We start from the raw sequence: 57,671 nt of genomic DNA on the forward strand, positions 1-57,671 counted from the left end.
GCAGAGGGCCAGCCCGAGCTGGCCACGGGCCGGTTCGTCCTGTTGCACGATCCCGCGGGTTCCTCGGTGTGGAAGGGCACCTTCCGGGTGGTGACCTACATCCGGGCCTCCCTGGAGTCCGATCTCGGCAACGACCCCATGGTCGGGGCCGTGGCCTGGACCTGGTTGGTGGAGGCCCTCGAGACGCACCAGGCCCGGTACGCGGAGGCCGGCGGTACCGCCACCCGGGTGCTGTCCGAGAGCTTCGGCGGCCTCGCCACGCGCCCGGACACCATCGACATCGAATTGCGGGCCTCCTGGACACCCGAGGGCCCGGACAGCACCGATCATCTGGAGGCCTGGGCGGATATGGTCTGTGCCTTCGCCGGGCTGCCGCCGGTCCCCGACGGTGTCACACCCTTGCCGCGCATCAGGAGGAATTGACATCACTGCGGACACCAGCGCCACCCCGGAAGAGGACCTGGCGGAGGCCACCGATCCCGAACCGCCCCGGCTCCTCACCGAACCGGCCGGCGGCATCCCCTTCGTCACGGACACCCGGCAGGAGCTGGAGCGGTGCGCGCGGCTCCTGAGGGCCGGCACCGGCCCCGTGGCCGTGGACGCCGAGCGGGCCTCCGGCTTCCGCTACGGCCAGCGGGCCTTCCTGGTCCAGCTCAAGCGCGAGGGCGCCGGGATCTGGCTCATCGACCCCGAGGCCTTCGAGGATCTGGAGATCATCCAGGAGTCCCTGAGCGGAGTCGAGTGGATCCTGCACGCGGCCAGCCAGGACCTGCCGTGCCTCTCCGAGCTGGGGATGTGGCCGGACCGGTTGTTCGACACCGAGCTGGCCGGGCGCCTGCTCGGACTCCCCCGCGTGGGGCTCGCCTCCGTCCTGGAACAGCTCCTCGGTGTCACCCTGGCCAAGGAACACTCCGCCGCTGACTGGTCCAAGCGGCCGCTGCCGGAGGACTGGATGCGCTATGCCGCCCTGGACGTGGAACTGCTGGTCGAGCTGCGGGCCGCGATGATCACGATGCTGACCGAGGCCGGCAAGCTGGACTGGGCGAACCAGGAGTTCGAGGCGATCCGCAAGGCTCCGCTGGCCGGCCCGCGCAAGGACCCCTGGCGCCGCACCTCGGGCATGCACCGGCTGCGCAAGCCGGAACAGCTCGCCGTGGTGCGGGAACTGTGGGAGACCCGGGAGGCACTGGCCCAGAACCGGGATGTGGCCCCTGGCCGCCTGATCCCGGACGCCGCGATCGTGGCCGCCGCCGCCAGCCAGCCGACCACCGTCCCCGCCCTGCTGAAGACCCAGGGTTTCCACGGCCGGGCCGCCGCCAAGGAGGGGCCCCGCTGGATCCGGGCCATTCAGGCCGGGCGGGCCGCCGCGCAGACCAAGGCCGGCCTGCCCCCGCTGCACCTGCCGAATGACGGCCCGCCCCCGCCGCGGGCCTGGCGGGACCGCAACCCGCTGGCTGACCGCCGGCTGAAGACGGCGAAGACCTGGGTCGGCAACCGTGCCGACGAGCTGAGCCTGCCCACGGAGAACCTGCTGACGCCGGATACCCTGCGCCGGTTGTGCTGGACTCCTCCGGAGACGATTGACCTGGACTCGGTCTCGGCCGCCCTGGCCGGGCTCGGCGCCCGCCCGTGGCAGGTCACGGCGGTGGCACCGATCGTGACGGTGGCGCTGCTGGATCCCGACCCAGCCTGAAACTCAGTCCCCTATTCGCTGGTCATGGGTTCCGATACGATGGCGTAGACGCCCGTCCCTCCCACCCAGGAGCAGCATGTCCGAGCCAGTCGTCCCGACGTCCACCACCGGCGCGAGAGGAGACCGGTTCGAGCCGTACCGCGGCCTCGCCGCGAGATTCCCGGACGAGGTCCTCACGCGGGCCACCGTGACGGACGTCGACCTCCCCGACGGCGCCGGGACCCTGGCGCTCCTGGTCCTGGACAATGACGCCGGCCCCCGGCGCCCCACGACCCTGGGCCCGAATTCCCTGATCGGGATCGGCCAGGTGCTCGAGGCCCAGGCCGAACGCGCACACCGTGGCGAGATCGCCGCCGTCGCCGTCACGGGCAAGCCCGGCTTCCTGGTCGCCGGTGCGGACCTCGGCGCCATCAACCGGCTCTCCGACCCGCAGGACGGGGCCCTGCTGGGCCGGCTCGGGCACGAGGTCTACAACGGCCTGTCCGACTTCCCGGTGCCCTCCTTCGCCTTCATCAACGGCGTGGCGCTCGGCGGCGGTCTGGAGATCGCCCTGGCGGCCAACTACCGGACCGTCTCCTCCGCCGCGAAGGGCCTGGGCCTGCCGGAGGCCTTCATCGGCCTGGTCCCCGGCTGGGGTGGCGTGTGGAAGACCCCGCGGCTCACCGGCCCGAAGGACGCCCTGACGGTGATGATCAAGAACCCGCTGGCGAACAACCGCAACATCGACGGCCGCACCGCCCACCGCATCGGCCTGGCGGACGCCATCTTCGATCCGGCCGCCGATCCTGCCGACACGGCCGTGTTCATCGAGGCCTCGACGGCCTGGGCGGCCCGGATCCTGACCGGGGATGCCGGCACCGTGGCCGCGTTGGAGCAGCAGCGGGACCGCGACCACTCCGACCGGGCCTGGGACGAGGCCATCACCGAGGGCCAGGCCATCGTGGCTGCCAAGACCGGCGGATACGTGCCGGCACCGGCGAAGGTCATGGAGCTCTTCGCCGCCGGCCGTCACTGGACCCGGGAGGAATCGGCCGCCGCGGAGGCCGCTGCCCTGGGTGAACTGATGCTGACCCCCGAGTTCGCCCACACCGTCTACGCCTTCCTGGACGTGGTCCAGAAGCGCTCCAAGAAGCCGGCTGGCGCCCCCTCCCCCGAACTGGCCCGCCCGGTCCGGAAGGTCGGGGTGGTGGGGGCCGGCCTCATGGCCGGCCAGCTGGCGCTGGTCTTCGCGCAGAGGCTGAAGGTCCCCGTGGTCATGACGGATGTGGACCAGGCCCGCGTGGACCGCGGTCTCGGACACGTGCACGGGCAAGTGGACACGCTGGTGGCCAAGGGCAAGCTGGATGCCGGCCAGGGTGAGGCGCTGAAGTCCCTGGTGACCGGCTCCGTCGCCAAGGACGTCTACGCCGATGCCGACCTGGTGATTGAGGCCGTCTTCGAGGAGATGGGCGTCAAGAAGGCGGTGCTGGCCGAGGTCGAGGCCGTCGTCACCCCCGAGTGCATCCTGGCCACCAACACCTCCTCCCTGTCCGTGACCGAGATGGCCTCCGGACTGGAGCATCCCGAGCGGCTGGTCGGCTTCCACTTCTTCAACCCCGTGGCCGTGATGCCGCTGGTGGAGATCGTGCGCGGGCCGGCCACCACGGACCCGGTGCTGGCCACCGCCTTCGCCACCGCCCGGGGTCTGGGCAAGACCGCCGTGCTGGTGCAGGACGCCGCGGCCTTCGTGGTGAACCGCATCCTGCTGCGGATGATGGGCGAGGTCCAGAACTCCTTCGACCAGGGCACGGATGCCGCCGTGGCGGATCACGCCCTGGATCCGATGGCCCTGCCGATGACGCCGTTCACCCTGCTGTCCATGGTGGGCGTCCCGGTGGCCCAGCATGTCACCGAGTCCCTCAACGCCGCCTTCGGGGACGAGCGGTTCCCGGTCTCGGCGAACCTGCAGTCACTCATCGACGCCGACATCCCGTCCCTGTGGGCGCAGAAGGGCGAAGACCAGGATCACGGCCGGGAGGTCATCCCCGCGGGGACCCGGGCGATCCTGGAGGTCGGCGACTCCCCCGAGACCGCGGAGGAGCTGCTGGTCCGGGTCCAGGACGCCCTGGCCCAAGAGATCGGCCTCATGTTGGACGAGGGCGTCGTGGCGGATGCCGAGGACATCGACCTCTGCATGATCCTGGGCGCCGGCTGGCCCATGCACCTGGGCGGCATCACCCCGTATCTCGACCACGTGGGGGCCTCCGAGCGGGTCAACGGCCGGCGGTTCCACGCCTGAGCTCCACCTGCCCCGGACAACGCAGACCCCGCCGAGCCCGCCCTCGCCGACCGCCGTCCTCCCTACGGTCGCGGACCGGCCCTTTCGATGTCCGGTTCGATGTAGATGGCTCGGGCCCAGGGCACGGTGTTCCGGATCCGGAGCTCGGCGTCGTTGATCCGGCTCACGAGGTCCTGGGCCTCCGTGCACCTGTCCACACCGATCTTCGCCGCCACGAGGATCTCCTCCGGGCCCAGGTGGACGGTCTTGAGATGGATGATGCGGTTCTGGCCGTCACCTTCCAGGGCGGCGCGGATGGCCGTGACGTTCTGTTGACTGGCCGATTCTCCCAGCAGCAGGGACTTCATCTCCACGGCCAGGACCGCGGCGACGATCACCAGCAGCACGCCGATGCAGGCGCTGCCGGCGGCATCCCACAGCCCGTTGCCGGTGACCAGGGTCAGGGACACGGCAGTCAACGCCAGCACCAGACCGATGAGGGCTGCGAAGTCCTCCAGCAGGATCACCGGCAGTTCCGGGGACTTGGCCGTTCGGATGAATCCGGTCCAGGACTGCCGTCCCTTGATCTTCTTGGTCTCTGTGGCGGCGACCAAGAACGACCGACCCTCCAGGGCGATGCCGCCGAGTAGCACGGCGATGGGCACCCACCACCAGAAGCCCTCGATGGGGTGGGGATCCTGCCATTTGTGGTAGGCCTCGTAGAGCGCGAAGAGCCCACCCACGCTGAACAGCACGATGGAGACGATGAACCCATAGATGTAACTGTTGCGTCCATAACCGAACGGATGCTCCGCGTCCGCCTGCTTCCTGGAGGCCTTCCGGCCCACCAGCAGCAACACCTGGTTGCCGGAGTCGGCGACCGAGTGGATCCCTTCGGCCAACATCGCGGAGGAGCGGGTCAGGAAATAGGCGACGAACTTCAACACCGCGATGCCCAGATTCGCCGTCAGCGCCGCGAAGACGGCCTTGTTTCCTCCACCAGCGGACATGAGACTCTCCTAGATCCGATGTTCACGGTCGGTGACCTCAGGTACCGGGGTCTTGGGCGCCATCGTAAGCGTGCTGCCCGATCGCAGCCACCCCGTCGCGCTTCGCGGCCTGGCCCTGAACAGCGGATAATGGAGGGATGAATTCCCCACACTGCGCCGCCCCCAGCTCCTCCGCGCCCCAGGATCCGCACGACGGCGGCACCTCCTGCCACGGTTGCGGCACCTCCCGCAGGTCCTTCCTGGAACGCGGCGCCCTGCTCGGCGCGGTGGGGGTGGTCGGCACCGTCGGGCTGACGGCGTGTACGGACGAGATCCGCGCCGAGGACAACGCCCCCTCGCACCACGTGGGCGGCTCCCCGACGCCGGCGGTCGATCTGGCAGACCTGCCCGTCGGCGGGATGACCAGCGTCATGGTCGAGGGCCGGACCCTGTTGATCAGCCGTCCGGCGGAGGACGAGGTGCATGCCTTCTCGGCCGTCTGCACGCACCAGGGCTGCACCGTGGCCCCCGCCACCGAGAACGGTGAGGAGGTCTTCGCCTGTCCGTGCCACGGTTCGCACTTCGACGTGGCCACCGGAGTCCCCTACGGCGGACCCGCCCAGAAGCCGCTGACCGAATACACCGCGGTCGTGGACGGTGACCGGGTCCTCGTGACCCTGTAGGCCGCGCTGGTGGAGGTGACGCTCGAGGGCTGGTCCCGGGCTAGTCCCGGGCGTTCGGGCGCCGCGGCGGATTGACGATGACCCGGTTGCTGTTGGGGTCCCAGGACGGCTGCTCGGCCTTGCGCCGCGGGTAGTAGTAAAACCGCCACCACAGCCAGACCGCCGGCCCCAACACGGGCAGCAGGAACATCACGAAAGCCCACGGGATCCGCCGTCCCGGGTCCAGGGGTGAGTGGGACAGGGAGACCAAGGACCACACCAGCATCGCCACCACGGCGATGACGACGATCCAGAGCAGGATCTCCACGGCGTTGACGCCGAACGTCACCCCGGCCGCGCCGGTGAGAACGGCTCCCAGGAGAGCGGCTCCCACTAGAACAGGGCAATCTTCGCGGCGGCCGGGAAGATCGCGTCCAGCTCGGCCCGCTCGTCGGCAGTCGGCACCCAGCGGACGGCCTCCGCGTTCTGGCGGACCTGCTCCGGCCGGGTGGCACCGGCGATCACGGAGGTGACCGGCTCCTGGGCGGCCAGCCAGGAGAAGGCCAGGTCCACCTCGGAGAGCCCCCGCTCCCGGGCGAAGTCACCGTACCGCGCGAGCTGGTCCAGGTCCGCGTCCGAGACCAGGTGCTGGCGGCTGTGCGTCAGCCTCGAGCCCTCGGGCGCCCGGCCGGAGGAGTACTTGCCCGTGAGCAGACCGTTGGCCAGCGGGAAGTACGGCAGCACCCCGAGCCCGAAGGCCCTCGCCGCGGGAAGGACCTCGAGCTCGGCGCGGCGGTCCAGTAGGTTGTAGTGGTTCTGGGCGGAGATGAACGTCTCGGTGCCGAGCTCGCGGGCCACGAACTCGGCCTCGGCGATCTGCCACCCGGCCCGGTTGGAATGGCCGATGTACCGCACCTTGCCCGCGCGCACGAGGTCGTCCAGGGCGGAGAGGGTCTCCTCGATCGGCGTCGCGTCGTCCGGGGTGTGGAACTGGTACAGATCGATCCAGTCCGTGCCGAGTCGCCGCAGCGAGGCCTCCACGGCCCTGACGATGTACCGGCGCGAGCCACGGGCCCCGAAGTCGTTTCCGTTGACGCCGCCCATGTCCATGCCGAACTTGGTGGCCAGGACGATCTCCTCACGCCGGGCGCCCAGGGCCCGGCCCAGTCGCTCCTCGCTCAGGCCGGGACTCGCCCCATAGGTGTCCGCCACGTCGAACAACGTCACCCCGGCGTCCAGGGCGGCGTGCACGACGACGTCCGTCCCCTCCTGGCCTTCGGTCACGGTGCCGGGGCGGCCGAGGTTGTTGCACCCCAGTCCGACGACGGAGACGGACAGGCCGGAGCGCCCGAGGCGGCGGTGTTCCATGGGATTCAATCCTTCGAGTGGTCGGGTCGGCGGGCGACGGCGAGAGGGCCGCAGCAGCTCCGATTCAACGGGAAATTCAGCGGGAGGTGGTGACGCGTGAGGGCTGGACGCCCGCGAACTTGGCGGCGGCCGGGATCTCGGCGGTCGCCTTGCGCAGGTGCGGCGTGGCCACATCGAACACGACGCGGCCCGACTCCACGCGCTCGTCCACGACCTCACCCAGACCGCGCCAGGCCAGCTGATTCGTGATCTCACCGCGCAGCTTGGCCACCAGGGCGGTCTCCACCGGCGTCGGCTCAGCGCCCTTCAGCCGGTAGGACACCTCGACGTGCTTGAGCTCCTCCGCCGGGAGGGCGGCGAAGCCGTCCTCCGCGCACTGGGCCGCGAACCCGGCGAGCAGCTGCTCGCCGGTGGCGTCGTCCGCGACCTGCTCGGCCGACGTCGTGCCCGTGCTGCCGATCCGGCCGTGGTGGACCACGACCTCCCCGCTGCCGGGCGCGAACCACGCCTCGCGGTAGTCCAGGCGCTGCTGGCCGTCCTGCTCGGACCGCCGGTAGGTACGCACAATGCTCAAGACTTGCCCTCCGTTGACGGGATCTGACCCGTGTTGTCATTCCTGCCGCCGTGGTCGCCGGCCGCCCGGACCTGGCTCATCTGGCCCGTCAGCGGCCGCGCGAACGGCACCTTCGTGCCGAGGACCTGGGCCACCGTGTCCTGGGCGATGCGCCGCGCCGTCAGGCCGGTGCGCTCGAGCACCTGGTCCCGGGAGGCGTGGGCCAGGAACTCCACCGGCAGGCCGACCTCGTTGAGCGCCGTGTCCACGCCGCGGGCGCGCATCTCCTGACGGATCCGCGAGCCGACGCCGCCGGCCTTCACCCCGTCCTCGATGCAGACGACGATCCGGTGGCGGGAGGCCATCTCGATCACGGATTCCTGCACCGGCAGCACCCACCGCGGGTCGATGACGGTGGCGGAGATCCCCTGGTCGGCCAGCCGAGCGGCCACGTCCAACCCGAGCTCGGCCATGGTCCCGACGGCGACGATCAACACATCACGCTCGGCGCCCGGCTCCTCGGAGGCGGCTCCGAGACGGACCAGCACGTCCACACCGCCTAAGAGCCGCTCCAGCGCGGCGATCTCCGGCCCCACGGACCCCTTCGAGAAGCGCACGACCGTGGGCGCATCCTCCACGGACACGGCCTCGCGCAGTTCCTCCCGGAGCCGCTGGGCATCCCGGGGTGCGGCGATGCGCAGGGTGGGGACGGACTGCAGCAGGGCCAGGTCCCACATGCCATGGTGGCTGGGCCCGTCCGGTCCGGTGACGCCGGCCCGGTCCAGGACGAACGTGACCCCGGCACGGTGCAGGCCGACGTCCATCAGGACCTGGTCGAAGGCGCGGTTGAGGAAGGTGGCGTACACGGCGACCACGGGATGCAGTCCACCGAAGGCCATGCCGGCGGCCGAGGTGACGGCATGCTGCTCGGCGATGCCGACGTCGTAGACGCGCTTCGGATGCCTCTCGGCCATGAGTCCCAGGCCGACGGGGATCTTCATGGCCGCGGTGATGGCCACGATGTCCTCGCGTTCGTCCGCGATCGCGCAGATCTCCTGACCGAACACGGACGTCCAGGAGGGGCCGGAGCTGGAGGCCACCGGCTCACCCGTCTCCGGGTCGATCTTGCCGATGGCATGGAACTGGTCGTCCTGGTGGGCCACCGCCGGGGCATAGCCGTGCCCCTTCTCGGTCATGGCGTGGACGATGACCGGGCCGGCGTAGTTCTTGGCGTCCGCCAGGGCCTCTTCGAGTTCTGCCTGGTCGTGTCCGTTGATGGGACCGATGTACTTCATCCCCAGGTCCTCGAACAGGCCCTGGGGGGCCCACCAGTCCTTGATGCCCTTCTTCGTGGCATGCAGTGACTTGTACACGAACCGCCCGGCCGTCCCAGAGGTCTGCAGCCGGGACTTCCAGAAGTCGAGGGTGTCCTCGTAGCTGCGGTGCGTGCGGAGCTTGTCCAGGAAGGCCCGGCGCAGCCCCGAGAGCTGGTTGGCGAGTCCGCCGACAGTGGGCGCGTAGGAGCGTCCGTTGTCATTGACCACGATCACCACGCGCCGGTCACGATCCGCGGCGATGTTGTTGATGGCCTCCCAGGCCATGCCGCCCGTCAGCGCGCCATCGCCGATCACGGCCACCACGGAGCGGTCCCCGTCCCCGCGCAGTGCCCAGGCGCGGGAGATCCCGTCCGCCCAGGACAGGGACGAGGAGGCGTGGGAGGACTCCACCACGTCATGCACGGACTCGCCGCGGTCCCCATAGCCGGAGAGCCCGCCCTCCTGGCGCAGCGTGGAGAAGTCCTGGCGACCGGTGACGAGCTTGTGCACGTAGGACTGGTGCCCGGTGTCGAAGATGACGGCGTCCCGGGGCGAGTCGAAGACCCTGTGGATCGCCAGGGTCAGCTCGACCACACCGAGGTTGGGGCCGAGGTGGCCACCGGTGCGGGAGACGTTGGCGATGAGGAAGCTGCGGATCTCCTCGGCCAACTGCCGCAACTGACCACCGGTGAGACGGGTGAGGTCCTGTGGGGTATGGATCGTTTCGAGAAGGCCCACGGGCAAGCGGTCCTTTCGTCCGGGGAGGGAATATCACAACAGCTCCCACCAGAATACCGCGCTGCGGGGACCACCAGAGGACGAAGGGCCGGACCCCCGTGTGGGGGTCCGGCCCTTCGGTCCGCTTTACCGCCGGCTCCCCGGTGCGGGGAGTCGGCTGGGGATCACTTGGTCGCGATCTGGCGCAGCACGTACTGCAGGATGCCACCGTTGCGGTAGTAGTCGGCCTCACCGGGGGTGTCGATGCGGACGACCGCGTCGAACTCGGTGACCTTGCCGTTCTCGTGGGTGGCGGTGACCTTGACCGTCTTCGGGGTGGTGCCCTCGTTCAGGGCGGTCACGCCGGAGATGGCAAAGGTCTCGGTGCCGTCCAGGCCGAGGGTGTCCGCGGACTCCCCCTCGGGGAACTGCAGCGGCAGCACGCCCATGCCGATCAGGTTCGAGCGGTGGATGCGCTCGAAGGACTGCGTGATGACGGCCTTGACGCCCAGCAGCGCGGTGCCCTTGGCGGCCCAGTCACGGGACGAGCCGGAACCGTACTCCTTGCCGGCCAGGACGACCAGCGGGGTGCCGGCGTCCTGGTAGTTCTGGGCGGCGTCGTAGACGTAGGCCTGCGGGGCGCCGTCCTGGGTGAAGTCGCGGGTGAAGCCACCCTCCACGCCGTCCAGGAGCTGGTTCTTGATGCGGATGTTCGCGAACGTGCCGCGGATCATCACCTCGTGGTTGCCACGGCGGGAGCCGTACGAGTTGAAGTCCTTGCGCTCCACGCCGTTCTCCAGCAGGTACTTCCCGGCCGGGGTATCCGACTTGAAGGAACCGGCCGGGGAAATGTGGTCGGTGGTCACGGAGTCGCCGAGCTTGAGCAGCACGCGGGCGCCCTCGATGTCCTGGACCGGCTCCGGCTGGGCCTGCATGCCCTCGAAGTACGGGGGCTTGCGGACGTACGTCGATTCGGCGTCCCAAGCGAAGGTGTCACCCTCAGGGGTCTCCAGCGCCTTCCAACGGTGGTCGCCATCGAAGATGGTGCCGTACTCCCGGGTGAACATCTCGGTGTCGATCGAGCGGTCGATGATCTGCTGGACCTCGGTCGGGTCCGGCCAGATGTCCTTCAGGAACACGTCCTGGCCTTCGGCATCCTGGCCCAGCGGATCGTTCTCGAAGTCGAAGTCCATGGTGCCGGCCAGGGCGTAGGCGACCACCAGCGGCGGGGAGGCCAGGTAGTTCATCTTGACGTCCGGGTTGATGCGGCCCTCGAAGTTACGGTTGCCCGAGAGCACCGAGGTCACGGACAGGTCGTTGTCCTGGATGGCCTGGGAGACCTCGGACTCCAACGGACCGGAGTTGCCGATGCAGGTGGTGCAGCCGTAGCCGACGATGTTGAAGCCCAGCGCGTTCAGCGAGGGGACCAAGCCCGACTTCTCGTAGTACTCGGTGACGACGCGGGAGCCGGGCGCCACGGAGGTCTTCACCCAGGGCTTCGAGGTGAGGCCCTTCTCCACGGCGTTGCGGGCCAGCACCGCGGCGGCCATCATCACCGAGGGGTTGGAAGTGTTGGTGCAGGAGGTGATGGAGGCGATCGAGACCGCACCGTGGTCCAGCTGGAACTGACGGCCGTCATCCATGGCCACGTCCACCGACTTGGACGGACGGCCGGAGCCGGCCTCGTCCTCCGTGGCGTAGTTGTGGATGTCCTTGCGGAACTGGTCCTTGGCGTCGGTCAGCTGGATACGGTCCTGCGGGCGCTTCGGGCCGGAGATCGAGGGCACCACGGTGCCCAGGTCCAGCTCGAGGTACTCGGAGTACTGCACTTCCTGGGAGGCGTCGTGCCAGAGGCCCTGTTCCTTGGTGTAGGCCTCCACGAGGGCGATGTTCTCCTCGGAGCGGCCGGTCAGGCGCAGGTAGTCCAGGGTGACCTGGTCGATGGGGAACATGGCCGCCGTGGAACCGAACTCCGGGGACATGTTGCCGATGGTCGCGCGGTTGGCCAGCGGCACGGAGCCGACGCCCTCACCGTAGAACTCGACGAACTTGCCGACCACGCCGTGCTGGCGCAGCATCTCGGTGATGGTCAGCACCACGTCGGTGGCCGTGGCACCGGCCGGGATGGATCCGGTCAGCTTGAAGCCGACGACGCGCGGGATGAGCATGGAGACCGGCTGGCCGAGCATCGCTGCCTCGGCCTCGATGCCGCCGACGCCCCAGCCCAGCACACCGAGGCCGTTGACCATGGTGGTGTGAGAGTCGGTGCCGACGCAGGAGTCCGGGTAGGCACGCAGGACGCCGTCGACCTCGCGGGTCATGACGGTGCGGGCGAGGTTCTCGATGTTGACCTGGTGGACGATGCCCATGCCCGGGGGGACGACCTTGAAGTCGTCGAAGGCGGTCTGGCCCCAGCGCAGGAACTGGTACCGCTCGCCGTTGCGCTGGTACTCGATATCCATGTTGCGCTCGATGGCCTGGTCGTTGCCGAACGAGTCGATCTGCACGGAGTGGTCGATCACGAGCTCGGCCGGAGCCAGTGGGTTCACGCGGTTGGCGTCGCCGCCGAGGTCCTTGATGGCCTCACGCATGGTGGCGAGGTCCACGACGCACGGCACGCCGGTGAAGTCCTGCATGAGGACGCGTGCGGGGGTGAACTGGATCTCGGTGTCCGGCTGCGCGTTGGGGTCCCAGGACCCCAGGGCCTTGATGGACTCGGCGGTCACGTTCGCGCCGTCCTCGGTCCGGAGCAGGTTCTCCAACAGGACCTTCAAGGAATAGGGGAGCTTCTGTGCACCCTCCACCTTGTTGAGCCGGAAAATCTCGTACTCGGCACCATTGACGTCCAGGACGCCCTTGGAGCCGAAGCTGTCAACAGTAGTCACGGAGGACTCCTCTTCCCGCCCTGGGTCAGGGCGATTGGCCGGTCTTGAGTGCCATTGCCGTTCCACCGGGCCTCCCGGCACCGCGTGCGGGCGGTCCCGGACCGATGGTGGCGGCCACATGCCGATCCTGGGCCGGAGTCTGACGACTCCGTCACAGGGGGCTCGGTCACCATCCTATCCCGAGGGATGGCCGGATCCCGCGCTTCACCCGCGCAGATGTCATGCGTGACGGGGAGATTTAGGACGTTCTTGACGGAGCAGCATGTTTTCTTGACTCCGGGACCACGGTCAGGACTTCGTGAGGAGGGCCACTGATTCCATGTGGTGGGTGTCCGGGTAGAGGTCGTAGACATCGACCTTCTCCGCGGTCCAGCCGGCTTGGGACAACAGCCCCAGGTCCCGGGCGAAGGACGCGGGATCGCAGGAGACGTAGACGATCCTCTCCGGGTCCAGTCGGTGCATCCGCTCCACCGCCGTCTTGCCGGCGCCCGCCCGTGGCGGATCGAGCACCACCGTGTCGACCGAGCGCCCGCCCAGTCCGCAGTCGGCGACCGGCTGGTCCGGCTTGGACAGCCAGCCTCCCAGCACCCGGTCCGTCATGCCGTTGAGCACGGCCGCCTGGGTGACCCCGTGCAGGTTGCGCCGGGCGTCCCGGCTGGCTCCCGGTGCGGCCTCCACGGACAGCACCAGCCCCTCGGCCCCGACCCGGTCCGCCAGGAACGCGGAGAACAGTCCGGCACCGGCGTACAGGTCGGCGATGACCTGCCCGGGCTGCGGGTCTGCCGCCTCGAGCACGGCGTCGACCAGCATGGAGGGAGCCGAACGGTGGACCTGCCAGAAGCCGTCCCCGGTGATCCGGAAGGCGTGTTCGGCCCCTCGGGCACCGGCCACGGTCTCCTGGGTCCAGGTCCGGCCGCGCAGGCGGTGTATCTCTGGCCGGTCGTTCGGGTTCTCACCCGGCACGATCAGTGCCACGGACGTGCCCTCCGGCAGCCGGCTGGTCTGCCGGTGCATCCGACCACCCAGCTGGGACAGGTCGGCACCGTCAGCGGGGGTGAGCAGCACCAGGGCGGGCTCGCCGGAGGCGGGCGTGGCCACGTCCACCCGGGAGAGGCCGGTGAAGTCCAGTTCCCAGAGCTTGAGGGCGTCCAGGCCCGGCACGCCGAGGGGCATGTTCCGGACCGGCACCAGCACGGTGGAGCGGTGCGCGTGCATGGCCAGCCGGCCGGTGGGTGTCACGGCGAAGGCGTTGCGGGTGCGCCAGTGCAGCCCGGAGGGATCGTCCCCTGGCGCCCCGGTGACGTGCACCTCGAGCTGCAGCCCGGCGATCCGGGCCACGGTGTCCCGGAACACTTGGGCCTTGAGGCGCCGCTGGTGCGGCAGCACGATGTGCCCGTACTCAGCACCGCCCACGGGCAGCCGGCCGGCCGCATGCGCGCGCAGGGAGTCGGCCAGCTTCCACTGGTGGGTCCGGCGGAACTCGGAGCCGTGGAGCACCTCGACGGCATCGGCACGCCAGAACCGGGCCCCCTCCCCCGCCTCGGTCACGACGGCGCGGACCACCTCGCCCGGGATGGCGTGGCGGACGAACACCACGCGCCCCTCGTGCCGGGCCACGCAGTGACCTCCGTGGGCCATCGGCCCGGCCTCCAGTTCGAGGATCTGGGGCATTTCCGGCAACCCGGCCGCCCCGGATGCACCGTGCACCGGTTGGCGGGCTACGTCAACATTGCTGGTGTCGCGGATGGTGGTCATCCTCGCCGTCCTCCTGAGCAGTCATGGGCGGTCGGCCTGATCGGCCGGGGATCCGTTGCCCTGTACCCCAGACTCTACTGGGCCGGTCCAGGGTCCGGTCGGCGGGGCGGGTGTGCCGGTCCGGGGCGACGTGCCCGCCCCACGCCGCGTCGTCGCCAACTGCCACGGGACCGAGGCGACCATGACGCCCGGCTCGTGGTGCAGGCGCGCCTTGATGCGTTTGGTGGTCCGATTGTGCAAGAGGGCCTGCCAGCCACCACCGACCACGTATTCGGGGATGTAGACGACCATCAGGTCCCGTGGTGAGGTGCGCCGCATGGCCCGCAGGTGGCGGATCAGGGGCTCGGACATCTCCCGGTAGGGCGAGGCCAGCACCGTGATCGGCACCGGGAGGCCGAGCCTGTCCCAGGCCGCCACCAGCTTGCCGGTGGACTGCTTGTCCAGATCCACCACGACGGCCTCCAGGCTGGAGGGCCGTGAGGCTCGGGCATAGGCCAGGGCCCGCAGTGTGGGCCGCTGGACGGACATCACCAGGATCACGGCATGGACGCGGGAGGGCAGCGCCCGGGCATCCTCGGTCGAGGTCAGGTCTAGCTCGGAGGCCACCGCCTCATAGTGCCCCCGGATCCGGGACATCACGAACACCATGGCGGCGATCGCCAGCAGGGCCACCCATGCCCCCTGGCCGAACCGCGTCACGAGGACCACCAGTGCCACCAGGGCGGTGACCACGAGCCCCACCAGGTTCACCAACCGCCGGGTCCGGACGGCCTGGCGGGCCCGGACTCCGGGCGTGTGCGCGAGGTGACGGCTCCAGTGCCGCACCATGCCCAGTTGACTGATGGTGAAGGACAGGAAGACGCCGATGACGTAGAGCTGGACGAGCAGTGCGGTCTGGGCCTGGAAGACGACCACGAGTGCCAGTGCAGCCAGGGCCAGCAGCACGACGCCGTTGGTGTACCCCAGGCGGTCGCCACGGGTGAGCAGCTGCCGCGGCAGGTAGCCGTCCGCCGCCAGCCGTGAGGCCAGCTCCGGGAAGGACTTGAACGCCGAGTGGCCGGCCAGCACCAACAGCACCGCGACCATCAGGATCAGGGCGCCGGCCAGGATCCCGCCGTGGCCCAGGATCGCGTTGGCCAGCTGGGCCAGCACGGGATTCTGCACATAGTCCTCGGACACCGGGCCGCCGCCGACGGCCTGCAGTCCGGACGGGTCCAGGACGAACACCACCCCGGTGCGGTCCGCCAGGTACATCACCCCGATCGTGGACGCGCCGGCCGTCAGGCCCATCGCCAGCATCACGGACCGGGCCAGGCGGACCCTCGGCTTGGCCATGGCGCCCACGTTCGAGGCCGGGACCTCCACGCCAGTGGCGAGCGCCGAGCCGGAGGAGAACGCCCGCAGCACCAGGACCGCCAGGGCCAGACCGCCCAGCCCCTCGGAGAAGGCGGGATCGGGCACGGGCTCGACCCCGGCCGACGTCGCCGGTCCGAGGGTTCCCGTCACGTCTTGGACGAGGCCGGCCACGATCATGCCGAACAGCAGGGCGAGGAAGACGTAGGCGAGCACGGCGGGGGTCACCCGTCCGCGTCCGGCACCGCGGATGCTCGCCATGGCCAGGAGCACGACGCCGGCCACGGCCACCGCCGTCTCCGCACCTCCCAGCGCGGGGACGGCCGCAACGAGGTAGTGCGCCATGGCAGCCATGGACACCGCCACCGTGAAGACGAAGTCGAGCATCATGGCGGCCCCCACCGTCAGGCCCGCCCACGGACCGAGGTTGGCCCGGGAGATCGCATAGTCCCCGCCCTCGGGGTAGGCCCGGATGGACACCCGGTAGGACACGACGATCAGCAGCATCACCGCCACCACGGCCACGCCGATCTCGGGGCCCAGGGCCAGTGCGGCGGTGCCGCCGAGCGCCAGGGTCAGCAGGATCTCGTCCGGGGCGTAGGCGATGGAGGACCAGGCGTTCGCCGAGAACACGGGCAGGGCGGTGAACCGGCCCAGGGGCCGGCGGTTCAACCGCTCCGTGTCGTAGGGCCGGCCCACGAGGAGACGGCGCATGCTGTCCAGGACCCTTGCCACGCGCACTACGGTACCGCGCCCACCGATCCGCTCCGTCCACGCGCCGTCCACGCGCCGTCCACGCCATCGTCACGGCCGAGGGGCGGGCCGGCACGGCATGCCGAGGTCCGGGGGTGGGCCGAGCGTGGCACACTGGACTCGCTGGCGGCGCCAGGCGTTCGGACGGCCGGACAGCCGAGTCCGTGCCGCTCTGTCCAGCCGCTCTATCAGGGCGAGAACTCAGGCCGGTGAAACAGGAGGGAATCCGATGGCCCACTTCGTGATCATGGGGTGCGGCCGCGTCGGTTCCTCCCTGGCCCTCACGTTGGAGCGGGGCGGCCACACGGTCGCCGTGGTGGACCAGGATGAGCGGGCCTTCCGGCGTCTGGGACGGCACTTCGGCGGACAGCGGGTCACCGGCGTCGGGTTCGACCGGGACGCCCTGACCAAGGCCCGGATCCACGATGCCTACGCCTTCGCCGCTGTCTCCTCGGGGGACAACTCGAATATCATCGCCGCCCGCGTGGCTCGCGAGACCTTCGGTGTGGAACACGTCGTCGCCCGGATCTACGACCCGGGCCGCGCAGAGGTCTACCAGCGGCTCGGCATCCCCACGGTGGCTGCCGTGCGCTGGTCCACGGACCAGGTCCTGCGCCGGATCCTGCCGGACGCAGACCTGGCCGGAGACTTCCGGGACGCCTCGGGGCGGATCATCATGACCGAGGTGCGGGTCTCCCCCGCCTGGATCGGACGCCCCCTGGCCGAGCTGGAGGCGGAGGCCGGCCTCCGAGTCGCCTTCGTCACGCGCATGGGCGAGGGCATCGTCCCCACCGGCGGCACCCTCTACCAACAGGGTGACATCGTGCACGCCGTGATGGCCGTGGCCGGTCAGTCCGAGGCCGAACGGGCGCTGGCGGCCGGGCCACAGACCGGTGCGGACCTGCTGGAGGACCGCCCGGAGGACAGCGGAAAGGTGGACCGAGCATGAAGGTCGTCATCGCCGGAGCCGGCGCCGTCGGTTCATCGATCGCCCGTGAACTGCTGGCCAACGGCCATGAGGTCCTGCTGGTGGACACCAAGCCTGAGGTTGTCGCCCGCTCCGGGCTGCGAGGCGTCAAGTGGCTCATGGGCGACGCCTGCGAGCTCACGGTCCTGCAGGAGGCCCACCTGGAGACGGCCGAGGTCCTGGTGGCCGCCACAGGCGATGACAAGGCCAACCTCGTGGTCTCTCTGCTCGCCAAATCCGAGTTCGGCGTGGGCCGGACCGTGGCCCGCGTGAACAACCCGAAGAATGACTGGCTCTTCGACGAGGCGTGGGGGGTGGACGTGGCCGTCTCCACGCCGCGCATCATGACCGCCTTGGTGGAGGAGGCCGTGGAGACCGGTGACCTCGTGCGGCTGCTGACGCTGAAGTCTGGACAGACCACTCTCGTGGAGTTCACGGTTCCCGCCGGACATTGGGCCGATGGTCGCCGGCTCGGCTCGGTGTCCTGGCCGGAGGACATCTCCGTGGTGTCCATCATCCGGGATACCCGGCCCATCACGCCCAGTGACGACGACGTCATGGAAGCAGGTGACGAACTGTTCTTCCTGGCCACCGAGGAGGCGGAGTCACGGTTGCGGGACGTCCTGGTGCCCGAGGACGAGCGGCAGGCCCGAGGTCAGCGCGAGTCGCTGTCCCAGCGCGAGACGCGCGGATAGAGGACAGAGAAGGGGCAGAGTGGGCAGAGAGGTTCAGGCGTCGGACTGGTCCGGACGGCCCTCGGACACCGATTCCGCGTCCTGGCGGGCGGAGACCAGCCAGCCGAACCACAGGGCCAGCGCATAGAGCGGCAGTCCCATCACGAGCCGTGCGGTGCCCAGAGCGGTCAGCAGGTCGGCGAAGTAGAGGGGAACCTGGACGGCCAGCCGCAGGGCGAGGGCGGCCACCAGGATCCAGGTGGCCAGGGCATAGCGCCGGCGCCGCTGCGGGTCCTGGCGCCAGGCGATCCCCTCGTTGCGGACCAGCCCGAAGACCAGCCCCAGCAATGGCCAACCCACGAGGACGGAGACGGCCATCGCGGCGATATAGGCCGCATTGGTGACGAATCCCCAGAGGTAGTAGTCCTTCGCCTCGCCCGTGTTCAGCGCCACCACCACACACAGCACGACGGCGGCCAGTCCCGCCAGGGCCTGGATCGGACTCTGACGCTGGAGGAGCCGGACCACGCTGAAGGCGGCGGCCACCACCACGGCGGCGATCCCAGCTCCCCACAGGTTTTGGGTGGTGATGAAGGCGACCAGGAAGACGGCGGAGGGCAGCACTGATTCCAGCAGGCCACGCCACCCGCCGACCGTCGCCAGGACATCGATCTCCCCGTTCTCTGTCACGGCGGTGCCGGACCCGACCTTGCGCAGGGCCGCGTCGAGCTGGCCGCGCGGATCGTCCCGCTCCGGCACGCCGTCGGCGGGGGGTGTGACGTTCGGAGAACCCTGCGGCGCGGGTGCGCCCGAGGTCTCAGGATCGTGGGTCATGCGGCGCTCCTGCCAGCAGTTCGTAACGGGGGTTGAAGACCGTCGGGAGATCATCGTGCTCCGAGAGGAATCCCTCGATCCGCAGCCAGCGCCCGGCCTCGATGCCCGGGATCCGGCGCTGCCCGATCCATACCAGCCGCAGCCGCTCGCCGCCGGTGGACACCCGGCCGGGACGGGGAGCCTCGGTCACCAGGTCCACGGCGAAACGCACCGGTCCGGCCGCCGCCGTCAACCGCACGGCTGCCACCAGGCCCACGCGCTGCACGAGAGCCCCATGGGCTCCTCGGCGTGCAGCACCCGCCGTCCCCGGCTGCGGGAGGGTCGGGGGTGCGGGCGCGGTGGCGGAGGACATGGACGGTGTCAGCGGACTTCCGTCACTTCCGGTCCGCGCTCCGGCGGCCGCTGGCGCGGGTCCACGATGGTCGGCGCCTCTGACCGGCCCGTCGGCTGCGGTGATCCCGCCGGTCCGGAAGACCCGGTCTCGGCCGACTCACCGGCCTGACCGGCCTGACCAGGCTGGCGCACCGGACGCATGTTCTCAGGTGGGGTGAGCGGCAACAGTTCCCGCGGCGGGTGGGGATCATCCCCGCGCCGGACCACGATGCGGGAGAACAACTCGTTGACGGGCCCCACGGCTTCGGCTTTGAAGGCCGCCTCGCCGCCGATCACGCCGCGGAGGAACCACCGGGGACCGTCCACGCCGACGAAGCGGGCCACCCGCCAGCCGGGCGATCCATCGGGCATCTTGGCGGGGATCCGAGCGACGACCTCGGTGCCGAACTGCCCCTCCTGCTCCCCCACCTGGGCGCCTTCGGTGACGGTGACGGACTCGAGGATCTCGGCGCGGATCTCGTCCCAGATGCCACCCGCGCGCGGGGCGGCGAAGGCCTGCACCTGGAGGGAGGACTGGCCCAGTTGCAGGGTCACGCCGATCAGGCGCTTGGTGGTGTCCTCGAGGTCGAGGCGCACCTTCATGTCCTTCACCACCGGGATGCGCAGGGATCCCAGGTCGAGGTAGCCGTCCGCATCGGGGCGGTCGGCGATGTCGAAGGGGCCGCTGGCCTCGGCTTCGGGCTCGGTCGCCAGCTGGTCCCGGGGATCCTGGAGCTCCTCTGGAAGGACGACCGTCTCGGTCTTGACGTTCCGGTTACGGCCGAAGATCATCTGCCTGCCTGCCAATCCGTGTCACGTGTAGAAGATGCTGGTTCATGCCTGACCAGTGCCGCCGTCCGACCGACCGGGCTGGACCGGGCCGGCCATCCGTGCTGGCAAGGCCAGTCCAGCTTAGGTCAGTGCGGCGGTGCCGCAGAACTGTCACGCCCCGTGTACCGGGGCCTCCGCACCGAATCCGCCGGTGGAGCCGAATCCCGCGGCGCCGCGGTCCGAGGGCGGCAGTTCGTCCACGAGCACGAACTGTGCCTGGGCCACCCTCTGGATGAGCAATTGGGCGATCCGGTCTCCCCGCCGGAGCCGGATCGCCTCGGTCCGGTCCGTGTTCAGCAGGGGCACCTTGATCTCTCCCCGGTACCCGGCGTCGATGGTCCCCGGGGCGTTGACGAGGCTGAGCCCCTGGCGCACGGCCAGTCCGGACCGCGGGTGCACGAGGCCCACGAAACCGACGGGCAGCGCCAGGGCGACGCCGGTCGGCACCAGGGCGCGTGCGCCCGGTTCCAGCACCACATCCTCGGTGGTCCGCAGGTCCGCACCGGCGTCCCCCGGGAGGGCGTACGCCGGGGGCTCGATGCCGTCGTCGAGCATGGTCAGGGCGATCGTGGGGCGCTCCACGGCACCGTCAACGGAAGGCGTGTCAAGGGACTCTGCTGGCTGATTCACGCGGCCACTGTACCGGAGAACCCGGGCCCGCCCCGGCTGCGGATCAACGGCCCCGATTCACCCCTGCCACGCGAAACGTGGGATTCTAGAAGACATGCACGAATCCTCCTCGGTCCCTGCGGAACAGCCCGGTCATCCACCTACGCCGGAGGCGCCCGATCGGGTCCTCTACGAAGAGAAACTGCGTCCGTCCCTGTGGATCTGGTTGATGGCCCTGATGATCTCCGGCCTGTCCATCCTGGTCTTCGTGCCGATCGGACTGGAGATCGGCCTGGGAGCCGCTGTGGTGGTCTTCGCGATCATCGCGATCCTGCTGACGCTCTCCACGCCCAGGATCCAGGTCACCGAACGGTCCCTGCAGGTCGGCCGGGCCGGGATCGAGCGCAGGCACGTCGGCGCTGTGACCGGGTACCGCGGAGACGATGCGACCCACCAGCGCGGCCCGGCCCTGCACGGTTTGGCCTTCATGTGCATCCGCGGCTGGATCGACCCGGTGGTCCGCATCCAGATCGAGGACCAGCGGGACCGGACGCCGTACTGGCTGACCAGCACGCGGAACCCGGAGCAGCTCGTCGAGGTCCTGGGCGGCACCATGGCCCGCGACGTAGAGTCCGACTGAGGCCGACTGAAGTCAAGAACACCGCAGGAGCCACGAACACCACAGGCCGGCCAGGAGAACCTGGCCGGCCTGTGTGGTGTCTGGCTGGGATGCAGCCTGTGGGAGAGTCGCCGACTCAGCCCTCGCAGTCCTTGCAGAACAGCAGGCCCTCCTTCTCCTTGGCGACCTGGGAGCGGTGGCGCACGAGGAAGCAGGAGGCGCAGGTGAACTCGTCGGCCTGGGCGGGAAGCACCCGGACCATCAGCTCCTCGCCGGAGAGGTCGGCTCCGGGCAGCTCGAAGCCTTCCGCAGCCTCAGCCTCGTCCTCGTCCACCACGGCGGACTGCGTATCCGTGCGGCGGTTCTTCAGTTCCTCGATGGAGCTCTCGTTCAGCTCATCTTCGTTCTTGCGTGGCGCGTCGTAATCGGTGGCCATAAGGGGTGTATTCACGCTCCGCTGGTGTGGCCGGCGATGACCGACCGTGGGTGGGATGTTGCGACAAGGTCACCGGAACCCCCGGGGATAGCTGGGGAAACCGGTCGCGAGAAACCGGGGGCAGAAGGCCCACGGGGCCCTGCTTCAGTCTGCGCGTCGTGGAGATTGTTCCCCACGTCTGAGGAAAAACCAAATCGCTGAGAGCGGACACGCACCGACTGCTTTCCGCAGATCCGCGCCACACCGGACCGGCGTGGTGCATGCCCCGGCGAATCGTGGCAAAGTCGGTGGGAGAATGTGGGTAGACCGACCGTGGAGGACAAACATGCAGGAACTCCGTCTCGTTGGTGTCCAGGAGGATGGCGGACACCTGCTGTTGAGCAACGAGGCCGGCGAGGAGTTCTCCCTGCCGGTGACCGAGGCCCTGCGATCCGCAGCGACCCGCCCCATCGGCCGGCCCTCCGCCCGCGCCGCCGATGCCGCGGCCGGCGTGGTGACACCCCGTGACATCCAGGCCCGCATCCGAGCCGGTGCCACCGCCGAAGAGGTCTCCGCCGAGTCCGGTGTGGACCTCGAACGGGTCCGGAAGTACGAGGGTCCGGTCCTGGCCGAACGCGATTGGATCGCCCACCTGGCCCGCCAGGTCGAGGTCGCGGCCCCGCAGACCGGGCACGACCTGTACCGCAGCACGTTCGGCGAGGAGCCCGCCCTCCTGGGTGACATGGTCCGCCACCGACTGACGTCCCTCGGCATGGACCCGGCCACGGCCCAGTGGGACGCCTGGCGCAACCCGGAGGGCTCCTGGACCATCAGCCTCCACTTCTCGACGGACGGACACGACGGGTCCGCCTCCGCGATCGGAGACCAGTCCCCTGCCCTGTGGACGTATCGCCAGTCCAGCCAGCACCTCGACAACCAGAACCGCTGGGCTCAGGTCCTCTCCGAACTCGACCCCCTGGACGGGCCGTTCGGGGGGCGACGGCTCTCCGCCGTGGGCGATCGGCCGTTCAACGTGGAGGAGGACGAGACCCCGGCGCCGTCATCCCCCACGGCGTCCGCCGGACCCCGCCCGGCCGTCGACCAGGATTCGCAGGACGAGTTGCTGGACGTGTTGCGGGCCCGCCGCGGCCAGCGCCTGGGTGTGGACGAGGACGGCGACGACGAGCTGGCCCTCATGCTCACCCGTGACGAGCAGTCCACCGCAGGGACGTCGCGGCCTCGCCTGACCGTGGCCTCCACCCCGTCCGGCCAGGATGACGACGCTGACGGAGACACCGCGGACGAGATCAGCCCCAGCAGCCGCTGGGACCCACGGTTCGGCCGCACGACGCCAACTTCCAGCGCTGCCAGCGCTGACCACGATGCCTGGGCGATCGCGGAGGACGACGCCGACAGCGGCATGGACGGCAGCAGCCGCGGCGACGGCCAGGACGACGACGGCCGGGGTGACGCCTCCGCTGAGGCAGGGACCGGCGAGCACCAGGCCGGTGATGACCAGGCCGCCCCCGAGGTGCATCCGGACCAGACCGCCTTGGACTTCGGCGCCGACGGCTCGCCGCGACCCGGGAGCGACGAGGACGAGCCCCCCACCCTCGCCGGGGACAAGGGCCGGACGGCGGGGCGCAAGCCCGGTACCCGGAATGCGGGGACCAAGTCGAAACGACCCTCGGTGCCCAGCTGGGACGAGATCGTCTTCGGCCGCAAGGGCGACTGACCTCTCCGCTGCCGTAGCCGTCAGCGCCGGGGACGGTGCATCATCAAGAGCGGCACCTCCCGCTCCGCCCGCGTCGGGGAACCGTGGTGACCCACCATCTCGAAGGCGGCCGGCGCCACCCTCCGGCCGTCATACAGGGCGACCGGCCCGTGGGCGGCCACCAGGAGGTCGCCGATGCGTGGTGCCACCCGCGCGTCCACCGCGCCGAACCACCCGGCCTGGACGGCTTCCTCTCGTGTCAGGATCCACGCCTGGTCGGCGAAGGTCTCCTGCCACGCCGCCACCGTCGACTCGCGCACGGCCGCCGAGGCATCCGCCTCGAAATGCACCTGGACGAAGCGGGGCTCCCCCGCCGTGTGCCGGACTCCGTCCACCAGGGCTGGCAGTTCGGCGTAATCGATCCTGCCGGACTCGGGCACGTCCACCATGCCGTGGTCTCCGGTGAGCATGAGCAGCGTGTCCCGCGGCACGGCGGCACTGAGGCGGCGGGCGGCGCCGTCGATCTCCTCGAGGGCGTGGAGCCACTGCTCCGATCCGGTCCCGTGCTGATGACCGGCCTTGTCCAGTTCATTGAGGTAGAGGTACAGCAGCACCGGGCCGGTGGCCGCGTGCAGTTCCTCCTTGGCCTTCTGGAACCGGGCCTGCAGGGTCTTCGCCCCGACGAACCGCGAGCCCCGCAGGGACGCCTCCGTCAGGGCCGAGCCCTCGAACGCCGGCAGGGAGACGGTCACGGCGTCCACGCCGGGATCGTCGAAGGCCGAAACGCGGCGACCTGTGCCATCGGAGGCACCGGTGCCACCGTGACCCTGGGCCGGCGCCGGCCGCGTGGCGGCGAGGCGTTCGAACACCGTGGGATGCGGCTGCCAGGAGCGCGGATCGGTCAGGGGGTCCCAGCCGCCGAGCTGGTTGATGACCGTGTCCCGCTCCGGGTCGAGGACGTCGTAGCCGACCAGGCCGTGGCGGCCCGGCTCCAGTCCGGTGCCGAGGCTCGAGAGGGAGGCGGCCGTCGTCGTGGGGAAGGCGACCTGCAGGGTGGCCGCGTCCCCCTCCAGGACGGACCGGAGGAAGGGGGCGTGGCCGGCGTACCGTTTCAGCAGCGCCTTGCCGAGCCCGTCCACCATGACGACGACGGCGCGCCGGGTCCGCGGCAACTGCAGCGAGTTGGTGAAGCCATCGGCTCCGAGGGCCGCCGCGGCGGAGGTGAAGACCCCGGAGAGGGACCTGCCGGCAAAGGGAGGACCTGCGGGCAGCGGTGGTGCGGAGGTCACCGGCCGGACCGGGCCCCGGTGTCGTCCGTGGTCGCCCGCCGCAGTTCGCGATAGAACGCCAGCGCCTGGTCGACGGCCTGCTGACCCTCGGCCTCCGCGGCGACCCGTAGGACGAGGTCCTCGCGCGTGGAGGTGCCGGTGTACCCGTGGTCGGCCTCGCACTCAGGATCACCGCAGGCGGCAGGTGCCAGGTCGAGCCGTTGGCCGCCGGCCCAGGTCACGGACAGGGTGACCTCGGCGATCGGGTCGCCGCGGCGGAAGTTCTGCGGCTGCGGGTGCATGGTGGTGGCCACCACGGAGTCGATCCGGCGCACGGGGACCACCTCGGTGGAGACCTGGGCCATGATCTGCCGGCCCGCGTCGTCCATCGCGTGGTCGTCCAGGTGCAGGGCCGCCACGATGTCCCCCGCGAGCGCCAGCACGGTGATGTGGCGGTGGATCTCGTCATAGTCGAAGTGCGTGTCCACGTGCACCAGGTGGCTCGAGACCTCCCGTCCGTCCAGCACGGAGTCGAGGACGTCCGCCACGAGCTCCGGGTAGAACCCGGCGCGCTCGATGTCCGCCCCGAGGCTGGGCATCGAGGCCCCAGTACCGTCGACCGGCGGTGCCGGGCGGTGCTGCGGAGCGCTCGAGCCGGCCCCGGCCCCGGTGTTGGCGTTCCCCGAGGAGTGGTGCCCGGAGGGTTGCTGGCCCGATCCCGGGTTCCTGCGCAGTGGAGTCATGGTGTCCATGCTATCGGCAGGCACCCCGCCGGTGGGCCGGCTGGTCAGTCCCGCATGGCCCGGCGTGCGGAGTCGGTCCGCTGGGCGGCGTTGGCCACGTCGATCTCCGTGGAGAGGACCGTGACGCCCCGGTCCGAGGCCAGCACCGGGTTGAACCGGATCCGGGCCACCTGCGGGTGGTCGTCCTTCAGCGCGGCCACCCGGGCCAGCAGGTCCTGCAGGGCGTCCGTGTCCACGGCGGGCAGTCCCCCATAGCCGTAGAGTTTGGCGGCGGCCCGCGGGGCGCGGATCATCCGGTCCAGGTCCTGGTTGGTCAGCGGTGGCACCCGGTGGACCCAGTCGTCCAGGAGGTCCACCGCGTCCCCGGCGATGCCGAAGGAGACCACCGGTCCCAGGAGCGGGTCCTCGAGGGCGGTGATGGTGCAGGCCTGCCCGGACGGGGCCATCGACTGCACCTCGAGGTCTGGGCTGCCGAAGGGCTCGAGGACCTGGCGCATCTGGGCCACGTTGCGCCGCAGCGATTCGGCGTCCACGATGTTGAGCCGCACCCCGCCGAGGTCCAGACGGTGGCGCAGGTAGGAGTCCACGGCCTTGACCGCCACGGGCCAGCCCAGGCGGTCGGCCGCGAGGACGGCGCCCTCCTCGGTGGTGAAGCGGGCCGAGGGCAGCACCCGGATGCCATAGCAACCGAGCAGTTCCCCGGCCTCGTCCGCCGTGAGGCGGACCAGGCCGGTGCCGTGGGCGCGCGAGGCCCACCCCTCGAGGAGTTCCTCAGCGCGGTCGCGGTCGACTCCCTCGGGTTCCACGGGCACCCCGGCCTCGGCCTCCCGCCAGGCGCTGTACCAGGCGAGGCGGGACAGGACGCGGGCGGCCTGTTCGGGCGAGGAGAACACGGGGATCCCGCCCTGCAGCCCCTCCTCGGTGGACGGACCGGAGCCCCGCAGGCTGGCCGATCGGTAGGTGAGGTCCAGGACACCGGTGAGCGAGGCCAGGACCGTGACGGACGTTCCGCGGGAGGCCTCCTCCACCGCGGCAGCCAGCCGGTCGGAGTCGCCCACCTCCTGGTGCATCCCCGCCTGGGTGACCACCAGGAGGGCATCCACCTCGCCGGAGGCGATGGTCTCGGACACGGCGCGGCCCACCGCCCGCACCGCGTCGTCCACCACGTGCTCGGCGTCCAGGTCGGGGACGAGCACTGTGCTGGCCACTGTCAACCCGTGGTGTTCCACGGCGTCCATCACCACCCGGTTCAGGGCCAGTGAGTTGCCGACCACGCCCACGCGGGGACCCGCCGGCAGCGGCTGACTGGCCACGGTCTGCATCAGGTCCATCAGGTCATCGTGGTTCTCGACCTGGATGACGCCGGTCTGCTCCAGCATGGAGTCGACAGCCCCGGTGGGCGCCTGCGTGGTGCGGGTCTCATGACCGGGGGGCAGGCGACGGCCCATCACATCGGAACGGGCCACCACCACGGGCTTGGACCGGGACAGGCGCCGGGCGATGCGGGAGAACTTGCGGGGGTTGCCGAAGGACTCGAGGTAGACGCCCACGGCACCGGTGGCCGGATCGTCCTCGAAGTACTGCATGGCATCGTTGCCGGAGACGTCCGCGCGGTTGCCCGCCGAGAGCATGGAGGACAGGCCGATGCCCCGGCGGTGGGCCGCGGCGAAGAGGGTGACGCCGATGACCGCGGACTGGGAGAACAACCCCACGGGTCCGCGCACGGGCAGGAACGGGGACACGGACGCGTTCAGGGAGACCTCGGGTGCGGTGTTGATCAGGCCGGCCGAGGCCGGGCCGATCACGCGCATGCCGTTGGCCCGGGCCTGGCGGACCAGGGCGCGCTGGCGCACCAGGCCCTCCCGGCCGGCGTCGGCGTAGCCGGTGGTGACCACGAGCAGCCCCTTGACACCGTGGTGGGCGCAGTCCTGCACCACGGCGGGAACCTCGGCCTCTGGGACGGCGATGACGGCGAGGTCCACGGGCCCGGGGACCTCCGCCAGGGTGGCGCGGGAGATCATCCCGGCCACCTCCAGCGCCTCGGGGTTGATGCCGTAGACCGGTCCCGGGTACCCGCCCTCGATGATGTTCTGCAGCAGGGCGAAACCCACGGATCCCCACTGGCGGCTGGCGCCGATCACGGCCACGGCCTCGGGCGCGAGCAGCTCCGCCACGGAGCGGGCCTCGGCGCGGTGCTCACGGGACTCCATGACGGCGCGGGACTTGGCGGTCGGGTCGATCGAGAAGGCGACGGCGACCACGCCGTCGTCGAAGTGCCGGGAGACCTCGAACCCGGTGTCCTGGAAGACGGAGAGCATCTTGCGGTTCTCCGGCAGCACCTCGGCGGTGAACCGGCGGATGCCGTTCTCGCGGGCGGCCACGGCCAGGTGCTCCATCAGGATCGAGCCGATGCCCTTGCCCTGGGAGGCGTCCGAGATGTTGAAGGCCACCTCGGCCTCGAGGGGGTCATCCAGCCGGTCGTAGCGGCCGATGCCCAGGATCTCCTCGCCGCGCAGCACCACGAACGCGACCCGGTCCCGGTAGTCCACGTGCGTGAAGCGCTCCAGCTCCTTGCGGGACAGGGAGGACTTGAAGGTGAAGAAGCGCAGGTAGATGGAGCTCTGTGACTGCCCCTCGTGCATCCGGGCCAGCCCCGAGGCATCCTCGGGCCGCACCGGGCGCAGATGTGCCGTGGTGCCGTCCCGCAAGACGACATCGGCTTCCCAGTAGGCCGGATATTCGGGGGTTTTCGGCTTCTCACCCATAGGATCACAGTAGACAATTCCCGCCCCTCGCGCTGGCGCGTTCTCGCGGCAGGCGCGCGACCGACCGGCGATCGACAAGGACTTCAGAGCACCCCATGGCCCGTACCCCCAAGAAAAACTCCGCCCCGGCCGCCCAGGCGATCCCGCTGGAGCAGGAGAACATCGTGGACATCGATGTCTCCTCGGAGATGGAGACCTCGTTCCTCGAGTACGCCTATTCGGTGATCTACTCCCGCGCCCTGCCGGACGCCCGGGACGGCATGAAGCCGGTGCAGCGGCGGATCCTGTACATGATGAGCCAGATGGGACTGCGCCCGGACAAAGGCCATGTGAAGTCCGCCCGCGTGGTCGGCGAGGTCATGGGCAAACTGCACCCCCACGGGGACACGGCGATCTACGACGCCATGGTGCGGCTGGCCCAGCCGTTCTCCCAGCGCCTGCCGTTGGTGGACGGGCACGGCAACTTCGGCTCCCTCGACGACGGCCCCGCCGCCCCGCGCTATACGGAGGCCCGGCTCGCCCCGGCCGCCCTGGCCATGACGACCTCGCTGGACGAGGACGTGGTGGACTTCGTGCCGAACTACGACAACCAGTTCCTGCAGCCTGCCGTGCTGCCTGCCGCGTTCCCGAACCTGCTCGTCAACGGCGCCTCCGGCATCGCGGTCGGCATGGCCACCAACATGGCCCCGCACAACCTGCGGGAGGTGATCGCCGCGGCACGCCACCTGCTCGCCCACCCCGAGGCGACCCTGGCGGACCTCATGGAGCACGTCCCCGGGCCCGACCTGCCCTCGGGCGGCCGCATCGTCGGCCTGGACGGGGTGCGGGACGCCTACGCGGCCGGGCGCGGCTCCTTCAAGATGCGCGCCAAGGTCGCCGTCGAGCAGGTGACCGCCCGCAAGACGGGACTGGTGGTCACCGAGCTGCCCTACGGCGTCGGCCCGGAGAAGGTGATCGAGAAGATCAAGGACGCCGTCAACGCGAAGAAGCTCACGGGCATCGCGGACGTCCTGGACCTGACCGACCGCAAGAACGGCCTCAAGCTCGTCGTCGAGCTCAAGAGCGGTTTCAACCCGCAGGGTGTCCTGGCTCAGCTGTACAAGACGACGCCGCTGGAGGAGTCCTTCGGCATCAACAACGTGGCGCTCGTGGACGGCCAGCCCCGCACCCTCGGCCTGCAGGAACTGCTGCAGGTGTACGTGGACCACCGGCTCGACGTGGTCCGCCGGCGCAGCGCCTACCGCCTGGGCCGGAAGAAGGACCGCCTGCACCTGGTCGAGGGTCTGCTGCTGGCCCTGGTGGACATCGACGAGGTCATCCAGATCATCCGCACCTCGGATGACACGGCGGCGGCCCGGACCCGGCTGATGGGCGTCTTCGACCTGACGGAGATCCAGGCCAACCACATCCTCGAGCTGCGCCTGCGCCAGCTGACGAAGTACTCCCGGCTGGACCTCGAGGCCGAGCAGGACGAATTGCAGAAGGCGATCGCCGAGCTCGAGGCCATCCTCGCCTCGGAGCAGAGGCTGCGCGACCTCGTCTCCGGGGAGCTGGCGGACGTGGCCGAGGAATACGGCGACGACCGCCGCACGGTGCTGCTGGAGTCCGAGAACCTCGCGCCCGTCACCGCCGGCGGAACCGGTCAACTCGGGGCCACCCCGGCCTCCGGTGCCGGTGCCTCCTCCCGGGCCGCCCTGCCGGGTGGTGGCTCGGACGGGCTCATGGTCCCGGACACTCCGTGCTGGGTGGTACTCAGCACGGCGGGCCAGCTGGCCCGTACTTCCGACGACACCCCGCTGGCCACCGGCGGTCGCCGCCAGCGCCATGACGCCTACCGCTCGGTGGTCCCGGCGACGGCGCGGGGCGAGATCGGCGCCCTCACCTCCGCGGGGCGCATCCAGCGCGTGCAGGTCGTGGACATCCCGGCCCTGACGGAGTCCTCCCCCACGCCGAACCTCACCGCGGGGGTGAAGGTCAAGGACTTCCTCACCCTGCAGCGCGGCGAATCGCTCGTGGCCCTGGTTCCGCTGAACACCGTGCTGGCCCTCGGCACCCGCAACGGCATCGTCAAGCGCGTCAACCCTGAGTGGCCGCTGAACCGCGACGACTTCGACGCCATCGCGCTCAAGGGCAACGACGTGGTCATCGGCGCCGGCACCGCCCGTGATGAGGACCAGCTGGTCTTCATCACCCGCAAGGGCCAGCTGCTGCGCTATGCCGCTTCGCTGGTGCGGCCACAGGGCCGTACCGCCGGGGGCATGGCCGGCATCAAGGTGGCCGCGGACGATGCCGTGATCGCCTTCTCCGCCGTCCCGGCCGATACCGTCGGCGAGGATGCGGAGGAGGGCCACCGGGCCGTCGTCGTGACCGTGGCGACGGGTGAGGACACACTGCCCGGCACGGTCCCGGGGTCCGTGAAGAGGACACCGCTGGACGAGTACCCGGCGAAGGGCCGCGCCACCGGCGGTGTCCGCGCCCACCGGTTGCTCAAGGGCGAGACGTTGCTGTCCCTGGCGTGGGCCGGGGCCGAGCCCGCGCTCGGGGCCTCCGCCCAGGGCGTGGCCCGAGCGCTGCCGGCCGAGTTCGGCCCCCGGGACGGCTCCGGGCTGGCCATGGACCAACTCGTCGAGGCCGTCGGCGCCGGAGCCTCTCCGGTCGTGTCCGCCCCGGACGCCGAGGCCGGCGCTGCTGCCGGCGGCGCGTCGGCCGCCGCTCAGCCCGGGGGCGGCGCCGACGCGGACAGCGCCGAGCAGGCCCTCTTCGGAGAGACTCTGTTCGGCGAGGCCGAGGGCCGCCGCGGCCTGGCCGAGGCACCGACGGACACCGACCCCTTCGCGGCCGGCGACGACGCGGTGATCACCGGGGACTGACCCTTCCGGCTCCGTCCAGCTCCAGGTGCACCTGGCCGGAGCCGGCGAACCGGCGGTCATGGGTCACCATCACGGCCGTGCGGTCCGCCAGGGCGGTGCGCAGGTCCGCCACCAACTCGGCCGCCTCGTCGGCCCCCAGATGGGCCGTCGGTTCGTCCAGGAGCACGACGTCGGCCCGGGCCAGGAGCGCGCGGGCGACGGCCACCCGCTGGCGCTGGCCACCGGAGAGGAAGTGCCCGGAGGGGCCGATCCTCGTGTCCAGTCCGCTCGGGGTGGCGTCCAGCCAGTCCCCCAAGCCCACAAGGCTCAGGACCGCGATGAGCTCACCGTCGGTGGGACGGTCCTCCGGATCCCGGGCCAGGTTCAGGTTGGAGCGCAGCGTGGAGTCGAACAGGTAGGCGTCCTGCGGGCACCAGGCCACGGCGCTCAGGACAGCGTCTGGCGAGCTCACCGGGCCACTGGCGGTCTCCAGGACGTAGCGGCCCTGCCGTGGCCGCAGGAAGCCGAGCAGGACGGCCAGCAGGGTCGACTTCCCGGAGCCCGAGGGCCCGGTGACGACCGCGAGCTGGCCACGGCGGACCGTCAGGTCCAGGCCCCGGAACACGTCCGTCGCCGTCCCGGGGTAGCGTACGGCGGCCGCCGAGAGCGCGATGCCGGTGACGGAAGCCGGGCCGGCAACTGGGCCGGCAACCGGGTCTGCGTCAGGTTCGGTGACGTTGTCCGGGGCGGTGCCCGAGGCTGTGTCCGAGGCGATGTCCGAGGCATTCCCTGTGGTGAGCAGCGGCGCGGTCTTGGCCAGCTGCCGGGACAGGATCGCCGCCTCCTGGCAGGCCGTGCTGTACAGGCCCAGGGGCTCGGCCAGGGCCAGCAGCAGGAACACGACCATGGCCGTGACGGGTGCGGTCACCCCGTTCTGGACGCAGAGCACCAGGGTCTGCACCGCCGCCCAACCGGAGAGCAGGGAGGCGAGGGCCTGCCCGAGTCCGGCGGCCGCCGCATTGCGCTTCAGGGGACGGTCCGCGGCGCGGTCGGCGGCCCCGAACCGTTCCGTGGCGAGTGTTGCCGCGCCGTTGCCGGCCAGGTCCGGGGCCGCCGCGAACAGGGCGGTGGTGCGCTGCAGCAGCCCGGTCCGGTGGTCCGTCAGGGCACGGGTGGTCTGCCGGTCGGCCAGCCCCACCACGAGCGGCACCAGCACCAGGCCGGCCAGTCCGGCGACCACGGCGGGCCACCAGGCTGCCGGGGCCATCAGGACCACGATGAGGACGGTGATCAGCCAGCTGATGATGGCGGCCGGGACCGGGACGATCACGCGCGGCAGCGCATCGCGCAGCTCGTCCACGTCGGCCACCAGCACGGACAGCGCGCCACCGGACCGGGTCAGCCGGCCCCACTGGGCAGCCTGCGAGCCGAAAGCGTCCCACAGCCGCAGCCGGATCCGGTTCGCCCAGGCCAGCACCGCGTCATGGGTGTCCAGCCGTTCGAGGTAGCGGAACAGGGCGCGTCCGATGCCGAAGAACCGCACCAGGACGATCACCGAGAGCAGGTGGAGCACGGGAGGCTGATAGGCCGCCTGCACGATCAGCCAGCCGGAGAGGGCGGACAGCAGCGCCGCGGCCAGCGTGGCCGCCGTCGCCCAGGCCACGCCGGCGATGAACGTCCGCTCCGTCAGCGGCAAGAGCCGGAGCCAACCGCGCCAGCGCCGCCGGCGCGGCCATCGTTTCGAGGAGCTGGTCCCGGTCCGCGGGTCGGCACCCGTCGCGCTCGGCGTCTCAACCGCGGCCGGCGTCCCGGCCTCGGCGGCAGTCACGGTGGAGCCGCCGTGGTCCGAGGCCGGCGTCGCGCTCGAGGCCGCGGCGTTCGGCAGCTGTGGCAGGTGCGGTTCCTCCGATGCCGGGGGCCCCTGCGGTTCCCCCGTCGGCGCCCCGAGGACTCTGTCCGCGAGCGCCTGCAGGTCGCGATCGTGCGAGGCCACCAGCAGGATGGCATCCACGGCACCGCCACCCGGGAGGCGTCCGGAGCGCAGTGCGGCCAGCACGGCGCGGATCCGCTGGGCGTTCTCGGCATCGAGGTGGGCCGTCGGCTCGTCCAGGACGATCAGCCAGGTGGCGGAGTTCACGGGCGCCGCCATCAGGCGCACCAGCACGCGCGCCAGGCCGAGCCGGCGTCGTTCCCCGGGGCTGAGCTCGTCCGGGTGGCGGGGTGCGAAGCCGCCGAGGCCGCAGGCGGCGAGCACCTCGGCCGCCAGGAGGCCGGCGTCGCCGTCCCAGCCGGGAGCCCCGTCCGGGCCCGCGGACGCCGCGGCGTACAGCGCCAGCTCGGCGCCGACCGTAGGCTCGCTGAACGCGGGGTGCTGGCCGAGCCAGGCCACGCGCCGGCCGGCCAGCCCCGCGGCCGTGCCGGTGAACTCGGCCTCGCCGCCCCGCAGCACCCCGGCGAGGGCGGACAGGACCGTCGTCTTGCCCGTGCCGCTGGGACCGCCGAGGACGGTCAGTTCACCGGGGGCCAGGTCGAGGTCCAGGTGCCCGACGACGGCCGGGAACGTCCCGCCGTCGGGGTCCCGGTAGGCGATGCCCAGACCTCGGAGGACCAGCCGGTCCTCCCTCCCGTGGGCAGACGGGTCCGCGACCGGGCCCGTACCGTGGTCGGCGGCCGCTGTGGCGACCGGTGCTGCGGCCGGCTCTCCGGCCGGCTCTCGAGCCGGTGCCACGTCCGTGCCGAGGACGTCCGAGAGCGAGGCCGGGACGGGACGGTCGAGGTCGGCGCGGGCGCGGCGCAGGGCCTCCACCCCGTCCTCGGAGGCATGGTGGGCGGAGCCGATGTCCCGGAAGGGCAGGTAGACCTCGGGGGCGAGGGTGAGCACGAGCAGCCCGGAGTAGAGGTCGAGCTCCCCGTAGACCAGCCGCACGCCGATGAAGACGGCGACCACGGCCACGGACAGGGTACTGATCAGCTCGAGGGCGAAGCCGGACATGAAGGCCGTCTTCAGGGTGGTCATGGTGGTGGCCCGGTAGCGGTCCGAGACCCCCGCCAGCGCCTGACGCTGCGTGCCGGCCCGGCGCAGCCCGACCAGGACGGGCAGGCCCCGCGCCAGTTCCAGCACGTGGTGGGACAGCCGGTCCAGTCCCTCGGCGGCCTGCTGGACACGATCCTCGGTGTACCGCCCGATCAAAACCATGAACACGGGGATGAGCGGGATCGTCAACACCAGCACCAGGGCGGAGACCCAGTCGTGGGTGAGGATCCACACCCCGAGCACGAGCGGCATGACCGCGGCGGTCAGCAGGGCGGGCAGGTACTGGGTGAAGTACTTGTCGAGCCCGTCCAAGCCGGAGGAGGCGAGCACGGAGTCCTCCCCCGCCCGGTCCGCGCCGGCCCCGGCAGAGGCCAGGCGGTGGGCGACCATCCGGTGGCGCAGCTCCTCCTTGGCGCCCAGGGCTGCGCGCCGGGAGAACACCTGCTGTCCCCAGGTCGCGGCGGCCCGGGCGAGGACGCCGGCCACGCCGAGGGCCACGACCTGGGCGAGGGTGGCTCCGGCGGCGTCCGAGAGCAACCCGTGGGCGAGCGGATCGTAGGACGCCGGGTCCGGTGCGAAGAGCAGGCCGAGGAGGTCGCTGCTCTCCGGAGCGGGCAGTCGCTCGGCCAACCAGGTGATGCCGCGGGCCAGGGCGGTGGCGAGCAGGATCCAGCCGGCGGCCTTGATCCCGGCGAGCAGGGCCAGCAGGGCCAGAGCGGCCCGGCCGGAACGGGAGGTGGGCAGTTCGGGTCTCACACCGGCGTCACCACGTGTGACTCCGGGATGTGCGTCTCGTGCAACCGCTGCCGGAAGACCCAGTACACGAAGGCCGAGTAGGCCAGGATGATCGGCACCATGATGACGGCGACCCAGGCCATGAAGTTCAGCGTGTACTCCGAGGAGGAGGCGTTCATGGCCGTCAGGTCGAAGGCCGGATCGATCGTGGAGGGCAGCACCACGGGGAACACCGCCAGGAAGATGCCCGCGGCGCCGGCCAGCAGGGACGCACCCAGGGCGATGAAGGTCCAGCCCTCGCGGCGGAGCTGGGCCGCCATCAAAGCCCCCAGGGCGGCTGCGAGGGCCAGGGCCAGCAGCATCCACGGGATGAGGCCGTCCTGGCGTGAGACCACCACCACGCCCCACGCGCCCAGGGGCAGCAGGTAGACGGGCAGCCAGCGGGTGAGGTGGCGGTGCGCCGCCTCCCGCGGGGCGCCGTCGGTCTTCAGACCGAGGTAGGCCCAGCCCATGGCCAGCGAGAACCCGACGACGGCCAGGCCACCGAGCACCCCCTCCCAGGACAGCCAGGCGAACGGCCCGCCCACACGGTCGCCGTTGGCGTTCAGCGGCAGGCCCGTGGTGGTCACGGCCAGCATCAGGCCGATGCTGAAGGCGGCCACGGCCGAGCCGCCGGCCATGCACCAGTCCCAGCGGTCCCGGGTCCGGGCGGTCAGGGCCTTGCCCCGGTACTCGATGGAGACGGCCCGGAGGATCAGGGCCAGCAGGGTGATCGTCAGCGGGAGGTAGAGGCCCGCGAACAGGGCCGCGTACCAGAGCGGGAAGGCGGCGAACGTGGCACCCGCCGCGGTGACCAGCCAGACCTCGTTGCCGTCCCAGACGGGACCGATGGTGTTGAGGATGACGCGGCGCTGGCTCTCGTTGCGGGCCCAGCCCCTCATCAGCATGCCGACGCCGAGGTCGAAGCCGTCGAGGAAGAGGTAGCCCACCCAGAGCACGGCCACCAGGACGAACCAGAAGGTGGGAAGGAACTCGATCGATTCCATGACGGTCTACCTCTCGGGGATCTCGGGGGTCTGAGCGGTCTGGGCGGACTGGGCAGACTGGGCGGTCAGAGCGGCCTCCCGGACTGCAGCGACCGCAGGGGCACGGTCAGTACGCGAAGGCGAGGACATCGGAGTCAACGCTGCCCCCCTTCCCCGCGCCGCCGGCGTCGTCTTCGTGCTCGTCCTGGGTGAGTTCGGGCATGCCAGCCGGCACCCCGCCCTTGACGTAGCGGGTGAGCAGGACGACCTCCACGACCAGGAGCACCGCGTAGATGGTGGTGAGGAGGATGAGCGAGAACAGCAGCTCGCCCGCGCTGACCCCCGGGGACACGGCCGCGGCCGTGTACATCCAGACCTGGTCGATTCCGGTCGGATCGGGGTTCGGGGCCACCACGAACGGCTGACGTCCCATCTCGGTGAAGATCCACCCGGCCGCGTTGGCGCCGAACGGTGCCAGGATCCCGAACACGGCCAACCGCATCAGCGGCTTGGACGCCGGCACGGTGCCCTTCCGCGTCAGCCAGAGCGCGATCGCCGCCGCCAAGGCCGCGAGACCACCGAAGGTGATCATGATGCGGAAGCCCCAGTAGGTGACCTCCATGACCGGCAGGTAATCGATCTCCTGGCCGGCGCGCTCGCCGTACATCGGATCGTTCGGCAGATGCGTGCCGTAGTCCTCCTGGTACTGCGGGATGAGGGTGTTCACACCGGCCACGTCGGTGGTGAAGTTGTTGTGCGCCAGGAAGGACAGCAGTCCGGGGATCTCGAAGACGCCCACGACGTCGTCGCAGTCGGTGGCCCCGTCACTGCGCAGGTCGGCCACGGACAGCACGGAGAACGCCGTCCCGTCATGGCAGGCCGCCTCGGCGGCCGCCATCTTCAGCGGCTGCTGCTGGATCATCAGCTGCGCCTGGGCATGGCCGCTGAAGGCGGTGCCCAGGAAGGCCACGAGCGCGATCCAGGCACCCCACCGCAAGGAGGAATACCAGACCCGGTAGTCGGTTTCGTCCCGGCCCTTGGAGCCGGTGGTGCCCACCACCACGGTCCCGTCCGCGGCCACGGTGTCGATGCCGTCCCGGCGCCGCTTCCACAGGTGGAACCACGCGATACCGAGCAGGAAGCCGCCGGCCACTGAGAGGGCCCCGGCCAGGGTGTGCGGGAAGTGCACCAGCAGGGTGTTGTTGGTCAGCACGGCCCAGATGTCGTTCATCACGGGGCGGCCGTCCACCATCTCGACCCCGACCGGGTGCTGCATCCACGCATTGGCGGCCAGGATGAAGTAGGCCGAGAACACGGTGCCGATGACGGCGCACCAGATCGAGGCCAGGTGCACCCGCTTCGGCAGCCGCTGCCAGCCGAAGATCCAGAGCCCGAGGAACACCGACTCCAGGAAGAACGCCATGAGCGCCTCCAGCGCCAACGGAGCCCCGAACACGTCCCCCACGAAGCGGGAGTACTCGGACCAGGCCATCCCGAACTGGAACTCCTGCACCAGTCCGGTGGCCACGCCCATGATGAAGTTGATGAGGAAGAGCTTCCCCCAGAACTTCGTCATCCGCAGGTAGTGCTCCCGGCCGGTGCGGTGCCACATGGTCTGCAGGGTGGCCACCACCAGGCCCAGTCCGATGGTCAACGGAACCATCAGGAAGTGATACACGGTGGTGATGCCGAACTGCCACCGGGCAATGTCCAGGGGATCCATGGGTACACCCTTCCCTCGGTGCGGCGTCGGGTCCGCACCGGTCCGGGCCGAACGCCGCCTCATCAGGGCGAGGCGGGGCGTCCGGCACTCGACTTCTACAGCTTGTAGAAACCAGGGTAGCCCCAAGTTCTACGTCCTGTAGAATAAAGTCGAGTCCGGATGGACACCTGTGATGGAGATCATTGCTTTGAGGGAGGCGCCCGTGGCACTGGGAGATTTGGAACGGTCCGTGATGGACCTGCTGTGGGATCAGCCGGGAGCCCATACGGCCAATGACGTGCGTGACGCCCTGGCCGGTGACCTCGCCGTCACCACTGTGCTGACCGTGCTGTCACGCCTGGAGAAGAAGGGCCTGGTCCGCCGCGACGGCGGGCGCCGGCCCCATCGCTACGCCGCCGCCTCGTCCCGTGAGGACCACACCGTCGGCCTGCTCAACGAGGTACTCGGCTCCGTGCCGGACCGTGAGGCCGTCCTCGCCCGCTTCATCGGCGGCATCGGTCCCGATGAGGCCGCGGCCGTGCGTCGGCTGCTGGAATCCTGATCCGGCCCACGATCCCGACTCACGGTCCCGGCTTTGAGTCGACTTGGGGTGGGTCTGACGCCATGACACCCACCCCGAGTCGACTGAAAGCGGGAGATCCGGCCCTCTAGACTTTCCTTCGTGTCCGTCATGCTGCTCGCCGCGCTGGCCGTGATGCTGGCCTGGCCGGTCCCGGTCCTGCTCGGCCGCGCGCGCTGGGTCCGCCGGGCTCCCGCCGCCGCCATGGCACTCTGGCAGTCCGTCGCCCTCGCCGGCGGCCTCTCCCTGATCGGCTTCCCCCTCCTGTGGGGGCTCACCCCCTTCGGGGACACCGTGGTCGAGGCGGCCCCCGCCTTCGTCCGGGCCCTCGTGGAGGGTTCCTGGATTCCCCTGCTCGAGCACGACCCGTGGCTGCCCACCCGCATCGCCGCCGCCACCCTCGCCCTGCTGCTCTTCGCCCACCTCGTGCTCACCCTGGCCGTCACCGCCGTGAAGACCGTGGCCAACCGACGCCGCCACCGCCAGATGGTCGAACTCCTGGCCGCGCCGCCGTCGCAGCGCAGCCGCCTGGCGGAGGGCGTCTCCGGAACCCCCACGCGGGTACTGCCCCACGATGTCCCGTTGGCCTACTGCCTTCCTGGCCTGACCGGTTCCCTGACCGTCCTGTCCCGCGGCCTGCTGGACCAATTGTCCGAACCGGAGGTGGCCGCCGTCGTGGCCCATGAGCGGGCCCACCTGCGCCAACGGCACGACCTGCTCCGGCTGGCCTTCGAGGCCTGGCACCGGGCCGTGGCCTGGCTGCCCACCACGGCGATGGCCCAACGGGCCGTGGCCGGCCTCACCGAGATGATGGCGGACGACGCCGCGCTGGCCGTCCACGACCGCCGAGACCTGGTGCGGGCGATCGTGCTCACCGGTGAAGCCGGGTCACCGACGTCGCCGACATCACCGCCGTCACCGACACCGCCCCCGCGGCCATCCAGGGCGGACAACGTCCAGGGGGACGGATCCGTCCCCCTGACCCTGCGCCTGTACCGCCTGCTGGCCCCCGCCGCCCCCCTGCCCGTGGCCGTGCGTCTCCTGGTCGTCGTGGCGGCGTTGTGCCTGGCCGTCTTCCCGCTGGTGCTGCTGCTGTAGCCATTGCCGTGGCCGCCGATGCAACCACGGCTGTGGCCACCGCCACTGTCCACTGGCGGCCGGCCTGAGCTTCCGAGTCGTCAATCAGGTGCCTCCCAGCCGACTCCCGGCTTTCCATCGGCCGGGGTTCGCTAGGCTGGTGCTTTGATGGCGTCCACCTCCGCCTCCCTCCCCCGACCCCTTTGACCCCCACGAACGGACCAGGCCCCATAGTGCAAGGCAACGCGACATTCCGTCACTCCAACGCTTCACTCCTCTCCGTGACGGAAGTACTGGCCCCTGTCACCGTGACCAGTGCGCAGCTCGACGAGGAGTTAGCTGATGTCCTGAAGGGGCTGCGGCTCCCCAAGGGTCTGCTGCCGCGCGTCGCGGGCGTCAACGCACGCCGCAATTGGGAGCACCCCGGTCACTTCCAGTTGGGTGCCGCTGAAGCCGGCCGCCAGGCCATGGCCAAGGCCGGCGTCCGGCCGGACCAGATCGGGCTCATGGTCAACACCTCCGTCACGCGCGAGACCCTCGAACCGTCCGTGGCCGTCCGCATCCACCACGAGATGGGCCTGCCCACCTCCGCCACGAACTTCGACATCACGAACGCGTGCCTGGGCTTCGTCAACGGCATCACCCTGGCAGCCTCCATGATCGACTCCGGTCAGGTCGACTACGCCGTCGTCGTGGCCGGCGAGGACTCCGTCAAGGTCCAGCAGGCCACCCTGGAGAACCTGAAGCAGGACGGCGTGGACCGCAGCAACTTCATGGAGCAGTTCGCCTCCCTGACCCTGGGCTCCGGGGCCGCCGCCGCCGTCATCGGGCGCACCGACCAGCACCCCGAGGGCCACCGGATCGTCCGCGGCATCACCCGCGCCGGCACGGACCACCATGACCTCTGCGTGGGCGACCACAAGGGCATGTTCACGGATTCCACCGCCCTGCTCAAGGACGGGCTCGAGCTCGTCATGGACGCCTGGAACGACGTGCCCGCGGACTGGGGCTGGTCGGACATGGACCGCTACGTCACCCACCAGGTCTCCCGGCTCCACACCGATTCGATCACCGAGGCGACCGGCCTGGACCCGGCCCGGTTCCCCGTCACCTTCCCCGAGCTCGGCAACGTCGGACCGGCGTCCCTGCCGATCACCCTGGCCCGGGAGGTGGACCAGCTGTCGGCCGGCGACAAGGTGCTCTGCATGGGCGTCGGTTCCGGGCTCAACACCGCCATGCTGGAGATCGCCTGGTGAGGATCCCCGCCGCCCCAGCCACCCTGCCGGCCGTTTCCTCCTCCGTCCCCCTTCCCGGCTGGGACCCGGCCTGGAGCCGCCTCGTGCCGATCGCCACCGTCGACGGCCAGCGGACCCTGCACGTGCTGGACACCGGAGATGTCCTGGCGCAGGCCGGCGTGGAGCCGGACGGCACCATCCTGGCCGTACACGGCAACCCGACCTGGTCCTACCTGTGGCGTTCCCTGGCCGCGGCGACCGTCCGCGCCGCCCTGCAGGGCAAGGGCCCTGTCTGGCGCGTGGTCGCCCCGGACCAGCTGGACATGGGCTTCTCCGAGCGCCTGCCGCACGGGGCCCTCCCCCGTCCCGCAGCTGCGGCCGGCGCTCCGGATCCGGTGTCCGCCAACGACGCCGGCTACCGCACCCTGGGCGGTCGCCTCGCCGACCTCGACGCCCTCGTCACCGCCCTCGGACTCGATGTCCAGGCCCGCGCCGGCCACCCGCTGCTGACCCTGGGCCACGACTGGGGCGGCGTCGTCTCCCTCGGCTGGGCCGGCCGCCACCAGGAGCTGGTGGCCGCCGCGATGACCCTGAACACCGCCGTCCACCATGACGAGTCCGAGCCGATCCCGGCCCCCCTGCAGGCGGCCCTCGCCGGTCCCCTGCTGGCCGGCTCCACGGTCCTGACCGATGCCTTCCTGCGGGTGACGACGGCACTCGGCCACCCCGGCCTGGACAGCGACCTCAAGGCCGCCTATCACGCCCCCTATGCCTCTCCCGAGCGCCGCGGCGGGATCGGCGGGTTCGTGGCGGATATCCCCGTGGGACCGCAGCACGCCTCCCATCCGGAATTGCGCCGGGTGGCCGCCTCCGTGGCCGACTTCGCCCGGCCCGCCCTGCTGCTGTGGGGCCCGAAGGACCCGGTGTTCCTGGACCGGTACCAGGCGGATCTGCTGCAGCGGCTCCCCCAGGCCGACCTGCACCGGTTTGAGACGGCCGGACACCTGTTGGCCGAGGACGTGGACATCGCCACCCCGATCCTGCGGTGGGCCGGGCAGGTGCTCGACGGCACTGCCCGCACCCGGAACCCCGAGGGCGCCGTCCTCACCACCCCGGGTGACGCGGCGTCCGACGTCGGCTCCGGCACCGTGGGGAGCGGCTGGAACGAGACCACCGGCCGGCCGCTGTGGTCCTACCTGGACGACTGGCGCGACAGCTCCGCCCCGGCACTCGTGGACATGGCCGGGGACGACCAGACACCGCTGAGCTGGAACCGCCTGTCCTGCGTCGTGGACGCCATCGCCACCGGCCTGGTTGCCCGCGGGGTCCGCCCGGGCGACCGGATCTCCATGATGGTCACCCCCGGACGGGACCTCACCGCGGCCCTGTATGCGGCGCTGAAGATCGGTGCCGTCGTGGTGGTCGCCGACGCCGGGCTGGGCGTGGCCGGCATGACCCGCGCGGTGCGGGCGGCACGGCCGGACTGGGTCATCGGCAAGGTCCCCGGACTCGCCGTGGCCCGGTCCCAGCGCTGGCCGGGACGCCGCCTCTCCGTCTCCACGCTGCCCACGCCCCTGGCGCGGGCCCTCGGCGTGGAGGACAGCCTCTACCGGATGGCCCGGGACCACGAGGGGACCCGGTTCGCGGGCCCTCGGCACGCGGACGGCACCGTCCACGTGCCGGCCCCCACCGATCCGGCCGCCATCCTCTACACCTCCGGCTCCACGGGGCCGGCCAAGGGCGTCCTCTACACCCATGGCAGGCTCGCGGCGCTGGCCGGGCTGCTGCGGGATGTCTTCCACGTCCGCCCCGGCTCCTCCCTGCTGGCCGGGTTCGCCCCCTTCGCCCTGCTGGGGCCGGCCATCGGCGCCACCTCGGTCACCCCGGACATGTCCGTGACCCAACCCGCCACCCTGACGGCACAGGCCGTCGCCGAGGCCGCCCGCGCCGGCCACGCCACCATCCTCTTCGCCTCGCCCGCGGCGTTGCGCAACGTCGTCGCGACCGCCGGTCAGCTCGGACCGGAGGACCACGCCGCGCTCGGCCGCATCGACCTGGTGCTGTCCGCCGGAGCCCCGGTCCACCCCAAGCTGATGGCGCAGGTGGCAGGACTCTTCCCCCGGGCCGAGTTCCACTCGCCCTACGGCATGACCGAGGCCCTGTTGCTGGCGGACATCGACCGGGAGGCGATCATCGAGCTCTCGTCCCGGTCGGGCGCCCCCACCGCAGAGGGGACCAGCCCGGACGACGGCGTGTGCGTGGGCCACCCCGTGGGCCCCGTGCGCATCGCCATCGACCCGCTCCAGGCCGACGGCAACCCGACCGGGAACCTGCTCGAGGGCCTCGACGCAGCCGGAGTCCTGGGCGAGGTCGTCATCTCCGCACCTCACCAGAAGGCGGGGTACGACCGGCTGTGGCTGACCGACTCCCTGAGCAGGCGGGATGCCAAGGACGGACTGGACTGGCACCGCACCCAGGACGTGGGTCACCTGGACGCCGCCGGCCGGCTCTGGATCGAGGGCCGCCTGCAGCATGTGGCCATCACGGCCGCCGGACCCGTGGCGCCCGGTGGCCCCGAGGCGCGCATCGACGCCGTCGACAGCGTGTCCCGGTCGGCCGTCGTCGGCATTGGCCCGCGGGGCACCCAGGCTGTCGTCGCCGTCGTCGAGGTCGCCACGACGGACCGTGCCCGGCCGCCCCGCCCCGGGCTGGCCTCCGCCGAGCTGACGGCGGCCGTGCGGGCTGCCGCAGCACCGGTATCCGTGGCGGCGGTGCTCGTGACGGACCGGGTTCCCGTGGACATCCGCCACAACTCGAAGATCGACCGCAGCCGGATCGCCCAGTGGGCCGAGCGGGTCCTGTCCGGCGGGAAGGTGGGCACCCCGTGAGTGCCGCACCGCCTCTCCGCGTCCTCGTCACCGGCGCCTCCGGGCTCCTGGGCTCCGGGGTGGCGCGCCGCCTCGTGGAGTCCGGGGCCGACGTCGTGACCCTGCAGCGCCGTCCCTCCGGGGTGGCCGGCGCCCGTGACGTCCTCGGCACCGTCACCGACGCCGCGGCCGTCGAGCAGGCCATGGCCGGCCGGGACACGGTGGTCCATGTGGCGGCCAAGGTCTCCGTCTCCGGACCGGCCCAGGAGTTCGAGCAGGTCAACATCGGGGGCACGGGGACCGTCCTGGAGGCCGCCCGCCGCGCGGGTGCCGAACGGTTCATCCACATCTCCTCGCCCTCCGTGGCCCATGCCGGGACGTCGATCGTCGGCGAGGGTGCCGGGCCGGCGGACCCTGGCCGCGCCCGCGGCCACTACGCCCGCACCAAAGCCGCCGGGGAGCTGCTGGCCCTGACCGCGGACAGCGCGGAGCTGCGCGTGCTCGCCCTGCGCCCGCACCTGATGTGGGGACCCGGTGACACGCAGCTGACCGAGCGCATCATCGACCGTGCCCGGGCCGGCAGGATGCCGCTGCTCGGGCCGGCCGCCGCCCTGATCGACACCCTGTACTCGGACAACGCCGTGGACGCCGTGGTGGCTGCCGTCACCGCCGTGGACCGGGTCCACGGGGAGGCGCTCGTGGTCACCAACGGGGAACCCCGCCCGGTGGGCGAGCTCATCAGGGGGCTGGCCACCGCCGGTGGCGCCCCCGAGCCCCGACTGCGGATCCCCGGCGGTCTCGCCCGGGGCGCCGGTGCCGTCATCGAGCGGATCTGGGAGGCGGGAGATCTCGGCCGGGACGGGGACGAGCCCCCGCTGACACGGTTCCTGGCCGAACAGCTCTCCACGGCGCACTGGTTCGACCAGCGGCGCACCCGGGCGAAGCTGGACTGGGTGCCGGCTGTGTCCATCGACCGCGGACTGGAGCTGCTGGCCGCGCACTACCGACGACGGTGACCTCTCACTAGCGCCGCACGGCGCTGAGATGGCACTCGGGATACTCGTGGTCCTCGTCAGGGCAGACGATGACCCGCCACGTCTCGGCGAAGCCGGCCTCGTCCAGGACCTGGGCCAACGACGACGGGTTCCATCGCCAGGCCCGGGCCACCGCGTGCGGGAACTCCTCCACGTCCTGCCCGGACTCCAACAGTCCCTGGAACACCAGGAGCACCTGGCAGCCGGGCTCCGTGTGCTCCGCCCAGGTCTGCAGGACCGCCGGAACCTCTTCGGGTGGGACGTGGATCAGGCTGAATCGGGCCAGGATCCCGCTGACGGGGCCGGCAGCGCGCACCGCCGGATCGGCGGCGGGAAAGCGGGCGTCACCGGCGATCCAGGTGCGCCGCGGATAGCGCTTGCGCGCGATCTCCAGCATCCGGGCCGAGGGGTCCACGCCGATCGTGGTGAAGCCACGGAAGGCCAGTTCCACGGTTACATGGCCGGTGCCGCAGCCCAGGTCCAGGATGGTCCCGCCCCGGGGCAGCGCGTCGGCGAAGGCGTCCACGGAGTGCCGGTCCAGTGGCCGCTGCCAGGGGCCCGGGAAGGTACGGTCGTACAGTTCCGCCAGGGCGTCGTAGCCGGGCTGGCCGGGCCAGGGCTCGGACGTCACGTCAGGTGTCGATACGGTCGAGGTCGAGTTCGTTGGCGCCGGAGACGATGAAGTCCTTGCGCGGTGCCACATTGGAGCCCATCAACAGGTCGAAGACGTGCTCTGCCCGCTGCAGGGCCTCCTCCGCCTCGGGGATGGTCACCCGGCGGAGCATCCGCACGCGTGGGTCCATGGTGGTGTCCGCCAGCTGGTCCGCGTCCATCTCCCCCAGGCCCTTGTACCGCTGGATCGGTTCCTTGTAGTTCTTGCCGTCCTTCTGCAGACGCGCCAACAGAGCGTGCAGCTCGTTCTCCGAGTAGGTGTAGACCACCTCGTTGGCCTTGCTGCCGGAGTGGATGACCTCCACCCGGTGCAGGGGCGGCACGGCGGCGAACACGCGTCCCTGTTCGACCATGGGGCGCATATAGCGGAAGAACAGGGTGAGCAGCAGGGTGCGGATATGAGCGCCGTCCACGTCCGCATCGGTCATCAGGATGACCTTGCCGTACCGCGCGGAGGACAGGTCGAAGCTGCGGCCGGCACCACCGCCGACCACCTGGATCAGGGCGGCACACTCGGCGTTCGAGAGCATGTCCCCCACGGAGGCCTTCTGCACGTTGAGGATCTTGCCGCGGATCGGGAACAGGGCTTGGAAGTCCGAGGAGCGGGCCAGCTTGGCCGTGCCGAGTGCGGAGTCACCCTCCACGATGAACAGCTCCGAGGACGCCACATCCGTGGTCCGGCAATCCGCCAGCTTGGCCGGCATGGTGGAGGTCTCGAGGGCGTTCTTGCGCCGCTGGTTCTCCTTGTGCGTCCGTGCGGAGATGCGGGACTTCATCTCCGAGACGACCTTCTCCAGCAGCACCGAGACCTGGTTCTTCTCGTGTTTCTTGGTCGACTTCAGGATGGCGCCGAGCTGCTGCTCGACCACCTTGGCCACGATCTGGCGCACGGCCGGGGTGCCGAGGACCGCCTTGGTCTGCCCCTCGAACTGTGGTTCGGCCAGACGGACCGTCAGAACCGCCGTCATCCCGGCCAGGACGTCGTCCTTCTCCAGCTTGTCGTTGCCGGCTTTGAGCTTGCGGGCATTGGCCTCCACGACCTTGCGGACCGTCTTCAGCAGCGCCTGCTCGAAGCCGGACTGGTGGGTGCCGCCCTTGGGGGTGGAGATGATGTTGACGAACGAGCGCAGGTGGGTGTCGTACCCGACGTCCCAGCGCAGGGCGATGTCCACCTCGCACTGACGCTCCACGTCCTGCATGGCCGAGCGGCCGTCCTCACCCAGGACAGGAACGCGCTCGGAGAACGTGCCGGAGCCCTGGAGCCGCCACACATCGGTGATGGGACTGACGGAGGAGAGATGGTCCACGAACTCGGAGATGCCGCCGTCGTAGTGGAAGACCTCCTCATGGGGGCCCATCTCGCCGGGGGTGTCCGGCAGCCGGCGTTCGTCCCGCAGGGTGATCTTGAGTCCGGGGATGAGGTAGGCGGTCTGCCGGGCCCGCTGTTGCAGGTCCTCGTAGGAGAACTTCGCGTCAGGGGTGAAGATCTGCTCGTCCGCCCAGTACCGCACCCGGGTGCCGGTCTGCCCGCGCTTGGCCTTGCCGACGATCTCCATCGGCGAGTGGTCGGCCGAGGGCGTGAAGGGAGCGTCCGGCCGGGCGGTGGACCCCGTGTCCGTGAACTGACCGGGTTCGCCGCGGTGGAAGGACAGCTGGTGGATCTTGCCGCCGCGGAACACCTGGACGTCCAGACGGGAGGAGAGGGCGTTGACCACGGAGGCACCCACCCCGTGCAGCCCACCCGAGGCCCCATAGGAGCCACCGCCGAACTTGCCACCGGCGTGCAGTTTGGTGAAGACCACCTCGACGCCGGACAGGCCCGTCCTCGGCTCGATGTCCACCGGGATGCCGCGGCCGTTGTCCTCCACCTCCACGGCGCCACCGGCGTGCAGGGTGACGGCGATGGACTGGCCGTAGCCGCCGAGCGCCTCGTCCACGGAGTTGTCGATGATCTCCCAGAGGCAGTGCATCAGGCCGCGGGAGTCCGTGGAGCCGATGTACATGCCGGGCCTCTTGCGGACGGCCTCCAGGCCCTCCAGCACGGAGAGGTGCCGGGCGTTGTACTCACTGCTGCGGGACATGCGTTTCCCTTACTTCCCTGATGACTGTTGCTGCGTCCCCTCGCCGGTTCACGAGGTGGTTGATGATCGTCCTTCAGGTTATCGGCACGTGGCGTCGTTCGGCGGGAACCCGGCGGGGACCACGCCACATCGGCTGACCTCGAGCCGTGGCGGGTCACGCCGGGCGCACGGGGTGCCGGTCACGTGCGGAGCCGGGGACAGGGGGCAGGGGGAGCACCCCCGGGTACGCAATCAGCGAAAACCGGCCCTCCTCGCTCGCGCCTACGGACAAAAGTGCGAGGATGATGGTTCCGTAGGTGTACGCAGTACCCTTCAAGTACCGATCCCCCCGGTCCCAGCGGACCGGTCCCAGGGGAACAGGGGCACCACATGAGGAGGCCAACATGACCACCACCGCCACGACGATTGAACCGCCGGTCCTGACCGGTGCCGACCGTTGCGACCGTTGCGGGGCCCAGGCCTACGTCCGAGCTGTCCTGCACAGTGGAGGCGAACTGCTGTTCTGCGGCCACCACGCCCGCGCAGTGGAAGAGACCCTCCGCCCGCAGACCACTCTGTGGCAGGACGAGACGAACAAGCTGCACGAGAAGCAGCCCGTCGACGCCGACTGAGACGGACGGCGCCCACGATCGACCAAGGCCCGGCACCTGATGGTGCCGGGCCTTGGTGCTGCGGTGGATGTCCCTTCGGCCGGGGCGCCTCACCGTCTGGTTCGGCGCGGCCGGCTGGGGACGATCAGGCTCAGTCCAGGTAGTCGCGCAGCACCTGGGAGCGCGAGGGGTGGCGCAGCTTCGACATGGTCTTGGACTCTATCTGGCGGATGCGCTCGCGGGTGACCCCGTAGACCTTGCCGATCTCGTCCAGCGTCTTCGGCTGACCGTCCGTCAGGCCGTAGCGCATGGCCACCACACCCGCTTCGCGCTCGGCGAGCGTGTCCAGGACCGAGTGCAGCTGCTCCTGCAGGAGCGTGAAGCTCACAGCATCGGCCGGCACCACGGCCTCGGAGTCCTCGATCAGGTCGCCGAACTCCGAGTCGCCGTCCTCACCCAGGGGGGTATGCAGAGAGATGGGCTCGCGGCCGTACTTCTGGACCTCGACGACCTTCTCCGGGGTCATGTCCAGTTCCTTGGCCAGTTCCTCCGGGGTGGGTTCCCGGCCCAGGTCCTGCAGCATCTGACGCTGCACGCGGGCAAGCTTGTTGATGACCTCGACCATGTGGACCGGGATGCGAATGGTGCGGGCCTGGTCCGCCATGGCGCGGGTGATGGCCTGGCGGATCCACCACGTGGCATACGTGGAGAACTTGAAGCCCTTGGTGTAGTCGAACTTCTCCACGGCGCGGATCAGCCCGAGGTTGCCCTCCTGGATGAGGTCCAGGAACAGCATGCCACGTCCGGTGTAGCGCTTCGCCAGGGAGACGACCAGGCGCAGGTTGGCCTCGAGCAGGTGGTTCTTCGCACGACGGCCGTCGGCGATGACCAATTCCATGTCCCGCCGCAGTCGAGCCTCCGTGGGGGGCTCATCCTTCATCTTGTGCTCGGCGTACAGGCCGGCCTCGATACGCAGGGCCAGATCGACTTCCTGTTCCGCGTTGAGCAGGGCGACCTTGCCGATCTGCTTGAGGTAGTCCTTGACCGGGTCGGCCGTGGCACCGGCGGACACGACCTGCTGGACCGGGGCATCGTCCTCCGCGTCGGAGACGACGAATCCACCGCGGGTCCTCGTCTCCTCGGCCTCAGCCTCGGCCGCCGGGGCGTCCGTGGCCTCATCGGTCTCAGCCTCGGAGTCGGGGGCGTCCACGGCCTCCTCGGAGGGCTTCGCGGCCGTATCCTTGGCCCGTCCGGACTTCGCGGCGGCCTTGGTCGCCGTGGTCTTCGTGGCACTCGACTTCGGGGCGGACGTCCGAGCGGTACCCTTGGCCGCCCCCTGGTCCTCCGCAACGGCGTCCTCGACGGCCGTGCTGCCCTGCGTCTCGGTCTTCTTGGAAGAAGTAGTCACTCAATACCTTTCGTACGGGCATCCCGAAGGGCCCCTAACGGTCAACACCACTATGACCCTGTCAAATCCGCTGGAAATGCACCCGGAGGCCACGGGATGACGATCCCGCTCTTCCGGACCCGCGGACGCAGGGTCTTCATGTGGTCAACGACCCCCCTGGCACTTTTGTTCCCGTCCTCACCGAATTTCCTGCACCCCGAGGTGTTGTCGGAGATTGGGCAGGCGGCGGGATGTCAACGTGAGCCGGGGTCGGCCCCGCCGATTATGCCACGGCAAACACCGGGCCGGTGCATCAGGGACACCCGCGCGCCGCCCCAATTCGCTCGATCCGCCGCGACTACGGGGTGTCAGCCGGTCCTGCGGGCCGTGGCGGACCAGGCGGTCTCGCGCCGGGCGGCCCAGCCGGACAGCATCCCCCGGTCCACGATCTCCCCCAGCAACTGCCCCAGCGGGTAGTCCGGGTCCTCGTGCCGGCACTCGAGCAGGATCCTGCCGGCGGCAGAACCACGGCCCCGCGCCCATTCGACCCAGGCCGCCAGGCACCGCAGGGCCGACGCCACCGGCCCGGTGGCCGCCGGCAGCAGCTTCGTGCAGGCGTTCTTCAGGTGGGCGATGCGCTCCCAGTCTGGCGCACGGCGGCTGGCGGCGAGGATGACGGAGGAATAGAGCACTCCGTTGACCTCGCGGGGTTCGGCCTCGAAGGCCAACGACGCCTCGACCGGCAGGGTGCCGATCCAGGCGGCACCGGACAGGGCGCGTTCCAGGGTGAAGCTCGCGGCCGCGAGGAGGCAGTCTCGCCACTCGACCAGGAGCAGACCGGCTACGAGGACGGCCCTCTCGGTCGGCTGCTCCGGGAGTCCCTCACCCCCCAGGACCCGCTCCCAGGCCTCGAGCCAGTACACGAGCTCCTCGAGGTCCTCTGCCTCATCCTCGGCGCTGGTCCCGTGGCCGATCTCCCGGATGTTCCGCAGCGCCCAGGCGAGCTCTGCGGAACAGGCCTCCGAGGCGGGAGGCAGCCCACTGCCCAGCGGTTCCTCCTCCACCACGGACCCCTCCACGATCAGGGAGGTGTTGACGACGCTGGTCTCGGCCCAGGACGCCGGTGAACCATGACCGGAGCACGATCCCGGCGCGGGACAGTCCACGTGCCACAGGCGTCCCTTGGCCACCAGCCAGAGTTCCATCAGGGGCAGGCCCGCCTCACTGAGTTCGCGTTCCAAGGCGGCCGCCAGCAGGCGGTCCGACTCGCTGGTCGGATCCTCCCCGCCCTGCGGGTCATCATCATCCCGGTCGTCGTCATCGCGGAAGAGCACGGCCACGCAGCCGTCTGCCCGCTGGTCCTGGGCCAGATGTCCGGCGAACTGCCGGGCATAGGCGGAGTGGTCCGTCCAGGTCCTTACCGTGCCGGGGTCCCAGTCGCAACGCAGGACGGCACCCAGGTTCCGGCCGGTCATGCTGATGGCCGCCAGGCTGTTGCGTGGCGGAAAGCCCATGGTGTGCTGAATGTAGCTGATCAGATCGGCCACTCCGGCGGCCTTGACCGGGACGGGGATCGAGGCGGTCGAGCCGGGACGGACACGGTCGTCGGGGAGGTCTGTGTGCATGGCCCCCACGCTTCCGTCTCCCTGCCGGACACGGAACCGCCCACACCCCCGACTGTGGGGCTGTGGGCGGTCTCTGCCAGGTGTGGAGTAGGGGTCTAGTCCTGGGGGCGGCTGTCCGGCTCCTCCGTCGGACCGACCTCGGGGTCTTCTGAACCTGCAGGGTTCTGGGGACCCTCGGGGTCCATCTCAGCGGCCCCGTCCTCGGCCCGCACGCCCCCGCCGGCGTCCAGCGCATGGCGCGGCTGACTCTGCAGGTATTCCTCGACGGCCGCGCCCAGCTCCTCGGCATCGGGGACCTGCTCGTCCGGGCCCACCAACAGGGAGCGGCCGGCCCCCGGCGAGTTCTGATCGAAGTTCTTCTCCAGCCCCTCCACCATGGCGGTGACCTCACGGGAGGAGCCGGTCTGGCGGTCGAGCTCCCGGTCCACCTCGCGGCCCCGTTCGCGCAACTCCTCGGTGGGGAGCATGAGGCCCAGTGCGGCCCCGACGTACTCCAGCGCGGCGACGGCGGCCTGGGGGTAGGCGGCATCGTTGAGGTAGTGCGGGACGTGGAGGGTGTACCCGGTGGTTCCGCGATTGTTCTCGTCCAGCCGCAACTCCAGCAGTTGACCGACGCCGGACACCATGCGCGCCTGAGGGCTCCAGGTGGACAGGCCTGCCACCAACTCGTCGCGGTTCCCGTGGGCCGTCACGCCGAGGGGCCGGGTGTGCGGCACAGGCATCGGCACGGCGTCGATCAGGGCGACGAGCTTGACGTCCAGCTTCTCCACCAGGAACAGCACCGAGGAGACGAAACGCTCCCACTGGTAGTCCGGTTCGGGGCCGGACAGCAACAGGAAGGGCCGGCCTAGGGCGTCGGAGACCAGGTGCAGCTGCAGCCGAGGACTCTGGTAATCACGGAAGCGCTCGCCGTCGAAGGTGATCTGCGGCCGGCGTGAGCGGTAGTCGATCAGCTGGTCCGCGTCGAAGCTGGCCAGCAGCTTGTGGTCCAACGAGTCGAAGACGGTGTCCCGCACCTGATCGGAGAGATGACCGGCATCCATGTGCCCGCCGAAGACGGCCAGCATGCCCAGGCCGCGCAGGGCGGTGGCACCGTCGAAGCCGCCGGCCAACAGGTCGCGGCCGGCCGGCTCGAGCGAAAACAGCGTGGTGGGGTCCTGCATGGTGCGTCCTTCCGGTGCCTCGGGTCAAGGGGCAGTACATCTGGGTCGGGCCGGCCAGCGGCTCCGGTCCCTGTTGCTGATACCAACGTACTGTGGCCTGCGCGTATTCCGTGGCTAGGATCGAGGCAGATCCGGAACAACCGTTCATGCTCATTGCCATCGAGGGGAACCACCCACGTGATCAACGATTTCAGTCCTGTCCTGACCGCCATCGGACCCAAGCTGTCACAGAACAGCAAGAATGCCGCCTCGGCCCTGGTCGTCGGCGTCTGCTCCACCGATGACGGGCCGGTGCTGTTGCCGAACCCGCTTCCCGACGCCGGCGCGCGCGCCCTGGCGGATTCGCTCGAGGCACTCGGCGTCACGGGCGCCGCCGACGAGGTCGTACGGATCCCGGGGCTGGACCCCCTGCCGTTCCCCCTGCTGGTGCTGACCGGCGTCGGCCGGATCACCGGCGAGCCGGGTGCGGGGGTGTCCACCGAGGCCCTGCGCCGAGCCTCCGGGGCGGCTGTCCGCCGACTCTCGGGCACCCCGTCCGTGGCCCTGGGCCTGCCGGCCGAGACCCCCGAGTTGCTGGGTGCGGTCGCCGAGGGGGCCGCCCTCGCCGCCTACTCGTTCACCGCCTTCCGCTCGGCCGACGCCCGGGCGAAGGGGAAGAACCCGGTGGAGCGCGCCGCCGTCGTGACCTCGCTGAAGCCCAAGGTGACCGGGCCGGTGCTGCAGCGCGCCGCCGTCGTGGCCCGGGCGGTCCGTGCGACCCGGGATCTGGTCAACACGCCCCCGTCCCACCTGTTCCCGGCGTCCTTCGCCGAGGAGGTGACCGAGGCCGTGCGGACGCTGCCGATCAAGGTCACGGTGTGGGACGAGAAGAAGCTGGAGAAGGACGGGTTCGGCGGCATCCTCAACGTCGGCAAGGGCTCCACACGGCCCCCGCGGCTGGTCAAGCTCGAGTACACGCCGGCAGCGGCCGGCCGGAACGCCCCCCACATCGCCTTTGTCGGCAAGGGCATCACCTTCGATTCCGGCGGCCTGTCCCTGAAGCCGCCGACGTCCATGACCACGATGAAGTCGGACATGGCCGGTGCGGCGACCGTGGCGTCCGTGGTCGCCGCCGCGGCCGAACTCGAACTGCCCGTCAAGGTCACCGGTTGGCTGTGCATGGCCGAGAACATGCCCTCCGCCACCGCCCAGCGCCCCTCCGACGTCATCACGATGTACGGCGGCAAGACCGTCGAGGTCATGAACACCGACGCCGAGGGCCGCCTGGTGATGGCCGACGGGCTCGTTGCCGCGACCGATGAGACGCCGGACGCCGTGATCGACATCGCGACCCTCACCGGCGCGCAGATGATCGCCCTCGGCAACCGGACCACCGGGGTGATGGGCACGGAGGACCTGCGCACCGAACTCGTGGCCGCGGCCGACGCCAGCGGGGAGACCGCCTGGCCCATGCCGATCCCGGAGGACCAGCGGGCCTCGCTGGACTCCACGGTGGCGGACCTGTCCAATGTGGGCGACCGGTTCGGCGGCATGATGACGGCGGCCGCCTTCCTGCGAGAGTTCGTCGACGCCGGCCGCGCCTCCGAGGCCGCCCGGGCCGAACCCACTCCCTGGGCCCACCTGGACATCGCCGGCCCGTCCTTCAATGACTCGGGCGCCTACGGCTACACACCCAAGGACGCCACCGGCGTCATGGTCCGGACCCTGGTGGCCTATCTCGAACGACGTGCCGAGCGGCCGCGCGGGAAGTAGAAGGCAGTGGTCCCGTGCGGCTAAGGTAAAACCCAGGCATCACAGCGACGATCCCGACGGGATCAACACCCAACCCCGAAGGGTGCCGGAGACCCTGGCACCTGATTGTGAGGAGCACCATCGTGGCCGAAGAGGCAACCGCCCAGGAATTCGACGTACTCATCCTCGGCGGTGGCTCCGCCGGCTATGCCGCCGCGCTGCGGTCCGTCCAATACGGGATGACCGTGGGACTGATCGAGAAGGCCAAGCTGGGTGGCACCTGCCTGCATTGGGGCTGCATCCCCACGAAGGCGTACCTGCATGCCGCCGAGCTGGCCGACGATGCCCGCAACTCCGCCAAGTACGGCGTCCACACGACTCTCGACTCCGTGGACATGGCCGGAGTGAAGTCCTATAAGGACGGGATCGTCGCCGGCAAGTACAAGGGCCTCACCGGGCTGCTGAAGATGCGCAAGGTCCAGGTCATCGAGGGTGAGGGCAAGCTCGTCTCCCAGAACCAGATCGAGGTCGGTGGGACCCGCTACACCGGGAAGAACATCATCCTGGCCTCCGGTTCCGAGGCCAAGACCTTCGGCCTGCCCATCGGCGGCAAGATCATGACCTCCACGGAGGCCCTGGAGCTCGACTACACCCCGAAGTCCGCCATCATCCTCGGGGGCGGCGTCATCGGGTCCGAGTTCGCGTCCGCCTGGAACTCGTTCGGCGTGGACGTCACCATCATCGAGGGCCTGGACCACCTCGTCCCGAACGAGGATCCGGAGATCATCAAGGTCCTGGAGCGCGAATTCAAGAAGAAGGGCATCAAGTCCAACCTCGGCACCTTCTTCGAGAAGGTCGAGGAGACCGGCGACGGCGTGAAGGTCACCCTGGCCGACGGCAAGGAGTTCACCGCCGAGGTCTGCCTCGTCGCCGTGGGCCGCGGCCCGGTCACCCAGGGCCTGGGCTACGAGGAGCAGGGCATCCCCCTGGACCGGGGCTTCGTCATCACCAATGAGCGCCTGCACACCGGGGTGGGCAACATCTACGCCATCGGCGACATCGTCCCCGGCGTCCAGTTGGCACACCGTGGCTACCAGCAGGGCCACTTCGTGGCCGAGGAGATCGCCGGCAACAACCCGATCATCGTCGAGGACGTGAACATCCCCAAGGTGACCTTCACCGAACCGGAGATCATGTCCGTGGGCTACTCGGAGTCCAAGGCCCAGGAGAAGTTCGGCGAGTCCAACGTGGAGACCACCACCTACAACCTGGCCGGCAACGGCAAGTCGTCCATCCTCGGCACCGGGGGCATCATCAAGATGGTCCGCCAGAAGAACGGGCCGATCGTCGGCGTCCACGGCATCGGCAAGCGCATCAGCGAGCAGATCGGTGAATCCCAGCTGATCGTCAACTGGGAGGCCTACCCGGAGGACGTGGCCGCCTTCGTCCACGCACACCCGACCCAGAACGAATCCCTCGGCGAAGCCGCGATGGCCCTGAACGGCCACCCGCTGCACGGCTGACAGCACCGAAGAACAGCAATCGGCCGGCTCCGCCAGGGGTCGGCCACCAATCATCGTCACGCCGGCGGGCAGCCGGCACGCACTTGAGGAGAAACGGGACGACATGTCTGAAACCGTGAACCTGCCGGCCCTTGGTGAATCCGTCACCGAAGGCACCGTCACCCGCTGGCTGAAGGAGGTCGGCGACGAGGTCGCCGTCGACGAGCCCTTGGTGGAAGTCTCCACCGACAAGGTGGACACCGAGATCCCGTCCCCCGTGGCCGGCATTCTCGAGGAGATCCTGGTCCAGGAGGACGAGACCGTGGAGGTCGACGCCCCGCTGGCACGCATCGGCTCCGGCTCCGGCGGCGGCTCGTCCGACGACGCCCCGGCTGCCGCTGAGGCCGACGCAGAAGAACCGGCTCAGGACGACGCAGAGGAACCCGCCGAGGCCCCGGCCAACGACGAGGCCGGCGACAGCAGCACCGAGGGACAGGAGCTCTCCTCCGAGCAGGTCGCCGCCGAGGACGCCGAGGAACAGGGCTCCGGCGAATCGACCGAGGTCACCCTGCCCGCTCTGGGCGAGTCCGTCACCGAGGGCACCGTCACCCGCTGGCTGAAGGAGATCGGCGACGACGTCGAGGTCGACGAGCCCCTGCTGGAGGTCTCCACCGACAAGGTAGACACCGAGATCCCCTCCCCCGTGGCCGGCAAGCTGCAGGAGATCAAGGTCCAGGAGGACGAGACGGTCGAGGTCGGCGCCGTCCTGGCCCTCATCGGTTCCGGTTCCGGCGGCGGCTCTGCCGCCGAGGACAAGCCGGCGGAGTCCGCCGAGGAGAAGACCGAGACGTCGGAAGAGAAGTCCGATGCCCAGTCTGAGGAGAAGTCCGAGGACACGGGTGCGGACCAGAGTGCGGACCAGGCAGAGCAGTCCGAGTCTGCTCCGGCCCCGAGCTCTGAGCAGAAGCAGGAGAAGCCGGCACCGTCCGCTCCCGCCTCCGCGCCGGCACCCTCCGCCCAGGCATCGGCCCCGGGCGAGGGCTATGTCACGCCGCTCGTGCGCCGTCTCGCCCAGCAGAACGATGTGGACCTGTCCACCGTGGTGGGCACCGGCGTCGGTGGCCGCATCCGGAAACAGGATGTCCTGGTGGCCGCAGAGGCAGCCAAGGCCAAGCAGGCCGGCTCCGCGCCGGCCCCGGCCGCCCAGCCAGCCCCGTCCGCAGCAGCCTCGGCTCCGGCTGCCGCCAGCACCGTGGATCCGGCCAAGCGCGGCACCACCGAGAAGGCCCCGCGCATCCGCCAGACCATCGCCAAGCGCATGCGGGAGTCGCTGGACGTCTCGGCCCAGCTGACGCAGGTCCACGAGATCGACATGACCCGCATCGTCGCCCTGCGCGGCAAGGCCAAGGTCGGTTTCCAGCAGAAGAACGGCGTGAAGCTCACCTACCTGCCCTTCATCACCCAGGCCACGGCCGAGGCGCTGAAGCAGCACCCGAAGCTCAACGCCGAATTCAACGTGGAGACCTCGGAGATCACGTACCACGACTCCGAGGACATCGCGATCGCCGTGGACACGGACAAGGGCTTGTTCGTCCCCGTGATCAAGGACACCGGCTCGCTGAACCTGTCCGGGATCGCCGGCAAGATCGCCGATCTGGCCGATCGGACCCGGAACAACAAGATCTCCCCGGACGAGCTCAGCGGCGGGACCTTCTCCATCACCAACTTCGGTTCGGTGGGGGCCCTGTTCGACACCCCGATCATCAACCAGCCCAACGTGGCGATCCTGGGCGTGGGCACCATCGTCAAGCGGCCCATGGTCATCACCGATCCGGATGGCAACGACACCATCTCCATCCGGCACATGATGTACCTGAGCCTGACGTACGACCACCGCCTCGTGGACGGTGCCGATGCCGGTCGCTTCCTGCAGACTGTCAAGGCCCGCCTTGAGGCGGGAGAGTTCGCCCACGAGCTGGGGCTGTAGCCCGTGGAGGTCGTGACCGCTCTGTTCGTCGCCATCCACATCGTCTCCGCCGCCGCGATCGTCGGCGGGTGGCTGGCCCACTTCAAGAACCCGACCGTCACCAAGTCGCAGTGGTGGGGCTCCTGGGGCATGATCGTCTCCGGCCTGTTGCTGGCCGGGCTGGCTGAGATGGGTGACGGACCGGTGAACCACGCCAAGATCGGCGTCAAGCTGGTCGTCGGCCTGGGGGTCTTCATCACGGCCCTGCTGGGCCGGCGCAAGGAGAACAAGGGCGAGCCGGTCCCGACCGGCCTGGCCCACGCCACGGGCGGCCTCGGGTTGATCAACATCCTGATCGCCGTGCTGTGGCAGGACTACTCCTGACCCACGCCACGCACCGCTGACGGCGGCCGACCGGTTCTCCGGTCGGCCGCCGTCTCCGTCTTCCGGAAGGCTTTCCCCTCAGCTGGAGGTCTTCGGCGGGTCAGGGACGGACCTCGGTCACCCTCCAGCCGGCTGTGGTTCGCTGCAAGTGGACGGTGAATCGTTCCACGGTAGGCGTGGGGGACTCTGCCACGGTGTCCCCGCTGGACGTCACCGTGCGATAGGGACTGATGGTCAGCTCGACCGGGACGGTGGCCGTCGAGGCATCGACCTGTTCGATCGCGCCGGTAACGGTGGTCTCCAGGCGCAAACTCTCGAAG

At 70.5% G+C, this 57,671-nt stretch carries 44 protein-coding genes (2 of these 44 cut by a window edge); 19 read left to right on the top strand and 25 right to left on the bottom strand.

The window, feature by feature from the left end; translation table 11 throughout:
- The 3 genes from IEX49_RS11190 to IEX49_RS11200 form a co-directional block, all read left to right on the top strand.
- Positions 1–423, top strand: partial view of a DUF3000 domain-containing protein gene (locus IEX49_RS11190; protein WP_188806366.1) — the 3' portion only. 150 nt of this gene lie to the left of the window's left edge; 423 of the gene's 573 nt are visible here — the last part of the coding sequence; the start codon falls outside the window, past its left edge; the stop codon is at positions 421–423.
- The gene (locus tag IEX49_RS11195) at positions 389–1,693 is read left to right on the top strand and encodes an HRDC domain-containing protein (RefSeq protein WP_373286722.1); all 1,305 of its coding nucleotides are present in this window, start codon (positions 389–391) and stop codon (positions 1,691–1,693) included. Before IEX49_RS11190 ends, IEX49_RS11195 begins: the two co-directional genes overlap by 35 nt.
- A gap of 76 nt (positions 1,694–1,769) precedes the next feature.
- The gene (locus tag IEX49_RS11200) at positions 1,770–3,971 is read left to right on the top strand and encodes a 3-hydroxyacyl-CoA dehydrogenase NAD-binding domain-containing protein (protein ID WP_188806240.1); all 2,202 of its coding nucleotides are present in this window, start codon (positions 1,770–1,772) and stop codon (positions 3,969–3,971) included.
- Positions 3,972–4,033: 62 nt separating this feature from the next.
- Here IEX49_RS11200 and IEX49_RS11205 read toward each other — a convergent pair whose 3' ends face one another.
- Positions 4,034–4,960, bottom strand: coding sequence for a cation diffusion facilitator family transporter (locus tag IEX49_RS11205; RefSeq protein WP_188806241.1), 927 nt, complete (start codon positions 4,958–4,960; stop codon positions 4,034–4,036).
- 137 nt (positions 4,961–5,097) lie between these two features.
- On the opposite strand from IEX49_RS11205, the gene IEX49_RS11210 reads away from it, so the two are divergent.
- On the top strand, positions 5,098–5,622 hold the full coding sequence (locus IEX49_RS11210; protein WP_188806242.1) for a QcrA and Rieske domain-containing protein: 525 nt from the start codon (positions 5,098–5,100) through the stop codon (positions 5,620–5,622).
- A gap of 40 nt (positions 5,623–5,662) precedes the next feature.
- Here the strand turns inward: IEX49_RS11210 and IEX49_RS11215 are convergent, their stop codons facing one another.
- From IEX49_RS11215 to IEX49_RS11245, 7 genes are all read right to left on the bottom strand, one after another.
- Positions 5,663–5,995, bottom strand: coding sequence for a PLD nuclease N-terminal domain-containing protein (locus tag IEX49_RS11215; RefSeq protein WP_229672575.1), 333 nt, complete (start codon positions 5,993–5,995; stop codon positions 5,663–5,665).
- Complete coding sequence (locus tag IEX49_RS11220) at positions 5,995–6,969, bottom strand: aldo/keto reductase (protein WP_188806243.1); 975 nt, start codon at positions 6,967–6,969, stop codon at positions 5,995–5,997. Before IEX49_RS11220 ends, IEX49_RS11215 begins: the two co-directional genes overlap by 1 nt.
- Positions 6,970–7,045: 76 nt before the next feature.
- Positions 7,046–7,534 (bottom strand): hypothetical protein, encoded by a 489-nt coding sequence (locus tag IEX49_RS11225; protein ID WP_229672609.1) that lies wholly within the window; start codon positions 7,532–7,534, stop codon positions 7,046–7,048.
- Positions 7,535–7,539: 5 nt separating this feature from the next.
- A complete protein-coding gene (gene dxs, locus IEX49_RS11230) occupies positions 7,540–9,576 on the bottom strand; it encodes a 1-deoxy-D-xylulose-5-phosphate synthase (protein ID WP_229672576.1) in 2,037 nt (678 codons plus the stop codon).
- Between the two features lie 164 nt (positions 9,577–9,740).
- Positions 9,741–12,440, bottom strand: a complete 2,700-nt coding sequence (gene acnA / locus IEX49_RS11235; RefSeq protein ID WP_188806245.1) for an aconitate hydratase AcnA — start codon at positions 12,438–12,440, stop codon at positions 9,741–9,743.
- A 288-nt stretch (positions 12,441–12,728) separates the two neighbouring features.
- Complete coding sequence (locus IEX49_RS11240) at positions 12,729–14,195, bottom strand: class I SAM-dependent RNA methyltransferase (RefSeq protein WP_188806246.1); 1,467 nt, start codon at positions 14,193–14,195, stop codon at positions 12,729–12,731.
- A 21-nt stretch (positions 14,196–14,216) separates the two neighbouring features.
- The gene (locus IEX49_RS11245; protein WP_188806247.1) at positions 14,217–16,283 is read right to left on the bottom strand and encodes an APC family permease; all 2,067 of its coding nucleotides are present in this window, start codon (positions 16,281–16,283) and stop codon (positions 14,217–14,219) included.
- Between the two features lie 247 nt (positions 16,284–16,530).
- Between IEX49_RS11245 and IEX49_RS11250 the strand changes: the two genes are divergently transcribed.
- A complete protein-coding gene (locus IEX49_RS11250; RefSeq protein ID WP_188806248.1) occupies positions 16,531–17,250 on the top strand; it encodes a potassium channel family protein in 720 nt (239 codons plus the stop codon).
- Positions 17,247–17,963 (top strand): potassium channel family protein, encoded by a 717-nt coding sequence (locus IEX49_RS11255; RefSeq protein WP_115931436.1) that lies wholly within the window; start codon positions 17,247–17,249, stop codon positions 17,961–17,963. The genes IEX49_RS11250 and IEX49_RS11255 overlap by 4 nt, the downstream gene beginning before the upstream one ends.
- 33 nt (positions 17,964–17,996) lie before the next feature.
- Here IEX49_RS11255 and IEX49_RS11260 read toward each other — a convergent pair whose 3' ends face one another.
- From IEX49_RS11260 to dut, 4 genes are all read right to left on the bottom strand, one after another.
- Complete coding sequence (locus IEX49_RS11260; protein WP_188806249.1) at positions 17,997–18,776, bottom strand: DUF3159 domain-containing protein; 780 nt, start codon at positions 18,774–18,776, stop codon at positions 17,997–17,999.
- A complete protein-coding gene (locus IEX49_RS11265) occupies positions 18,760–19,128 on the bottom strand; it encodes a single stranded DNA-binding domain-containing protein (protein WP_188806250.1) in 369 nt (122 codons plus the stop codon). The genes IEX49_RS11260 and IEX49_RS11265 overlap by 17 nt, the downstream gene beginning before the upstream one ends.
- An 8-nt stretch (positions 19,129–19,136) precedes the next feature.
- Complete coding sequence (locus IEX49_RS11270) at positions 19,137–19,940, bottom strand: DUF3710 domain-containing protein (protein ID WP_188806251.1); 804 nt, start codon at positions 19,938–19,940, stop codon at positions 19,137–19,139.
- 150 nt (positions 19,941–20,090) lie between these two features.
- A complete protein-coding gene (gene dut / locus IEX49_RS11275) occupies positions 20,091–20,534 on the bottom strand; it encodes a dUTP diphosphatase (RefSeq protein ID WP_188806369.1) in 444 nt (147 codons plus the stop codon).
- Positions 20,535–20,703: 169 nt separating this feature from the next.
- Between dut and IEX49_RS11280 the strand changes: the two genes are divergently transcribed.
- The gene (locus tag IEX49_RS11280) at positions 20,704–21,228 is read left to right on the top strand and encodes a DUF3093 domain-containing protein (RefSeq protein WP_188806252.1); all 525 of its coding nucleotides are present in this window, start codon (positions 20,704–20,706) and stop codon (positions 21,226–21,228) included.
- Between the two features lie 115 nt (positions 21,229–21,343).
- On the opposite strand, the gene IEX49_RS11285 is transcribed toward IEX49_RS11280, so the two are convergent.
- Positions 21,344–21,643 carry a DUF4193 domain-containing protein gene (locus IEX49_RS11285; RefSeq protein WP_188806253.1) on the bottom strand — a complete coding sequence of 100 codons (300 nt, stop codon included), beginning with the start codon at positions 21,641–21,643 and terminating at the stop codon, positions 21,344–21,346.
- Between the two features lie 325 nt (positions 21,644–21,968).
- On the opposite strand from IEX49_RS11285, the gene sepH reads away from it, so the two are divergent.
- The gene (sepH, locus tag IEX49_RS11290; protein ID WP_188806254.1) at positions 21,969–23,357 is read left to right on the top strand and encodes a septation protein SepH; all 1,389 of its coding nucleotides are present in this window, start codon (positions 21,969–21,971) and stop codon (positions 23,355–23,357) included.
- 20 nt (positions 23,358–23,377) lie between these two features.
- On the opposite strand, the gene IEX49_RS11295 is transcribed toward sepH, so the two are convergent.
- From IEX49_RS11295 to IEX49_RS11305, 3 genes are read right to left on the bottom strand one after another with little or no spacing between them, the layout of a single operon-like run.
- Positions 23,378–24,625: an alkaline phosphatase family protein gene (locus tag IEX49_RS11295; RefSeq protein ID WP_188806255.1), complete on the bottom strand. Its 1,248-nt coding sequence runs from the start codon at positions 24,623–24,625 to the stop codon at positions 23,378–23,380.
- Entirely contained in the window at positions 24,622–25,347 is a 726-nt protein-coding gene (locus IEX49_RS11300) for a DUF5998 family protein (RefSeq protein WP_188806256.1), read from the bottom strand. Before IEX49_RS11300 ends, IEX49_RS11295 begins: the two co-directional genes overlap by 4 nt.
- 44 nt (positions 25,348–25,391) lie before the next feature.
- Positions 25,392–28,112: a bifunctional acetate--CoA ligase family protein/GNAT family N-acetyltransferase gene (locus IEX49_RS11305; RefSeq protein WP_188806257.1), complete on the bottom strand. Its 2,721-nt coding sequence runs from the start codon at positions 28,110–28,112 to the stop codon at positions 25,392–25,394.
- Between the two features lie 95 nt (positions 28,113–28,207).
- Between IEX49_RS11305 and IEX49_RS11310 the strand changes: the two genes are divergently transcribed.
- Complete coding sequence (locus IEX49_RS11310) at positions 28,208–30,982, top strand: DNA gyrase/topoisomerase IV subunit A (RefSeq protein WP_229672577.1); 2,775 nt, start codon at positions 28,208–28,210, stop codon at positions 30,980–30,982.
- On the opposite strand, the gene cydC is transcribed toward IEX49_RS11310, so the two are convergent.
- From cydC to IEX49_RS11325, 3 genes are all read right to left on the bottom strand, one after another.
- Entirely contained in the window at positions 30,969–34,751 is a 3,783-nt protein-coding gene (gene cydC / locus IEX49_RS11315; RefSeq protein ID WP_188806258.1) for a thiol reductant ABC exporter subunit CydC, read from the bottom strand. The two genes, IEX49_RS11310 and cydC, sit on opposite strands and share 14 nt — an antisense overlap.
- Positions 34,748–35,767, bottom strand: coding sequence for a cytochrome d ubiquinol oxidase subunit II (cydB, locus tag IEX49_RS11320; protein ID WP_188806371.1), 1,020 nt, complete (start codon positions 35,765–35,767; stop codon positions 34,748–34,750). The genes cydC and cydB overlap by 4 nt, the downstream gene beginning before the upstream one ends.
- 115 nt (positions 35,768–35,882) lie before the next feature.
- The gene (locus IEX49_RS11325) at positions 35,883–37,478 is read right to left on the bottom strand and encodes a cytochrome ubiquinol oxidase subunit I (protein WP_188806259.1); all 1,596 of its coding nucleotides are present in this window, start codon (positions 37,476–37,478) and stop codon (positions 35,883–35,885) included.
- 172 nt (positions 37,479–37,650) lie between these two features.
- Between IEX49_RS11325 and IEX49_RS11330 the strand changes: the two genes are divergently transcribed.
- The 5 genes from IEX49_RS11330 to IEX49_RS11350 all read left to right on the top strand — a co-directional run bounded on the left by IEX49_RS11330 (position 37,651) and on the right by IEX49_RS11350 (position 44,232).
- Positions 37,651–38,019 (top strand): BlaI/MecI/CopY family transcriptional regulator, encoded by a 369-nt coding sequence (locus IEX49_RS11330; RefSeq protein WP_188806260.1) that lies wholly within the window; start codon positions 37,651–37,653, stop codon positions 38,017–38,019.
- A 129-nt stretch (positions 38,020–38,148) separates the two neighbouring features.
- Positions 38,149–39,135, top strand: coding sequence for a M56 family metallopeptidase (locus IEX49_RS11335; protein WP_229672610.1), 987 nt, complete (start codon positions 38,149–38,151; stop codon positions 39,133–39,135).
- Between the two features lie 212 nt (positions 39,136–39,347).
- Positions 39,348–40,370, top strand: a complete 1,023-nt coding sequence (locus IEX49_RS11340; RefSeq protein WP_188806262.1) for a 3-oxoacyl-ACP synthase III — start codon at positions 39,348–39,350, stop codon at positions 40,368–40,370.
- The gene (locus IEX49_RS11345; protein ID WP_308421938.1) at positions 40,367–43,237 is read left to right on the top strand and encodes an alpha/beta fold hydrolase; all 2,871 of its coding nucleotides are present in this window, start codon (positions 40,367–40,369) and stop codon (positions 43,235–43,237) included. The genes IEX49_RS11340 and IEX49_RS11345 overlap by 4 nt, the downstream gene beginning before the upstream one ends.
- Entirely contained in the window at positions 43,234–44,232 is a 999-nt protein-coding gene (locus tag IEX49_RS11350) for an NAD-dependent epimerase/dehydratase family protein (RefSeq protein WP_188806263.1), read from the top strand. Before IEX49_RS11345 ends, IEX49_RS11350 begins: the two co-directional genes overlap by 4 nt.
- A gap of 7 nt (positions 44,233–44,239) precedes the next feature.
- Here the strand turns inward: IEX49_RS11350 and IEX49_RS11355 are convergent, their stop codons facing one another.
- Both IEX49_RS11355 and IEX49_RS11360 read right to left on the bottom strand, forming a co-directional pair.
- The gene (locus IEX49_RS11355) at positions 44,240–44,881 is read right to left on the bottom strand and encodes a class I SAM-dependent DNA methyltransferase (RefSeq protein WP_188806264.1); all 642 of its coding nucleotides are present in this window, start codon (positions 44,879–44,881) and stop codon (positions 44,240–44,242) included.
- A 1-nt stretch (position 44,882) separates the two neighbouring features.
- On the bottom strand, positions 44,883–47,003 hold the full coding sequence (locus IEX49_RS11360; RefSeq protein WP_188806265.1) for a DNA gyrase/topoisomerase IV subunit B: 2,121 nt from the start codon (positions 47,001–47,003) through the stop codon (positions 44,883–44,885).
- A gap of 383 nt (positions 47,004–47,386) precedes the next feature.
- Here IEX49_RS11360 and IEX49_RS11365 point away from each other — a divergent pair, with 383 nt between their 5' ends.
- Entirely contained in the window at positions 47,387–47,614 is a 228-nt protein-coding gene (locus IEX49_RS11365; protein WP_159551305.1) for a DUF7455 domain-containing protein, read from the top strand.
- A gap of 130 nt (positions 47,615–47,744) precedes the next feature.
- Here IEX49_RS11365 and IEX49_RS11370 read toward each other — a convergent pair whose 3' ends face one another.
- From IEX49_RS11370 to IEX49_RS11380, 3 genes are all read right to left on the bottom strand, one after another.
- The gene (locus tag IEX49_RS11370; RefSeq protein WP_188806266.1) at positions 47,745–49,001 is read right to left on the bottom strand and encodes an RNA polymerase sigma factor; all 1,257 of its coding nucleotides are present in this window, start codon (positions 48,999–49,001) and stop codon (positions 47,745–47,747) included.
- Between the two features lie 347 nt (positions 49,002–49,348).
- A complete protein-coding gene (locus tag IEX49_RS11375) occupies positions 49,349–50,605 on the bottom strand; it encodes a DUF4192 family protein (RefSeq protein WP_188806267.1) in 1,257 nt (418 codons plus the stop codon).
- Positions 50,606–50,700: 95 nt separating this feature from the next.
- Complete coding sequence (locus IEX49_RS11380; RefSeq protein WP_188806268.1) at positions 50,701–51,768, bottom strand: PAC2 family protein; 1,068 nt, start codon at positions 51,766–51,768, stop codon at positions 50,701–50,703.
- Between the two features lie 177 nt (positions 51,769–51,945).
- Between IEX49_RS11380 and IEX49_RS11385 the strand changes: the two genes are divergently transcribed.
- The 4 genes from IEX49_RS11385 to IEX49_RS11400 all read left to right on the top strand — a co-directional run bounded on the left by IEX49_RS11385 (position 51,946) and on the right by IEX49_RS11400 (position 57,351).
- The gene (locus IEX49_RS11385) at positions 51,946–53,520 is read left to right on the top strand and encodes a leucyl aminopeptidase (RefSeq protein WP_373286723.1); all 1,575 of its coding nucleotides are present in this window, start codon (positions 51,946–51,948) and stop codon (positions 53,518–53,520) included.
- Between the two features lie 122 nt (positions 53,521–53,642).
- A complete protein-coding gene (lpdA, locus tag IEX49_RS11390; protein ID WP_188806269.1) occupies positions 53,643–55,022 on the top strand; it encodes a dihydrolipoyl dehydrogenase in 1,380 nt (459 codons plus the stop codon).
- 103 nt (positions 55,023–55,125) lie between these two features.
- A complete protein-coding gene (gene sucB, locus IEX49_RS11395; RefSeq protein WP_188806270.1) occupies positions 55,126–56,988 on the top strand; it encodes a 2-oxoglutarate dehydrogenase, E2 component, dihydrolipoamide succinyltransferase in 1,863 nt (620 codons plus the stop codon).
- A 3-nt stretch (positions 56,989–56,991) separates the two neighbouring features.
- Positions 56,992–57,351 (top strand): hypothetical protein, encoded by a 360-nt coding sequence (locus tag IEX49_RS11400; RefSeq protein WP_159551317.1) that lies wholly within the window; start codon positions 56,992–56,994, stop codon positions 57,349–57,351.
- 100 nt (positions 57,352–57,451) lie between these two features.
- Here the strand turns inward: IEX49_RS11400 and IEX49_RS11405 are convergent, their stop codons facing one another.
- Positions 57,452–57,671 carry the end of a serine/threonine-protein kinase gene (locus IEX49_RS11405; protein WP_188806271.1) on the bottom strand. Its footprint extends 1,304 nt past the window's final position, so the window shows 220 of its 1,524 coding nt (coding positions 1,305–1,524); its start codon lies off the right edge, out of view; its stop codon occupies positions 57,452–57,454.

It is taken from the genome of Citricoccus zhacaiensis (genome assembly GCF_014645315.1).
In the GTDB taxonomy this organism is placed as follows: Bacteria; Actinomycetota; Actinomycetes; order Actinomycetales; family Micrococcaceae; genus Citricoccus; species Citricoccus zhacaiensis.

What these genes read in the sequence shown, in the direction of transcription:
- IEX49_RS11365 (WP_159551305.1), top strand. Translation starts at nt 47,387, where the DNA reads ATGACCACCACCGCCACGACGATTGAACCGCCGGTCCTGACCGGTGCC.
- IEX49_RS11325 (WP_188806259.1), bottom strand. Translation starts at nt 37,478, where the DNA reads ATGGATCCCCTGGACATTGCCCGGTGGCAGTTCGGCATCACCACCGTG.
- IEX49_RS11220 (WP_188806243.1), bottom strand. Translation starts at nt 6,969, where the DNA reads ATGGAACACCGCCGCCTCGGGCGCTCCGGCCTGTCCGTCTCCGTCGTC.
- IEX49_RS11380 (WP_188806268.1), bottom strand. Translation starts at nt 51,768, where the DNA reads ATGCAGGACCCCACCACGCTGTTTTCGCTCGAGCCGGCCGGCCGCGAC.
- IEX49_RS11200 (WP_188806240.1), top strand. Translation starts at nt 1,770, where the DNA reads ATGTCCGAGCCAGTCGTCCCGACGTCCACCACCGGCGCGAGAGGAGAC.
- IEX49_RS11260 (WP_188806249.1), bottom strand. Translation starts at nt 18,776, where the DNA reads ATGACCCACGATCCTGAGACCTCGGGCGCACCCGCGCCGCAGGGTTCT.
- IEX49_RS11360 (WP_188806265.1), bottom strand. Translation starts at nt 47,003, where the DNA reads ATGTCCCGCAGCAGTGAGTACAACGCCCGGCACCTCTCCGTGCTGGAG.
- IEX49_RS11255 (WP_115931436.1), top strand. Translation starts at nt 17,247, where the DNA reads ATGAAGGTCGTCATCGCCGGAGCCGGCGCCGTCGGTTCATCGATCGCC.
- IEX49_RS11280 (WP_188806252.1), top strand. Translation starts at nt 20,704, where the DNA reads ATGCACGAATCCTCCTCGGTCCCTGCGGAACAGCCCGGTCATCCACCT.
- sepH (WP_188806254.1), top strand. Translation starts at nt 21,969, where the DNA reads ATGCAGGAACTCCGTCTCGTTGGTGTCCAGGAGGATGGCGGACACCTG.
- IEX49_RS11205 (WP_188806241.1), bottom strand. Translation starts at nt 4,960, where the DNA reads ATGTCCGCTGGTGGAGGAAACAAGGCCGTCTTCGCGGCGCTGACGGCG.
- sucB (WP_188806270.1), top strand. Translation starts at nt 55,126, where the DNA reads ATGTCTGAAACCGTGAACCTGCCGGCCCTTGGTGAATCCGTCACCGAA.
- IEX49_RS11305 (WP_188806257.1), bottom strand. Translation starts at nt 28,112, where the DNA reads ATGGGTGAGAAGCCGAAAACCCCCGAATATCCGGCCTACTGGGAAGCC.
- IEX49_RS11310 (WP_229672577.1), top strand. Translation starts at nt 28,208, where the DNA reads ATGGCCCGTACCCCCAAGAAAAACTCCGCCCCGGCCGCCCAGGCGATC.
- IEX49_RS11270 (WP_188806251.1), bottom strand. Translation starts at nt 19,940, where the DNA reads ATGATCTTCGGCCGTAACCGGAACGTCAAGACCGAGACGGTCGTCCTT.
- IEX49_RS11285 (WP_188806253.1), bottom strand. Translation starts at nt 21,643, where the DNA reads ATGGCCACCGATTACGACGCGCCACGCAAGAACGAAGATGAGCTGAAC.
- IEX49_RS11300 (WP_188806256.1), bottom strand. Translation starts at nt 25,347, where the DNA reads ATGACTCCACTGCGCAGGAACCCGGGATCGGGCCAGCAACCCTCCGGG.
- IEX49_RS11330 (WP_188806260.1), top strand. Translation starts at nt 37,651, where the DNA reads ATGGAGATCATTGCTTTGAGGGAGGCGCCCGTGGCACTGGGAGATTTG.
- IEX49_RS11250 (WP_188806248.1), top strand. Translation starts at nt 16,531, where the DNA reads ATGGCCCACTTCGTGATCATGGGGTGCGGCCGCGTCGGTTCCTCCCTG.
- IEX49_RS11335 (WP_229672610.1), top strand. Translation starts at nt 38,149, where the DNA reads ATGCTGCTCGCCGCGCTGGCCGTGATGCTGGCCTGGCCGGTCCCGGTC.
- IEX49_RS11375 (WP_188806267.1), bottom strand. Translation starts at nt 50,605, where the DNA reads ATGCACACAGACCTCCCCGACGACCGTGTCCGTCCCGGCTCGACCGCC.
- dut (WP_188806369.1), bottom strand. Translation starts at nt 20,534, where the DNA reads ATGCTCGACGACGGCATCGAGCCCCCGGCGTACGCCCTCCCGGGGGAC.
- IEX49_RS11265 (WP_188806250.1), bottom strand. Translation starts at nt 19,128, where the DNA reads ATGTCCTCCGCCACCGCGCCCGCACCCCCGACCCTCCCGCAGCCGGGG.
- IEX49_RS11210 (WP_188806242.1), top strand. Translation starts at nt 5,098, where the DNA reads ATGAATTCCCCACACTGCGCCGCCCCCAGCTCCTCCGCGCCCCAGGAT.
- IEX49_RS11240 (WP_188806246.1), bottom strand. Translation starts at nt 14,195, where the DNA reads ATGACCACCATCCGCGACACCAGCAATGTTGACGTAGCCCGCCAACCG.